This window comes from Haloplanus natans DSM 17983 (genome assembly GCF_000427685.1).
In the GTDB taxonomy this organism is placed as follows: Archaea; Halobacteriota; Halobacteria; order Halobacteriales; family Haloferacaceae; genus Haloplanus; species Haloplanus natans.
Genome location: NZ_ATYM01000003.1, coordinates 115,144 through 172,814 on the forward strand (window position 1 = coordinate 115,144; position 57,671 = coordinate 172,814).

The window sequence follows — 57,671 nt, forward strand, 5'->3', positions numbered from 1 at the left end:
CTCGTTCCAGTATCTCTCGGTGTCGGTTTCATCGGAAACACGGTGTGTTCACAACGGGGTTCGTCATCAGTACTCCGTGGATTCGCATGACTTATCGGCTGTATCCCGCGTTCGTGGTTCTCTGATCCGTCGGCAGAGTCGTGAGCTGTGCTGCGATTCATATCCTCCCTGTCGACTGGAGTCACATTTCACCGGAAACCCGGTGTGTGTGTGCGGAGTTTTGCGAGTTGACTCAACCAATCAGTCCGTGACTAGTCTCGATTCACCGGAAACCCGGTGTGTCTTCACGAGGCGATACTGAAGTCACTCTCGCGGATTCACAGGAGCGATATATTCGTTTTTCCAGGAATCGCCCTCCCTCCATTGAAAATAGTAATAACGATATCCCGGCTTTGTCTCCTTCACCGTGATGTACGCTCCACTCGTCGGGACACCTTCATAATCCTCTGGATTCGTCGAGATCTCGCGCTCGTTTAGCTCTTCGAGTTCTTCCTCATCGACTTCGTCCTCTGCTCGTCGACGCTCGAGTTCTTCTTGTCGCTGTCGACGTTTCCCTTCCGCCAGATCAGCCGCGTACGTCGCGACTGCTTCCAGCCGTTCTAGGGATTGGTTCTCGAGTGGTTCGCGAAGATACTTCGGCAACTCCGGTGCGGGCGGTTTCTCCGGGATGTCCTCGGCCATAGTTACCCCACAACGAACTGTCATATGAATTTGTGGGGTAACTTCGAGATTCGACGATGTCCACTCCCCGTTATCGATGTGTAAACTACGGCATTACTCCGTGTTCCGGCTGATTCCTCGATTTTAGATATTCGACGAACATGGATGGAATCCCGAATCGGCAATAACACTCGTTGAGCTATTCGATGATATCGCTCGGTGTGAACAACGAGAGATCGTCTCGTTCGGCAGCAGTACTGCGAAGCCCGTCGGAGAACCCGGAGCGACAGAAACAGCAGTAGTAATACGTCGGCTCTTCACCGCCACCCGGCGACCACTGGACCTCCTGGGTGGTCCGTTCGAGATCAGCGAGATCGCCTTCGGTCATCTGCCGTGTCGTGTATTTGCACTCGCCGGCGACGAGTGTCCCGTCGCTTCCGAGTCCGACGACGTCGAGTTCGTGATTGCGATGCCACCAGTAGCCCATCCCTTGGTACGTCTTCGGGAGTAGCGACGGGAGGGCGTTCTGACAGACGATCTCGAACATCGGCCCCATGTAGTCCGTGAACGTCGGCTCGACGAGTTCCTCGTAGGCCGCGTCACCGAGCTGGACGAGCTTCCCGGTCTGTCCGTAGACGTAGCGGAACCAGAATCGAAAGAGCGGTTCCTTCAATCGATACCGACTCTTGCGCGTCGCGTTCGGGTTCGCCGTGACTGGGATGTCCCGCTCGACGAGCCGTAGCCGACGGAGTTTCGAGAGATACGACCCCAGGCTGTTCGAGTCGACGCCGGCGAAGCTGGCGATTTCGCTGGTTTCGCGATTCCCGGTGGCGATCGCCCGGAGAATCGTGTAGTAGGTCTGTGGCTCGCGGATGCCGAACTCGGTCCGCAACAGGAACTCCGGTTCATTGTGCAGGACGCCGTGTTCCGAGAGGATGCGTGCCTGGATGTTCTCAGCGAGCGTCGCGGACGGATCGAGCGCACGGAGGTAGTACGGCGTCCCCCCGAAGACGCCCCACGACTGGATCGTCGTGTCCGGGTCGTCCCCCGGATAGAACTGCCTTGCGTCGTCGATCGACAGTGGCGGGAGATCGACCGCGCCCGTTCGTCGCCCGTACAGCGGACTGCCGCCACCGAGGACCTTCTCCTCCATGACGCTGATCGACGAGCCGACGAGGACGAGTGTCATGCTCGTGTCTTCGAGCTGGGTGTCCCAGACGCGCTGGATCTTCGAGGGTAGTGCCTCGTTGGACTGGACGACGTACGGGAACTCGTCGAGGACGACGACCGCGTCCTGTCGTCCCAGCGCACGCAGGAGTGCCTCCCAGTCGCGCTGGATGTCCTCGAGGAGGGGGAACGTCTCGCTGGCAGTCGTAACGAAATCGGCGAGTTGTACCTCAGGGGTTTCCTCGGTCGCCTGCCAGTAGACGGCATCGTCGATATCGGCTGTCGCCTCACGAACGAGGGCGCTCTTTCCGAGTCGGCGCCGCCCGTAGATGACGAGCAGTTCAGCTTGCTCACTCTGGAATGCTTTCCGAAGTGTCTCGAGTTCGTCCGCTCGATTGACGAACCGTCGCTGTGTCATACCTCCGCTTCTGTACGCGAGAGAATAATACTGGCGATTATCTAAACCACGATTTTGTTAATCGTGATTTTGTTCCTGTCTGTGCCGACAACGAACTGCTACAGCATTGAGATTCGATACAGCGGTACTCAGTCGGTTCAAGTGGTTCGCTTTTCGACGAAATGCTTACCACCGAATTGGATAGTTCGTCTATGTGGAGCCGTCACGGAACCGCTCTAATGGGACATCGGAGACTTCGTCGTAGTCGTCGTCACCGTCGATCAAGAGCGTCGCCTCGACCTCTTCAGCGGTCGCCAGTGCAAAGGAGTCACCGAGCGCCGGGTTGTCCCTAAGGGTGTTCTCTGAGGCCTCCTGCTATGAGCCAGCGACCTCCACGGTCTCGATTCCGATATCGGTGAGCCAGTCGAGATACTCGTCAGCGGTGGTTCGGTCGTACTTCCGGGCGATAGTGTAGCGGATTTCGGCGAGGTTCACGCAGCTGGCGTAGCCGGCGGTGTCCTCGACGGCTACTGCGTCGAGATACTCCTCAACCACGTCGCTCCCGGGTTCATCATCAGCGTGTGCGATCAGCGGCTCAGCGTCAAAGACGACGCTGTCAGGGACCACGATCACTCCTCCGAGGGGAACTACGCGTCACGTTCCTCTCGATCCTGTTCGCGCTTCTCTTGGAGGATCTCGGTTGCGGGTCTGTCGGTGGACGCTTCGCTGCGGGCGGCAAAGCCGCGTATCTCATCCGGCGAGCGGACGTGTTCGACGATCACCTCGTCGCCCTCTGTCTCCCGGAACAGCACCTTTCCGGGAGCCTCGATCCCGAGCTTCTCGCGGAACCGCTTCGGAATGGTCGCCTGACCGTGCTTGGTGACAGCAACGACTTCCTTTTCAGAGTTATTCCGGACGGTCACGTCCTCAAGAGTGACGTTCTCGGCCCCGACCTGCACGCCGTCCCTCCCGCTCCCGCTCTGGGTGAGGTTCCGAACGACCGAGTGGTCCGCCTCGATTTTGACTCCGGTTCTCGCGTTGTTCCGAACCGTGGCATGTCGGATCGTCGCCGTGGAGTCGACCTGAACACAGTTAATTGTTATCAGACAGAAAATTTAAAAAAGTTTTGCAATCGATTCTGACTACGTCTTGTCGTCGGGACGCACGTTCGCCAGCCGCATCGCGTTGCCCGTCACCGCGAGGCTCATGCCCATGTCGCCAATGACGACGGCGCGGACGACGCTCACGAGGCCAAGTGGCGCGCCCGCTGCGAGGACAGGCTTCACGCCCAGCGACCATTCACGCCCAGCGACGACCAGACGTTCGTCTTGATAACGCGGCTGGCCCGACGCGAGAGGTGACGAGGTACGGAAACCGAGTGAGGTCGTCACCCATCAGCGCCACGTCCGGCGTCTCGATGGCGGTGTCGGTGTCCGCAGCGCCCATGGCGACGCCCACCGTCGCCGCCGCGAGCGCGGGGGCGTCGTTGACGCCCCACTATGATGCCGTATTCGTTGAGAATCTTAACATCAGAGGGATGCTCGAATCCCCTGAGAACGCGCGTAACAAAGCCAAAGTCGGGACCCTGTTCAGATTAGTTGATGCCATGCGAAGGCGAACGATTGAAACCACTCGCTTACAGTTTCCAACCTGGCATCGCTAAAACAATTCGAGAAACTAGTAGTTCCACGTTCCATCTTATAATAATATGTTTGACACTGTTCAGATTTCCGTGGGGTTCGTGTCTGAAATCGAGGCCGTGGCGACGGCACGCGTCGTTCAGTAGTGTCGTGCTATTGACAAGAAACACGGCGTCGTCAACGCCGTGTTTCTCACGCAATTCTCAAAAAACGAGTAGGCGGTGACGTTCGTTCTGGTCGGTTCGAGCTTTGCATGGTGTAATCTGTTCGTTTCTGAATCGACCGCGGCGTACAGCCAATACTGCTCGTCGTTGAGTCGGATCACCGTCTCATCAACCGCACCGTGATCCAGATTCTGACTCTCTTCGGGCTGTAGATCGGCGTTGTGCACCCAGTTGTGAACGGTGAATCGTGCCCTCTCAACACCAAATATTTCAAGAATAGAGATAGTATCCGAAAGTGATAGTCTAACAAGATAGAGCTGAATACCGAGCTTTATCAACAATTACAGTGTTGTCTCTCGTTCCACAAAGTCTACTTCGATCCAGCCGATACATCCGTTGAAGCTAGCGTTTTCAGGAATGAACAACGTAGAAAGCGCTACGCCTCATCTTCAATCCGTATCTGAACACGAGCAGCGACCGAACCGAGTGTTTAAGATGTTCTATAACGGACTAAGCGCCAACCGAGGCGATAAATTTGCCCGACCTCAACGAGATAGCATCGGAATTAGCCCTCTCGTCGTGGAAGGCGCCCCTTTCATTAGACGGACGGGATGCAGGGCACAAACGGGAACTCCGTCCTCCCGTCTTTACGACGAGGAAGAAGAGCAATACTAGCGTGGCACTGCCAGCATTCCCTCGGGAATGTTGACCGGTAACTCTCCCAAATGAGCCGGCCCCCGCTCGTGGGAAACCCCGCGGTTTAGGATGGTGAGGATATCACCCGGGTGCATACACAGACACTAACACCAATTGATGGCTCCTACAGGCCAAGAAGTAGACAACACTGACAATCTCCGTGCGAATCATCGGTTCGCACCCATGCGTCGCGAGCGGTGCCGACGGCTCGATGCGACGGCGTCCACCCGGAGCCCACGTGTTCGACGCATTATGATTGCGGCCGCACTCGCTGTCCTCGTCGCGACTGCTGGCTGCGGGCAGATCCTGAACAAGCCAGAATCGGCCGCCGTGGCCGGGAACAGCGACCCGATCGAAGCGACCGGGACGCCGTCCACTGCGACGGCTACCTTCACATCTGCCGCGGCTGGTGATAACGACGGACTTGCCCCTGACCGCGAACGGCAACTCGGCACGAATCCACACATAGCTGATACCGATGGAGACGGACTCGACGACGGCGCCGAACTAGCAAACGGCACGGACCCGCTGGTTGCGGACTCGGACGCCGATGGACTCGCCGACGGCGCCGAGCTGGCAAACGGCACGGACCCCTTGGCGAACGACACCGACGGCGATGGCCTTCTTGACGCGGCCGAAGTGGCGAACGCTACCGACCCGACGGTTGCTGACACGGACGCTGACGGGCTATCTGACGGACGCGAACGTGAACTAGGGCTGAATGCAACCGCTGCCGACACGGACGGTGATGGACTCACCGATGCCACGGAGGTCAATGGTCCGACCGACCCCACATCGAACGATACCGATACTGACGGGCTCGCGGACGGTCGAGAACTCGCTCTCGGAACCGATCCGACAGCTCCAGACACCGACGGTGACGCGCTGCTTGATGGATGGGAAGTGGCGAACCGGACCCCAGATGGCGTTCCCCTCCGGCAGGCTGATCCCCTTCATAAGGACCTCTACGTGATGGTCTCGCGCTCTGCCGACGCGTGGGCCTTTCGGGAGGAAGAGCGCACGCAGATTCGTGGCGTGTTCATGAAGATGTCCGTCTCGAACCCCGATGGCGACAGTGGTATTACCGTTCACTTCGCTGAGGGATCGCGACTCCAGATCCGGAAGCCATTCAATGATAAGGGGCACGCCAGGCGGGCGCTCAGACAGAACTCCACCGAGTCGGTCATCGGCCCGCGAGCCGGCGTCTACCACCACGTGGTGCTCATGCGCATCACCGAACACGCTGACTTCGATACGTACGCCGCGACCCCGGGCCGACGCCTCTTGATTGACGAGGACGAACGGTCGTTCAACGGTGGCTCTCTCTCTTACCGTGATCGGCTGATCGTGCGTGGCCTGGTCCAGAATATCGCCGGTAAACCCAACAAGACCTACCAACATCCGGATAAAAGTCGATTCACCACGCAGGGATGGACGGCCTACGAGCCCGATGACTTACGTGCGAACGAGTACCTTCCGTCTCACATTTCAGAAAAACTCAGTCGCGACGGATTCGCGACTACCGCAAACGACTAGTGGGCCCGTCGCGGCCGTCAGCGTCTCGCCGCCCACGTACACGGGCCCGTCAACATGGACGTAGTCTCCCGGCGATGCTCTTGCGGTGAGTGATTCCCGCGACTTTAGGCGCGGGAGGAGATCAAACTGAACCCGGGCGACACGGTGACTACCGGCGTCGATACAGTAGTGCTCCCCCAGCCGTTATGACCGCTAAAACGAGCACACCAAGAAGGAGTGGAGCCACCCCGGCGGGTTCGGACTGGCTTGGCGCGACTGCTGTCGGTGACGACTGTGAGGCAGCCGTCGGTTGGGGAGTGGTATCGTCGGATTCTGCTGTCGACTTCGTCGCGTCCGACTCGCGGTCGTCCGGAACTGGGCTCACCGTCTCTGATGCCGGCGTCGGCGGCGTTGCTGGAGCATCTGTGGCAGTCGCTGTCGGCTCCTCACCGGTGTCGCTACCGACGCCATCATCGTCCTCAACAGAGTCATCCGGCGCGGTCTCATCATCCGTTTCCGGAGGGTTATCCGATGAAGATCCGGAGTCGCCGTCGGTCGTCTCTTCGGGGGAGTCTCCGTCGTGGGAGGTAGATGATTCATTGCCACTCGTCGATTTACCCACCGCAAATACCGACAGCCCTGGTGAGCGAGCTTCGAATCGCTCACTCCCGCCTGTCGGACCAAGGTACGTCGTTTCGAGTGCGGTCCATGCCCCGTCGTGATAGCGATAGAGTACGATCGACTCAGGTGTCGAGACGGTGTCGGCAACGATCGTGAATTCGAAGATGACATGATTGATCGCGTCCTCGGGGACGGACTCGTTGATCCAGAGGTACGCCGACGCGCCCTCTAGCGTGGGGGCCGACCCCGAAGTCGGCGATACAGTTACCTCGGCTTCGACAGTTACATTCCGCGTCGCTGAGAGGCGCAACTGCGTCAACTCCGTCTCTGTGTCCGGATGGGTCGTCCCATTCATTCCTTCGAGAGAGACATTTAATGGCTTCGTCGGTGTCACTTGACGCTCGATAATAGTTGTCTCACTGGTTTCCGTGATCGTTGGTTGCCCTCCGATGTCCGTTTCGGAGGTGACAGTTACGTCCGCACTGTCGGTGACGATGGGAGCCGAACTCGTCGTTGTTCCATCCGACCGGAGCGGCTCGCCGACCGTTCCGTCATCGACACGATGGAGTCGTGCAACGAGCGTTCGGTTCGTCCGAAGCGCAGCCACCTCGTCGGCAGACGACCGCTGTTGGTCGAGCGTGACGGTCACGTTCGTCTGTCGTCCGGGCCCAAGTGTCACCGAACGACCAATACGGGCACCGATGTCGGCCGTGCTATCGTCCGGAGACGCATCGGTATAGATGACGACGGCGTAGGCCCCACCGGTGTACGTGGTACTCTCGACGACGACGGTGGTGGTGCCGTTCGCGACCCGACGGTCGCCGAACCGCAGCGCTGCCATGGGTGTCGCATCACTCGGTGTGGGATCCACCGCGGCTGCACGCTTGGCGGAGTCGAGATAGGTTCCCTCGCCGGAGAGCGCAACGTCGAGCACAGCGTCAGTAAACGCTGGCGTCCCCGGCGTCAGTCCAGCGGACCGGGCCTGTTGGCGGGCCTCTGCTCGCGTCTCCAGATCGAGGTCGGCCACCGTCGCTCGCTCGCTCGGATACTCGGGGTCATAGAACGTCTGTGGGCTGTCTCCACCATCGTAGTCGAACAGCGATGTCGGTCCAGTCACGCGATAGACTGTCCGGTACAGCCCGTACAGCGTCTCAAACGGCACAGGCCTCTGGAGGGCCGTCCCGTTCGGGTACGCGATATCGTCACGAGCGTTGCCATTCGGACTCCCGAGGAGACCATCCACGTCGGCCCTACGGCTCCCATCCAGCGTGAGGGCTGCATCAACCCGCGTTGCCCAGACATCGACAGTGAGGCGTTCGGGCGCAGTCGTGTCTGCCCTTTCTGACGCCGTGTAAGCAATGGTATAGGTCCGGCCATTCGAGTCGCGAGTAATACGCCCCGATCCAATGCGTACCGACTCACCGGCGGCAAGCGAGCGTGCTGTGCCGTTCACGGTCAGTACCTCATCGTCTCGCGCGTCGATCGTGACGACGCGACCGTCGAGGCGCGTGGCCACGGCCGACACCACGCTGACCGGCGCGCCCGGGACAGGGCGCAGGCGAGCTTGGACCGCCCGCGAGCCGGTCGGGTCCTTGGCGAGGACGAACTCGCCGGCCGCCTGAAAGTCGTAGCTCACGCCGTCGAAGGTCGTGAAGTGGCCGTGTCCGGTGGCCGCCGCCGTCGCGTTGGCGTCGATTGGGAGAGCACTCCCTTCAGCGATCCGTTCGACCACAACGTCGTCGAGTTGCGTGGTAAACTCGCCGCTGCGAACGGTGACAGCCGACGGTGCGCTCTCGTCGTGCCGGGCAGCACGCGTGGTCGTCCCGCGTGACTCACCGTTGATCTCGTACGTGATCGTCACCATCCCGTCGCTGTGCGTGTACTCGACCGTCACATTGTTCCACGCCCCGACGCGGTACGCCCCGAGATCCATACCGCTCCCGGTGACCATCCCGCTGGGCCGAAACGTGAGCAGTCTCAGGCCGTCGCCGGCCGTCCCGTCATCGGTCGCCGTCCGCAGCTCGATCGCTGCATTGTACGCGTGACAGCCGACCTGTCCGTTCGTGGTCGGTCGGATGCTGAACGAGAGTTCGGTCGTTCGTGCGTCCGTCTTCGCCCCTGTGTCCGTCCCCGCCTCGCTCTCTCTTATCGAGCGCTCCGCAACGGCTTCCTGACAGCCGCCCGCCGAGCCACTCACTTCGAAGGCGCGATCGCCGCTGGCGGCTGGGGCGTCGACGACTCGCTGCGTGCCGTTCCCTGTAGCAGTCCAGTTCGCCGGGGAGCCGTTGACTGGCGTGGATTCGAAGCCAGTGTCGAGTACTGTCTCCGTGGTCGTTGCAGCATCCGCCTCAACGTCGAGCGTTCGAGTGGCGTTGACTTGCGCTCCCGTGCCCGTGACGACTGTTACCGTCGTCGCGTATCGTCCCGGTGTACGATACGTATGCCTCGTGGTCGGGACGGACGTGGTTACGTCGGTCGTCCCGTCTCCGTCGACGTCCCACTGATACGCCCGGATCGTGCCGTCGAACGCGGCTAGCTCCGCTTCGAACGTGACTGGCTCGCCGGGCGTTGGCGACGACGGTGAGGTGGTGTACGCCGATACCGTCGGCGGTGCGTTGCTAGCCTCGACGCTGACGGTCGCTCGGTCCCGCGCGTCCCCGTCCGAGACGACCACCTCGAAGACGTACGTTCCCGCTTCGGGCAGCGACACAGAGAGGCTGGCCGATGACGATCGATTGAGAGACGCGTTTGCTGGACCGCGTATCTGCCGCCACTCGTAGGAGCGGTCGTCGGGGGTGTCGGCGTCGCCGGTGACGACCGCAACGAGCTGGAGCGTCCCGCCTACGTTGACCGAATCGTTTTCCGGAGCGATGGTCACGGCCGGCGCCGATGACTCGCTCAGCTGATACAGATCCACCACGTCATCGAAATCCAGCAAACCGTTCCGATTGAAGTCGTACTGTGCGGCGTTGTCCGTGACTACCGGCCGATCGAAATTAGCAAACAGCAGCGTCGAATCCTCGTAATCGATCCGTCCGTTGGCGTTGAGGTCTTCGAACAGCCCATCACGGTCGGGATCAGTCGGGGGCGAGCTAGCTGTCGGGAGCGGCGGTGGTGACTCGGCTACTGGTTGCACCGCTGTTGTTCTGCCCTCCGGTGTCACCGGCGCGTCGTTCCCGGCGGCAGGTACAGCCCGGTCAGCCGCGGCGACGGGCATCAGCCACGGAGTCAGTACACCGAACCCGACCCATAATAAAATGCACAGCAATAGACCGACGCTCCGCAGTGTTGACTGTCCGGACGGGTGAGCCATGATCCTGCTTCCCTGCCGAACTCATTTGAACGATGATATTTTTGATATGTATATTTCGGGTCGCGTACTGGCCAGAACATAGCCGTACGTGGACGGACGGCGGATACACGGCCTTAGCGCTTCATACAGGCCCCAGCAAATTTTATATTACCTGACCTGTTCTATTTTCGTGTACACGTCGAAGCCCACCTCGCCCAGTATGTCCGACTCTACTTCATCGCTTGGCGTCTGCCCGCGCTGTGGCTCACCTATCCCTCACGGCGCAGTGCTCATTACGTACGAAGTCGACGGAGCGATGCGCCTCTTCGCAGAGTGCACTGATTGTGGTGAGCCCGTCCGTCCAGAGTAAGGGTCCACAGGGCGTTGCCTCAGGCTGGCTGTCGCCACCAGCACCTCGGGCCATTACATGTAACGCCCACCAGCGCCGACCGCGTCGGCACCCGTGCTGTGACGCGTCTAAAGCTGTCAAGGGAATCGCAACGCTCCCGCGGCACGGTCATGGCTATCGGTACCTGTGGCGAATCGCCCTCTCGACGTCGCGACGCCCTCGTTACAGGCACAGCCGACTGTCCTACGATTCGATCGAGCGCCACTCGCCGCCGGTATCGGCTTTCCCTTCGACCTTGGCTTTCATGAGCCCCGTCTCCGCCCTGTGGAGGCCGACAACGTAATCGAAGTGCGTCCGCACGATAGCGAACTCGGGCGCATCGTTGGCCTGTCGCGGCGACATAAATATACCACCCATTTCGTGGTTGCGAAGTTGGCCGACGACGACCTGCAGGAACTGGCCGATGACGTCTGGCGAGTGGAACGCCAGCAACTGAGACAGTGAGTGGAACCCGAGCACCGTTTTCTCCGTTTCGGCGTGGCGCTCTATCGCGTCGCTAATCCGCATTCCAAGCCGAGTCAGATTGCCGCAACTGGCTGTCGTCACTGCCTGCCCATCGCTGGCGACCGATACGCCATCGGCGCGCGTACAGTCCACGATTGTCAGACCGCCGCCGGAGATGTCCTCGCTGAGCGTCGACGCCGGGTATTTTGTCGACACGACGATGCCATCTTGCGACAGGCTATTGAACAGCCGAACGAAGGCGTCGTATTCGACTTCGTTTCCGTCACCGGTGAGGAGGAACACGTCCGAACTGTCCGCCTGGAGTGGCGGGTGACGATTGTGTGACATTGATCTGAGTCCCTGATGGCTGCGTGTGGTGGCGACGTGACCGACATGGTGAGCGCGCGACCTGCCCGGATGCCAGCATGTTCAACAGTCAGTGCCACGCCACGTAGACGATGATAACGCGTCAAGTAATACTTTGTGCCTCTCCTGTGGCATCCTTGCCGCCCTAGAGGGCGACGCTTCCCGAGGTTCCGATGTTGCTCCGGTCACTTCCGATGGTTGGGAATCTAAGGTTTGTGACCGACGGCACTGGCAGTGCCACGCTACCGATACTCGTCCCCGGCGTGGGGTAGCGAGTTATCTGGTTGGTTTGTGTCGGTCGGCGCGGTCGGCTCACTGTTTTGATTTCGGCTCTTGCCGTGGCAAACACCGAGTCGACTGCCAGTTTTCCGCGCATATCGATTGATATGACGCGATGGGATCTGAACCTTCGCCATGCACAGTGAAAGTAACCGAAGACGGGCGCTGTATCCCCGCGCTGAAGCGCGAGGAGAAAGCCCCGCCCTTCAGGGCGGGGAGGATGTCAACGAGCGCCGATCTCTGCTCTCCGGCGCCACCATCGGCGATCCTCCCGGTTCTCGTCGCCGAAAAGATTATATCAAACTAACTGTAAGTACAAGATGCGGCATCGTCAAGGCACCGTTGACGATGGCGCCCTGCAGCAGACGGGTCACGAGCCGGTTGAGGTAAGGCATCGTTCACTCGCATGGAGATGCACTCCTCGGCGTGCATCTCCCTTCCGGTCACCATGAACCGGGGCACCCCCCATCCCCTCTTCATTCTGGCGAACCACCGTGGACGCCAACGGCCCCACGCGTCGCTACAGTGAACCAGTCTCTCCCATGGCGTCGACACGGCCGGCATGAGTACCAACCGCTATGACGGTCGACCCCGCAATCGCTCACACGCATGGGATTACTCGATGATCTCACGTCGACGCTGCTGTCGACTCACGAGGCCACGCAGATCGGTGTGTACGGCCCGCCGAACGCGGGGAAGACGACGTTCGTAAATCAGGTACTCGCCGACTGCGGGGAAGCCGCGTCAGGCACGACGAGCCATCGTCCCCACGAGACGCGAACGGCCGATCGGACGACATCGGTCGACATTGCGGGTAAGACAGGGACCACAACCATCGACATCGTGGATATGCCGGGCGTCTCCACGACCGTCGACGAGGCGACGTTCCGCGCCCACGGACTGGACGAGGAGACGGCTCGACAGCGCGCGCGAGAAGCGACCAGCGGCATCTCGGACGCCCTCCGCTGGCTTCGAGAGGACATTACCGGCGTCATCTACGTCCTCGATGCGACGCGTGACCCGCTCAGGCAGGTGAACACGATGCTCATCGGAATGGTCGACAACGAAGCGCTTCCCGTCTTGATCCTGGCGAACAAGACCGACCTCCCCGAGGCCGACGTCGAGCGCGTCCGCGAGGCGTATCCCACGTACGATGTCGTGCCCGTCTCTGCACTAGAAGGAACGAACCTCGACACGGCCTACGCACGTATCGTCGACACATTCGGGTGAGTGCGTAGGCCTCGCCCGCGTCCGAGGCCGTCTGCCGTACCTGTTTCACGGCGTCATCCGATCCGGGTCGCCGATATCGAGCGTGCGACGCGATCCCGCGAACGCGGTGGCCTCGTGGGTACTCCGCGGGTCGGTCGAGCGTCCTCGGGGTCAGTCCGTCGGGCTATGCCCTCGACGCGACAGCGATTCCAACCGTCACGCCGTTCGATTGCGTGGCCACCACGAGGGCGTTCACCCGTCGCCCGCTGCTGGCTCGCCCCGTCGCGTCCGCTCCCCATCCTCTAACGGACCGCCTCGCAGCTTCGGCTGCCGCCGGTAGGACCACCGACGACCGCGACGCACCCACCACGCCCGAAGTTGTTTACTACTGGCCGCGATAGTACTGAGTATGGTAAAGTCGACCGTGCGGTTTCCAGCGGAGGTGCTGGACGCCGTCCAGAACCACGTCGACGACGGCGAATTCGCTAACCAGTCCGAATTTCAGCGATTCGCCGTCGAATACCTGCTCGACAACATCGAGGAGGACTACGACCCGACGCTGGCCGAATACAACGAGATCCGAACGACAGCACTGAACACCGACTCGAACGCGGGCTCCGACGGGTCGGTCGACACGCGAGGCGACGACTACCCCGACTTCCTCCAGACAGCGGCTCGCGTCCGACAGTACGCCGTGCGAGGCGATGCCGACACGGCGTATGAACTGATCGACACCTACTTTCCGCCCGAGAGCTCCGCGGCGATGCTCCTCGATCACGTCGTCCGCGGCGTGCAGTCCGACATGGCGGCGACCGACGGGGCCGACGAGTCAACCGAAGTGCCCCAGTCCGGCTGACGACGCCCGCTGTGACTCTCCCGGGGTTCGTGACTGCGGCCCGGCAAAGAGGCTATGAGGCTTCACGGTGCATATCGGCGTATGCGACGGACCTTCATTATCCTCTGTGCTGGCTGGCTGGTCGTCGCCGGGCTCAGCTTCGGCGTCGGCGCTGACTCCTACGCGCTGGCCTCGCCAGCCGCTGTCGATACCCCCGACCGGACGGTGACCGTCGGCGGCAACACGTACCAAGTCACGAACGCCGTCCGCGTTGCTGGCGGGACGCCCTTTACGATTCGACCGACTGCCCCGGACAACGCAACGTTCGATCTCTACTTGTACAACAGCGACCAGGCCGTCACCGGGATCAAGACCGACCTCACCGACGGGAGCGACCCATCGTTCGCTACCGACGACCGCCCGCCCGGATCGTACGTCGTAGCCCTGTTTTACCAGGGTCGATTCGAGGCGATCCTCCCCGTCGTCGTGATGGGCTATCGGGTGAGTGCGACACACGACGGTCCCGTTCGGGCGGGCGAGGCCCTGACCGTGACGGCCGAGGTACGCGAAGAGCCGGCTGCGCCGAACGTCAGCGCCGTCGAAGCCGTCGTGACCAACGCGTCCACCGACCGAGTCGTCACGCGCGTCCCGATGGACCGACAGGCTGCCGGCACGTACGAAACGTCCGTCACCGTCGATGCGGCGGGCGCACACAAGGTGTACGTGAACGTCCGTGGCGAGCAGCGAGTCCGCGGCCAACGCGAACTGCTTGGCTTTAGCAACGCCGTCTCGCTCACCGTCACCCCGGGTGCGACACAGACGGCGACGCCATCTGCGACGCCGACACCAGCGTCAACACCGACCCCGACCACACCGTCGACGACGGCCGCGCCCACGACGGCCGACCCGATCACGCCACGCGCGGCGACGGCGACGGCGACCCAGACCTCCGCACAGGGTGGCGTCCATCTCTGGGCCGCCCTCGTCGTCGGCGTCTTGCTCTTGCTCGTCGGTCTCGCGTCTCGGGTCGTCTGAGAGACCTTCTCAGCGGCACAACGCCCCCGTCCGGCCCCCAAACCGGTGCGCGCCCCGCGCGTACGCGGCACCGACACGGTGGCTCGCGGCTTTTGTAATCCGCTCAGCCTCTGCCGGTAGCGCTCCACGCGAGGCGATTTTGCGGGATGAAGACGGGCGGTTTACAGAACGCCCCGACCCAGACAGGCTCACCTCCCGAACAAATGGTTGGGTTTTGCAAGTCCGGTACGTAACCGATGCAACAGCTACGCCAGCGTGGTTCGCCCACGCTCGCCACGCCACATTCACACGTTGCTTTCGGGGGCGTGATACGAACGACCTCCCCTCCGAAGTCACTCGACGGTCACGCTCTTCGCGAGATTTCGGGGCTTATCGATGTTCCGGTCCTTGTTTTTCGCGATGTGATATGCGAACAGTTGCAGTGCAACGTTCGCCACGAGTGACTCCATTCGCCCGATATCCGGAATGTCGACCGTCTCGTCACAGAAGGCCGTGCTCTCCTCGATACTCGCCATGCCGATCACCGACGCGCCGCGGGATTCGACTTCTTTGACATTGTTGAGGGTCTTCTGTGGCTCCGTGCCCTCGGTAAGCAAGGCGATCACCGGCGTCTCGGGCGTGACAAGGGCCAGGGGGCCGTGTTTCAACTCACCCGCCGCGAACCCTTCGGCGTGATCGTACGAGATTTCCTTGAGTTTGAGTGCGCTTTCGAGCGCTACCGGATAGCCGAGATGGCGGCCAATAAAAAAGAAGGACTCGCCATCGCCGTACGCCGCTGCAAGGCGTTCGATCTCTCCCTCTGCATCCAGGATTTCCTGTACTGCACCGGGTAACTCGCGGAGATTCGAGAGAAAGGTCGCGGCGTCGTTGCGCGAGATCGCGTTCCGAGTGCGGCCAAGGTAGACACTGAAGAGTGCAAGCGTCGCCACCTGCGAGACGAAGGTCTTGGTTGCGGCGACACCGATTTCCGGACCGGCTTGGATGAATATCGTGTCGTCGACCTCGCGGGTGACGGTGCTTCCAACGGTGTTGGTCACGGCCATGGTCCGCGCCCCCATCGAGACCGCCTCGCGGATGGCCGACAGGGTGTCTGCCGTCTCACCCGACTGCGTAATGGCAAGAGCAAGCGTACTTGCGGGGTCATCCGCGCCCGTGACGTGATACTCGGATGCACGAGTGACTGTGACCGAGACGTTCGCAAGCGTCTCAAACAGGCGCTTGGCGAACAGCCCGGCGTGATAGGAAGTGCCACAGGCGACAAGCTGAATCCGGTCGATATCAGCCAACACTTCCTGGTCGATATCGATATCCAGATCCACCTCGCCGGCGAGTTCGTCGAGCCGGCCCGACAGCGACTGTCGGAGGGCGTGTGGTTGCTCGTGAATCTCTTTGTGCATGTAGTGGTCGTGACCGCTCTTGCCGGCCGCGGCTGCGTCCCACGTGACTTGTGTGATGGGGCGGTTGACGACTGTGCCGTCGTTGGTGATCGTGACGCCATCCGGAGTGAGTGCAGCCACGTCGCCGTCCTCGAGATACGTCACTTGTCGGGTGTACTCGACGAACGCGGTAACGTCGCTGCCGATGAACATTCCGTCATCGCCGTGGCCGATCACGAGCGGGCTATCCTGTCGGGCGAGCACGACCGCGTCACAGTCGGCGTGGGTAACGGCAATCGCGAAGCTCCCTTCGAGCCGGTTGATCACATCACTGACTGCCGGGTAGAGGTCGCGGCCCCGTTCGAGTTCCTCTTCGATGAGGTGAGGAATCACTTCGGTATCGGTATCGCTGGTGAAGACGTGGCCACCGAGTTCCGCTTTCAATTCGTGGAAGTTACCGATGATGCCGTTATGGACGACTGCCAACTCACCGGTGCAGTCCGTATGGGGGTGAGCGTTGTCGTCGGACGGTTCGCCGTGAGTCGACCATCGCGTGTGCCCGATGCCGTGTGATGGATCGCAGTCGGTCGGGACGGCGACGTCATCGATCGTCCCCTGCCGTTTATACACCTCGACGGTATCATCGACCAGCGCGATCCCGGCCGAGTCATAGCCTCGATATTCGAGATTCTTGAGGCTCGATTTGAGTACGGCTGTGCTGTCACTTCCGCCGATATACCCCGTTATTCCACACATGGTTTCCCTTGATTACTCACGGCTGGCACGGTGCCTGCTGCAGAGTAGCACTACATGAGAACGTATAATGATAACGGTGATTATGTTTATTCGACCCCATCAGGTGCTCGGTCAACACCGACTTCCCGGCATTTCGAATTCATGCGGAGTGTGTCGATTGCTGTGACACGGGTACTGCTGTCACACAATGGGCTTGCGTGACTCGACCGGTGAGAGAGCGGTGACGCAGTGAGCGCCCACCCGCTCACGATGGTCCGAACGGCGTGTTCGGAGCCGTATCCAACGCGTGAGCATGCCCGCCCGTTGGAGCGAGGAGGGCGTCATCCGCGCCGAACGTGTGTGTCGTTTTCGACGCGGCCGGAGACCGTACACCCAAGCTCAACCGTGGTGTGATTTCCGACGATCGCCCCGGGGTCGAGCGTTACGTCAGCGCCGATAGTAGCATTGTGCCCGATCAACCCCCCGAACTCGACAGCAGAATAGACCGACTCATTGAGGACGACATCGGCGCCACCGCCCCCAATCGTCGTGTGTGCCCCGATGGTGGCACCCTCGCCGATGATGCAGTCAGTCAGCACGCAGCCAGGTCCGATCGTCACGTCGGAGAAGACGACCGAATTGGTAATTACGGTGTTCGCACCCAGTCGAACGTTCGCACCCAGCGTCGTCCCGCGCAACACACGGCCACCCGACGCGATATGTGTATCGGCACCGATGGCAACGGGGCTGGTGATGGTCGCATCCGGATGCACCTGTGCCGTAGAGATAACCTGTGACCCGGTGGTGCTCAAGATCCCGTCGTTGGCATCGAGCAGATCCCAGGGGTGTTCGAGTTCAAGCCAGAGCCCATCGTATCGGAGTGCCCGAACCGGAAGCTTCCTCAAGTAGTCCGCGAGCGTCTGTGTGAGCTTCAGTTCACCCCGGCGCTCGGTCTGGCGAATCGCAGCGAAGATGTCCGGCCCAAATGCATAGATGCCCGCGTTCACGAGATTCGAGGTGACCTCGTGTGTGGCCGGCTTCTCGACTATGCTACTGACGTACTCCCCGTCCAGTTCGACCATCCCGTAGCGCGTCGGGTCATCGACGGACGTGATGACCATGCACTGATCACCCGTCTTCTCGCGTCGCCGAATGAGGCGTTCGATCAGCGCTTGCTCGACGATCCGATCGCCGTTCACGACGAGAAAGTCACTGCCGAGATAGGGCTCGGCCGTCAGTAGCGCATCACCCGTCCCGAGCGGGTTCTCTTGCACGGCGTACGTGATGTTGGGGCCGTGGCCATCTTGTTCCCGCTCGCTGAAATGCGTCTGAATCCGTTCGCGCTGGTAGCCAACGACCAGAACGACCTCCTCGATGCCGGCCGCTGCCAGACGATCGACGACGTGGTCGAGAAGCGGCTTTCCGGCAACGGGTAGCATCGGCTTTGGCCGGATATCAGTCAGCGGGCGAAATCGCTTCCCCTCGCCAGCGGCCAGAATGACGGCCTTCACGGCTCGACCCCGCTCCTTGCGAGGGCCCGCTCCGGTGGACAACCTATTCTCATCGTCCCCGATAGGGCGACGGTGCCAATTAAACATAGGGATCGGCTGCGATTCCGCATCGTACCCGGTGTGACCGTGCTCAGGTCTGCCTGGCAATGACGCGGCCGTTGTGCGCCCACCCGCATGGCCATCAGCCCGCCTCTCCTGACGGTGTCCGTCGACGACCTAGACGAGTCATCGGGGGTACGATCCCGCTCAGTCGCTGGCCGCGAACGTGAGCAGATGGCGGATGACGCATCCGAGCTGTCGGGCGTGTTGCCACGCGATGCCCCGGGGCTTTCGAATCGATCGGGTTTCGATCTGGACCTCGCCGAGCCTCGCCCCTTTGGTGGCCGCTTCGAGCGCGAGCGTGCCACAGGGACAGGCCGTCTCGAGGGTGAGCCTCGTCGCCAGCGAGCGACGGATCGCCCGTAGTCCCGATCCGGAATCGGAGATATCGAGTGCGAGCTGTGTCACCCGATTCAGTAATCGCTCCGACGGCCGAGGGATCTCGTCCCGGGCGCCGAAGACCAGATCGTACCGGTCACGACAAACGGGCGTGATGACTTTCGAGACGTGCGCGGGTTTGTGCTCGCCATCGGCGTCGTACGTCACGAGTACCTCGGCGTCTGCCTCGTCGAATCCGCGCGTGAGTGCAGCCATGTAGCCACGGTTCGTCTCCTGTTCGACGACCGTCGCTCCTGCCTCCCGCGCTTCGGCCGCCGTCTCATCGCCCGATCCGTCGTCGACAACGAGGACATCGTACGCGCCGATCAGCTCCCGCACCGTCGGTCCGATTCGTCCGGCTTCGTTGTACGCCGGGATGAGCACCGTCACGTCTGCCATGTTCCCAACACCGTGGCCCTGCGGTGTAGCTCTCCCGCTCTGCTCATTGCCCGAACACTCCTCGTCCACGACACGAGCACGACAGGAGTGTGAGACGGTCTCGAGACGAATGGACTTACTACGGCGCTCGACTACGGATATCTATGCCGCAACGGACAGCACACGACCAGTTGCTCTCGGTACTCGACCTCAAGGAGTACGAACAGGTCGCACTCGAAGAACTCCTGATGCTCGGACGGACGACTGCGCCGGACCTCTCAGAGGCGACCGGCATTCCACAGGCACGCATCTACGGCGTACTCGAGTCGCTGGCCAATCAGGGGTATATCGAGATCATCCCCGGCCGGCCGAAGGCCTATCAGCCGAAAGCCCCCGAAGGTATCCTCGACCGGGCTACGGAGAACCGCCGACAGGACTTCGAGTCCTACCGCCAGTCGATCGACGACGTGCGAGCGGAGTTCATCGAGACGTTCCGCCCACTCTACGAGCAAGCAAGCGAGGAAGTCTCGCCGACGAGCGAGCTCTTTCACGTCGTCGATGTCGGTGATCCGAGCATTGCCGAGACGCGGGCACTCTATCGTGAGGCGACCGAACAAGTCAACATCGTCACGAAAAGCTTCGAGTACTTCGACCGGGTGCGGCCGTCATTCGAGACGGCGCTTGAGGCTGGGTGTGCCATCGACGTGCTCGCTCTCGATCCAACCCATCTCTCTACCGACAACCAGCGCATCCAGCGCGAAATCGTGACCGAGATTGCTGACCGGTATCCAGAAGCCTCGCTCCGTTTCAGCGAGCACCGTCTCCCCTGGCGTGGCACGCTGATCGATCCGGACCTGACCTATGAGACCGGTAAGGCAATTCTGCTCGTCGAAGAGAAACACGTCCCACTGCATAAACGGCAAGCGGCCGTCACGGAAAACGAGTCGTTCGTCGCGGGAATGAAGCGGTATTTCGACCTGATCTGGAAGTACGACAGTCTCGATTCGTCTCCCGCGCCCTGAGTTCGCTGCCCTCGACGCTCAGGCCTTCTCTCTGATTAGTTTTCTGACGCTGTCTGCGACCGTATGGCGCGTCTCCCAGCCGAGGGTCTCGTGGGCGGTTGCCGTATCGACCTGGAAGTCAGCAACGAGTGTCTCGTTCCCCCGAGGGTTCGCAACGAGTTCGACCGCCGTCTCGATGCCAGCCTCGTCGACGGCGATCTCTGTGACGAGTTCCGCAACGGCTCTGACGCTTGGGTCCTCGCCGCTCGCGATTTCGTATTTTTCGACGCCTGTCTCACCCTCCTCAAGTTGCGTTTCGAGCCGCTCGGCACTCCGCACGTAAGCCCGCGCCACGTCGTCGACGTGCACGTAGTTTCGTGACTGCGTCCCCGGCTCGTAGACCGTTAGCGGCTCGTCGCTGAAGACACGGCTGACGAAGAAATTGATCACCGTGCCCTTCGAGACGCGCTGGCCGTCGATCCGGTGTTCGCCATAGAGATTCGATTTCAGGTATAGATGCGCGGGAAAGGCACCCTCGGCGAGTGCGTCGACCGCCTGCTCGCCAAGTACTTTGGTCCGTCCGTACCAGTTGAGGGGGTCGCGGGGCGCATCGACGGTGATCGGAAACCGGTCGGGGTCGCCGAGGACCGCCATGCTGTAGGGAAAGACAAGCCCTGCGCCCGTCTTCTTACAGAACCAAGCGACGTTGGTCGTCCCGGTGACGTTCACTTCATACGCGAGGTCGCGCTTCGTCGCACAGTCGTCGACCCCGCTGATGGCGGCGAGATGCATGACGATATCGGCGCCATCGAGTGCCGTCTCGAGTCGCTCTCTGTTACGGATGTCGACGTGCGTGACCTCGACATCGCCAATCTGGCGGACGTCACCGAGATAGAAGTTATCCAGCGCGGTAACCTCCCACTCCGGATGTGTCTGTGCAAGCAGGTAGACGACGCGACTGCCGATGTAGCCCGCCGCGCCAGTGACGGCAATCTCAAGCGGGTCGTGTGGGGAGTGCTCTGTCATGTGTGTCGTCGTGTATTGCGGTGAATTTCGCGGCGAGTTCGTTGATCCCGTCTCGAAGCGTGATTTCAGGGGCGTAGCCGGTCCGCCCGATCCTGTCGAAGTTGACGTGATACGACGGCCCGGGATGCTCGTCCCTGAGGTAGGTGATGTCGAGGGCCGTCCCGAGTTCGTCTCGGACGAGTCCGGCAATCTCGCTGATCTGGTAGTTGGCGTCGTTAGCGCCGACGTTATAGATCAACTCATCCCACTGCGCCGGCTGGAGCGCGGCGTGCTTGTACGCACGCGCCGCATCACGGACGTGAATGAACGGCCGCCAGTTCGTCCCGTCGCCGTAGACGGTGAGCGGACGGTCGGTGAGGCCCCGGAAGACGAACCGGTTCACGACCAGATTGAACCGGACGCCCGGCGAGTAGCCGTAGTTCGTGGCCATCCGCAGCGCAGTCGCGTCGAAGCCGTGCTCGGTCATGCGCTCGCGGAGCAAGGACTCCGAGGCGTGTTTGGTCTCTGCATACGGATTCAGTGGGTCCGGCTCCGTCTCCTCGGTGATGTTCCGGCTCGCCGCTCGTCCGTAGATGTTACACGACGACGCGAGAACGACGTTGTCGACGTCGAACTTCCCGGCGGCCGTGAGGACGTTTCGGGTGCCGTCGAGATTCACCGCGACGGTTTCCTCGCGTCGGTCATGGGTACTGTCCGCGCCCGTGATGGCGGCCAGGTGGACAACGGCGTCAGCCCCACCCATCGCGGCCTCGACATCGCCGTAGTTGCGAACGTCGCCGCGATGGAAGACGTATCCATCACGCGCGTTGAGGCCGGTCCCAAAGAGGTTTCGTGGAGAACTCATCGACAGATTGTCGAGGACGCGCACCTCGTCGACCCGCTCGTCCGCGAGGAGTTGTGCCAGGAGTTCGCTTCCGATGTACCCGAGCCCGCCCGTGACGAGGACGCTAGTCATCCGTCGCCGTCGCTGCCTCTCCGTCGACCGACTGCTGGCGGTTCTCGAGCACGTCCGGCAGGAAGCGGTCCTCGTAGGCGGTGATCGTCTCCTGATAGCGCGTCAGCGTATCGAGGATGTCATCGACGCCGGCTTCGAAGCTCTGTGCCTGCTCGTCGATCAGGCCCATATACCGGGTGTTTTCGATCTCCATCTTGTGGCTTTCGTCCTCGTCGCGCGGGTTCTCGACGTGTTCGACCTCCACATGCAGCCCGTGGTCGTCTCCGACCTGTTCGATCGTCGTGGCAATCTCGACGATGCTGATGGCACGCGTGACCTGATTGTACACCACGTGGTCGGCCTCGCGCTCGTCGGGGGCCATCAGGGCTACCTCCGCGAGCCCCTCGACGGCGTCCTCGAGGCTGATGAACGGCTTGCGCTGTGCGCCCTTCCCATAGACCGTGACGGGGTAGCCGGCGACGGCCTGTGCACAGAAGCGATGCGCAACGGTCCCGAAGTAGTAATCGAAGTCGAAGCGGGTTTTGAGGCGGTCGTCAGCGCGCGTTTCCTCGGTCTCGGAGCCGTAAACGATGGCCGTCCGGACGTCGGAGATCGGCACGTCGAACTGTTTGTTCGCCAGTCGCATATTGGCCGCGTCAAAGCTCTTCGAGTTCCCACACCAGATCGGTTTTCCGTTCCGACGCACCAACACGATTCCGCCGTCGACCGTACAGCAGTAGACGGAGCCATCGTACTTCTCTCGCCCGAACGCGTTACCCCCTTGGTTCGTCTGGAAACACCACGTGGGGCTAATACCGACCCGGTATTCGCGTTTCGTTTGGTAATTGTTTTCGTCACTTCTGTCGAGGTCGTGGACAGTTGCTCCGTACCCCAGTTTGAGTGCTATTTCTTGGACATCGGCGGCGAACCGTTCGCTCGACGTATAGAAGGTCCATCCGCGGCCGTTGTTAGTTCCGTCTCCTTCGATGAGTGTTTCGAGCAGAACTTCGAGGTGGTCCTCGGACAGATTCCGCATCCATTCCGGAATGTGCTTTTCATCCTTGAATTGACGGAGATACGTCGCCAGCTGGTGATCGCTGAGTTCGATGTATTCCTGTTTGGAATCGATCTGGTGTCTGACTTTCTCGCGGTCGAAGCCAATATCCTCGAACAGCTCGATCAGTTCCTTCGCTCCCGTCTGGTAGATCCGTACGTTACCCGTTTGCTTGGCCTTGCCGACCGTTCCCTCGGTGAGCCACCACCCGAAGAACCGGATCCATGCGTCCAGTTCGATCTCCCGCGACTGGAGCTTGATCATCTTCGTTTGATTCACTTCGCGATCGCACCCCGGAAGTTCGAAGGTGTCCGGATCGGTCCCCTCCCAATCAGGGAACGACGCGAAAAAGCACGGATGTTTGTACTCATCGCCCAGCTGATCGGCCTCGACGATTTCCCGGCGATTCTCGAACGTGGCGTGACCACCCTGTGCCCAACTCGTCCCGATTAGCATACGATGGTTCGGCGTCACTTTCAGGTCGACACGTCGGTTCGAAACGGTGACCATCTCGCCAGAGTAGTCGTACTCTTGGATGTCTGATGGGACCGTCCAGCCGGTATCCCCAGTGTCGGCGTCCATCGCCATCACTTCGTCCCGTTCGCTCAGCTCTTCGAATGGCTTCCAGCCGTCTTTCGTCAGAATTTCCGTCTCATCGTCGTAGCACTGGTGGTACCAACTCCCTGCCATAGAGGGAAAGGGGACTTCGTCCCGTTCGCCCTGGTTCTCCATCGTCGCGCCACCCTCGGGGATGGGGAACTCCGGCGCGCCGTAGACGCCGGTCGTCGTGGTTTCGATGAAGTGGGTGTCCGTCAGACCGTGTTCTTCGAGGCCCCAGAGGAGGTTGCGGGTCGCCTGCAGGTTGTTTCGCTGGGTGAAGTTCGCGCGCTCGCCGTTGATCTGGGAGTACGGCGCGGAGGGTTGGGCCGCCGCGTGGACAATCGCGTCCGGTTCGTGGACTTCGAGGAGTTGGTCAGTGAACTCCTTCTCCGTGAGGTCGCCCTCGACGAACGAGAGGTTGGTGAGGCCGTGGACGGCTTCGGCGGCGTCGAGACGGGCTTCGATATCCGCGACAGGGGTGGCGGAGACGCTGCCGATCTCTTCGACCCACTCTCGGCGACTGAAGTCGTCAACGAGAACGACACGGTCGTCGGTTCTCGAGGCGATACGAAGTGCTGTTGGCCAGCCGACGTAGCCGTCGGCACCAGTCACTAGCAGCGTCATTTGTTACTCAGTATCTGGGTACTAGCCATCTTATTTAAAAATTTTGATTAATTAGTAAAGCATCTGGCAAAATTAGGCTAAAACAACGGGTGGGCGTGACTTGCGGTATCGCTTGGGTTGCCCCGGCGCAGATAATCAAAACTGTGATCCGGAACTGCGAGTGCAGCGAGAGAGACCGTCCTCAGACGGTCATCGATTCATTCTCTCCATCTCGTTCACCGACGCAACGCTTTTGTCATCTACCTCAGTGTATCGCATATGGGTCGATACCCTCGGGCGGCGCGAGCCGCGCGAATAAAATGCATCCCGTGTAACGCGCCGGTGACTGAAACTGTCGATGGTCGGACCGTCTGCGTCGCCTGCGGAAGAGAGACTATCAGCCCCTGCGAGTGACGAAAGGACAAACGGCAATGAGTACGAATCAGCCTACCACGGACGCCGTCGAACCAGCTGCGGAGGCGCGCACAAGGGCGGAGGCGCACACTGACGCCGACGCCGCGGACCTACTCGTTACGGCGGACAGTGACCGCACGCCAACGCTCTCGGTCATCATGCCGACTCTAAACGAGGAAGACGGGATCGGCGAATGCCTGCATCGCATCAGGCAGGCGGTGGTCGACCTCCAAGTGCCGACGGAGATCGTCGTCAGCGATAGTTCGACCGACCGCACTCCCGATATCGCCCGTGACCACGGAGCGATCGTCGTCGAACCGGATCAACCCGGCTACGGTTACGCCTATCGCTACGCGTTCAAGCGCGCTCGCGGTGACTACATCGCCATCGGAGACGCTGACACAACGTACGATTTCACCGAACTGCCCAAACTGTACGCGCTCGTCGAATCGGGTGACGCCGATATGGCGATGGGAAGCCGGCTCAACGGGGAGATCAAACCCGGCGCGATGCCACCGCTGCATCGCTACATCGGCAACCCACTGCTCACGAAGTTTCTCAACGTCTTCTACGGCGCAGGGGTGAGCGACGCCCACAGCGGGATGCGCGTGTTCTCCCGCGACGCGCTCGAGGAGATGGATCTGCAGACGACCGGGATGGAGTTCGCCAGCGAAATGATCATGGAAGCCGGCGCGAGCGATCTCACCATCCGCGAAGAGCCCATCACCTATCACGAACGGGAAGGCGACGCCACCATCGAGAGCTTCCGGGACGGCTGGCGACACGTCCGGTTCATGCTCCTCAACGCGCCCGGCTATCTCTTCTCGGTCCCCGGATTCCTGTTGACGATTCTTGGCACGCTCATCATGGGCATTGCCCACTTCGGCATCTCGCTTGGCGGCGTGACACTCGGCACGCACTCGATGATCGGTGGGAGTCTACTGACCCTTGTCGGCTTCGAGGTGCTCGCACTCGGGGTGTTCGCAACCGTGGCTGCCGATCCCGTTCGAAAACCGTCCGATCCCGTCACGACGTGGCTACTCGATCGGGTCCAACTCGAACACGGGGCCAGCGTGGGGGCGCTCGTCGCCGGGGTCGGGGGGATCTACATGCTCGTTATGTTCGGACGCTGGGTCAGTAGCGGATTTACGCAACTCCCGCTGCTCACGACGAACGTGCTCGCGCTCACGGCGATCGTCTTCGGACTGGAAGTGATCTTCAGTTCCTTCTTCCTCAGCGCAATCGGGGAGAGCCACTGAGGTGCGCCCGTCTGCATCGATCCGTTTGCTGCTCGGGTTTTTGTGAGTGCTGGACAGACCTTGTCGGCTGATCGAGAGAGTTCTAGCAACGGATCGGTACGACTCGCCATCTTCTAGTCGTTCGAGTGCGTCTACGAGTTCAAAGTAACTGTCCTCACCGTCGTCAGGTTCGACGATGGGCTGTAGGTCCCCGCCGTCGTTGTGTCGGAATCCTGCAGGGACGTTTCGACCTATTTTCCTTGGTCGCTCGCTCGCTTCACGCCGGCCTTCACGCGCCGTATCAATTGTTGTCGCTCTTGCTGATACACCATGCCGACGATATCAGCGACGGACCGACCGGTGCCGTCCGGTTTGACCTTCTCGACAGCTCCGTCCGTGATGTGAATTGTGACGCCGTGTTCCTCACAGGCGTCGAAGAATTCCTGCAGCGTTGCACCGCGCCGAGAGATCCGGCTGATCTCCCAGACGATGACGTGGTCGAACTCGTCATTTCGGATCGCGTCCAGGAGGGCGTTGAATTGTTCGCGCTCGTCGTTCGATCCGGATTCGATATCGACATACTGTTCGACCCTGTCTTGGGGGAGGTCATGCCCGTCGATGTACCGGGTGATCGAATCGCGTTGGTGCTGGTCGTCTTGTCGATCTGTAGAAGGGCGAATGTACGTCCCGACTTTCCCCGCGTTCTCCATGCCTCACTTACCGCCCGTCCTACACTTAAAGTTCGGATGTTGGTTGCAGGCTGCAAGCAGACATGTGCCTCGTTACAGGGGTGTTCACCTGAATTCGACTCGGTCAATACTGTCGAACACTTCCCGCCACTGGTCGGGCATGTCGCTACTCGTATACTCGCCGTTGTTCGCTCGCTTTAGGACTTGGCGAGCTTCCGTGTTACTGAGGGTCGTGAGGTTCATTTCGCTGACCGCGTGTTTCCGGGACCGTTCTGTGCTCATCACACGATCTTCCCGTATCGCCGTGTAGACGTAGTACCAGAACCACATGTCGCCTTCTTGCTCGATTGATTCCGCCGATGGACTCGACGCCTCAGGGGATGCAAAAAGTCGCTCAGTGAGTGATACCCCGGGAAGTGTTGCGACCGTGTTGAGGAAAGCCCGGCGTAACATACTCTGTCGACAGAGGATGAGACACAAAACCCTTCCCCCAAGTGCAGTGACACCGGAATTTCGAACTAATCACGAAGGACTGTAAATGGTGGGCGTGCGAGCGCGAGCTGACTACCCAAGCAGGAATCGACTCCCGCTCACACGGCTCCCATTCGCGGGGAGGAATCCGAATTTGATAACGAACCATAATACATCTATCGCCACATCCGCTGAACCGTAATCATACGTTTGTTGACTTTAAAGTAGATGGCTGACTAATAATGAGATATGAGTGCAGGGCTTGGCGACCAACTTGACCCGGCGACTTACTTACCCGACGAGGATCGTGTTGCTGTTGAACCGGAGGCGTACCGGTTCGCAGGTATCCTTCTTTCTGCGGCGTATCCGAGCGTCGATTTCCAGCACTTCTCTCGCTCCGGATTGGCTGGCAGTGCGCTGTACATAGCGTCGGTGGCGGTGTCTGGGCGAGGCCGGGTGTCGCAGGAGGAAATCGCCAGTTCAGTCGGGACAACGAGAATGTCCATCCACACGCATACAGCTCGACTCGCCCGATTAGCGACAGAAGAAGTCGATCTCAGCACCTATCCAAGCATATCACCAGACGTACTGCAGCGTCTTGCGCAAGGACAGAGTGTTCAACGAGTACTGCAGGAGAGGGCTGGTAGGGGCATCGAACCCAGTTCTCTGCCCTAGCTATTGGGGGTCATTTACGCCGAAAACAGAGCAAAGTCTAATTATTCTGACTACCAACAGCTACTAGAAGACTGATAACTGTTGGTAGTCATTCAGATTACACTTTTCTGTGTCTCTTCTTGGAGAATGACCCTAACTAGAAACAGGGGACATTCGCACTCACTCATCGAAGGAAGGCCCCGATCTGTCTTTAGACGTGATCATATTCCAGGTTCGATTCGCGTCCTTCACAGTCGCCTGAACAGGCTGATCGAGGAGTCGCCGCCCACGGGCGGTGAGATCATAGATTTCTCCCTCAGACGTGACTGCCCGGCTAAGAAGGTCGAAGAAATACAGCTCGTACAAAATTCCCTGTGTCGCGTAGAGATTCATCCCGATTCGATCTGCCGCTTCTCGTGGGGATATCCCGCTTCGATTCTCCAGTTTCTGAAGTAAGTCATGCGCCTGTTCGGTCACAACCACGATATCGCTCGGAGTAACTTCCTCGTCAGCTTCCGCTGATAGCTCACGAGCTAGTTCGACAGCCGACTCGACGAGTTCGCCGAACAGTTCGGATTGCCGCCGTTCGTACTTCTCCTGTTTCGAGAGGACAAACTCTCCTTTCTCCGTCGTGACGTGCATCCCGGAGTTCTTGGCCGGACCGGGTTGTTCGAGCAACCCCATCTCGCTGAGTTTCGAGAGTTCTTTCGAGATGTAGTTCGGTGATTTGTCCAGCGCTGCGGCGATGTTCTTGCGCGTTTCGCGGTCCTCGCTACAGAGGTAGAGGATCCCCCAATCGGTATCTGAAAGCTCCATTTACCAGTCTCCTGTACGTCTGTCGTATTAGTAATTATGGACTGGGTGCGAACACAATACCTACACAGAGACACAATAGGTTTACTGTAAAACTTTATAAGTAGCGAAGCCATAGCGGGGAGTAGACACGATCTGACGGGCCCAGAACGAAGGTGGCGTCGGGACGAAGTGAGCGTCCCGCGCCTTTGGGTCTCTCGTCGTGCAGCACGAGGTGAATACAGTATGCGACCCAGCTCAACGTACGCGTTAAGGCTACTAAAAGAACCGGGAAGTCACCCAACTCACGGTGGTGGTCGATGAGCGAAAACGGCGACAACGCTTCTGATACTGCCGATCAGGAGCCTGACGCTGATGCCGACACCACCGATGACGAGGAGGTGACTCCCGACCAGCAACTTGCCGAGATCTGGACCGAGTACGAGACTGAACTGCGGGACTTGGACGGCGGGCAGGGAACGCGGAAAGCAATCGAGATGATCGAAGAGATGTCGGCGATCCAGGCCGACGTCGAGGTGAATGGTTCCGACAGCGGTGACCGGATCGAGTTGATCATCGAGGGGTACGTCAACCAGATCGCCGACCGAAAATCGTACCTCACTCGCACCTCGCTCAAGGAGATCTGGGACGAGGAGGTGAGCCGTGCGAAGTCCGCAGCGAGCGTGGACGACGAGCTCCCTACGCAGTTCTGTCCTCTCATCAGGGAAACGCTGGAAAGCGTCGAGAAGAAGGTCACGCGCGACAGCGACTCGTCCGAGGCCGAGTACACGCTCGCCTTCGACGACGGCCGAGACACGAACTTCTCCGTCCCGCGTGGCAGCCTGTTCAGCGAAAAGAAGTTCTGGGAGGCATACACCAGCGCTAGCGGGCAGTACCCGCTTCGCCCCGATATGGAGGACGCCGAGTGGGGCAACTTCATCGGGTCAGTCATCGAACCACTGGAGGAGACGACCTGGGAAGACGGCCCGCGAACCACCGCGTTCTACCAGCTAGAGAATCTCGTGGCGAGCTCGGTCGCCTACGGCACCCTCTCGGACGCCGTCGAGCATGGAGGTGTGTACGTCGATGATGAGCCTCCGAATCACACGGAAGTCTGGGTACTGCGGGAGGACATCGCCCGAATCCTGCAGACCCACGACATCTCGGATCGCGCGTTGCAGATCGAGATCTCCTCCCGAGACGCGCACGCCGCAGCCGCTCGGAACGATCCCGACGACGAGGACAGCACTGGCGGCGGTGAGTCTGTCAGTTACTCAACGCACGTGAACGGACTGTGGCAAACGTTCTGGCAGCTGGACGCCGACTCGTTCGACGATCCAGACGCGTACGTCGAGGATCCAGACGACCGCCGAGACCGTGAAGACGCGGCCATCGACGCAGCGACCGGGACGAACACAACTGGCGACAGCAATGAGGCGTCCTCCGATAGTGTGGATGAGGACAGCAACGATGATGGTGAGTCGAATGACGACGACAACGATAACGAGGTAGACCACGCTCCAGGTGAAGGCCACTCCTCCGAGGCACATGACGAAGATGAACGGCGTGACGACGCTGTCGGTAGGAGTGCTGATGATCAATCTGAGGATGTCGGTGACACTATTCGATCAACAGAGATAGGAGACGATCAACAGAGATAGGAGACGGAGAGTGTGCCGACCGTGTAGACGAAACAGACAACGATTCGAACGACGACTACGGAATCACTGGTCGGTACGGGCCGGGTAGTGACGAAGAGGACGGGGACGGAGGTGAGTCGGATGCGTGAGGTGGACTCGCTGCCCGAGTGGTGGAGTCGTGCTGTTGCAGCTCCGGGCGAGGTGCTGTCGATGGCCGACGGCTGGGAAGACATGGCGCTCCCGCTCGATCTCGTCCGCCGACTCCCTGAGAAGTTGCGGAACGCCGTGATCCGGGAAGGAGACGTCCATCCGCCGACCGACAGTGTGCGGCTCAACGGTCCGCCGGGAACTGGGAAAACCACGCAGATCGCCCTCCGGTTGGCCGTCCTGATCGACGTCGAGGGGATTGACCCGGCGGAGATGACCGTCGTGACGTATCGGGTCGATCTCGCGGACGCGGTGAAACGGAAACTCCGTGCTTGGGGCGTCGTCTCTGACGACGCCGAACTGGAGTTCTTCTGCACGATGCACGCGGCAGCGAACAGAGCGACCGGGCTGTTACAGCGCGATCCGCGAGAGGCAGTTCGTGACGGAAACCTCGGAAACGCGATGGGCTACCGCGAGCGAGCGTTCTACTGCAAGAAGCAGGACATCCAGTTCTACCCGCCGAAGAACCGACCGTGGGAAGACACGCGCGGCCAGTTGCTGCTCGGCCTGTTCGACTACATGCGGAACAACCTACTGGACCCGACGGATGAGGCGGACGTCCGACAGTGTCCCTCTTACGACGACTTGCGGGAGAAGTGGCCCGGCGTCGATGTCCAGGCGGAGTGGGAGAAGTACCAGGACTTCAAGGCGCAACGCGGCTGGCACGACTTCTGGGAACTCCTCGAAGCAGCGCTGGACGGCTCGTCGCTCCCGCCGACGCGGGTCGTGGTCGTCGATGAGTACCACGACGCAACGCCCTTGATGGCAGCTGTCGCCGAAAAGTGGTTCGAGCACGCGGATACCGCCATTGCCGCCGGTGACCCGCTACAGGTGGTCAATCAGTACGCCGGCTCCCATCCCCGGTTCTTCACGGAGCGGCTGGACCACCTGCCGGAGATCCTGCTTGATCGAACCTACCGCGTCGGTGAGGAGCACTGGCAGTCGGCCACGCGGATGCTCCAGAAAGAATTCACGCCGCCACCGGTCGAGCGCACCGGTCGGTCGGAGATCTTGACGTACAACGCGCCGCCGATCAAACCGCCGGAAGGCCGGACCAGTGACTGGACGACGCCGAGTGAATCCACGCCCGGGTCGCCAGCGTGGCTGTACAACGAGTTCATCGCCGACACGGAGCGGTCGATCCTGTACCTCGCCCGAACGCGACGATGGGCGCGGGGCGTGTCGGTGGCGCTGGATCGCGCCGGCATCATCCACGACGGCCAGCGTGGTCCCGGCGGCTGGGGATGGGACGGTCATCGCCTCGACGTCTTCAACGCGCTGAAGAAACTGGAGCGGGTTCCGGCGACGTACGGCGACGCACACCACGGCCGCGGACTCGACGAGTACGCCACCGACGCCGCCGACGCGATCAACCTCCGGTTCACAGCCGACGAGTTTGCCGAACTTCTCGATCACGCCAACGCGCGGACGCTCACCCTGTCCCGTGACGACGCTGAGGACTTGGCTGCGGAACATCGCCGCGAGGAACGTGTGGCGACCATCCGTGACGTTGAGGAGATAGCGACGTCGGAGTTCTGGCAGCAGTACACCACTGGTGCTGCGAGCGTGAAGCGGCTCACGAAGGGCGACCTGACCGATCACGACCTGAAGGCACTCCGTCGAGCACTCCCGCGGTACGACGACGTCGTCGAAGACACGCATCACGTTCGCGTCCTCACCATCCACGCGAGCAAGGGAGCCGAGGCCACGGACGTCTGCTGCTTCGATGGAATCACAGGGAAGATCGCCCGCGAGATGGATCGGTCGGAGGAGACGCGCCAGAACGAAGCTCGAACGTGGTACGTCGGCCTGAGCAGAGCGTCAGAGCGACTGCACCTGATGTACGACGCCTTCCCTGGGTCCATCGACCATCTACCGGGGAATCTCGCGCCGCAGGCGGCAGCGTCCGCTCGGCGGCAGGCGAGCGAAGCGATGACGGACGGGGGTGCTGACGACCGATGACAACGGAGCGGAGTGCGTCGACACAGCCTCCAGACGCGTCGGCGGTCACGGGGAGTCCGGTACGCGTTGACGAGGTGACTGACGAGCACGTCGTGTTGGAGCTACCTGACTCGGTGCACGACGCCGACCGTGTGATTCCACAGGATCTGATCGAGTTCGGGCAGACGGCCCGGAACTGGTTCTGCTGGGATCTGGAACAGAAGCAACCGCGTGCCCCGTTCAACGACGGTTATGCAGGGACAGTGAAGTGGGGCCGGGATTCGATTTCGTGGGACAACCGAGTCGGCGGACGGTTCGGCGACGCGATGGAGGCGCTGAACGGAACCGTAAACGGCCACGTCGATCCGGCGTGGTACTGGGGGACGACAAACCACGGCGAGGCCGTGGAGCCACGTCCGTTGTACCCGATGGTGATCGTGCCCCACGCAGACTTCCAGCCTGACGACGGGCCGCTCATGCTCGTTGATTTGGACGACGTGATCGACGTTCGGGACGACGGGACAGGTATGATGACCCGGGAGGCGTGGGACATCATTCAGTCGCTCGGCGGATACGCGGAGGTGTCACGGTCGATGACCGGTGCGCACGTCTTCGTGAAGGGACGGATTCCCGGCGACGTCGATGGGCGGAAGATCATGGAGGAGTTGAATGAGGGCGGGCACGTCGAGATCTACGGATACCCCGCCAACGGTCGGGTGGTCGGGACGACGTGGCTGCACATCGAGGATACACCGCGGCACACTGTCCCCGAGGCACAGAACGTGATTGACGAGTTGGTCGATGAGTACGTCGATGATGAGGATCAGTTGAGCGACCAGGAGCAGGCTGCTGCCGTGATCGAACGGTACCAGTCCCAGATTCGGGGCGACCAGAGTGGGGGTAGTCAGTCAAAGTACTACGACCTCGATCCGGTTCCGATAGCGAACACCGGACCATTCCGGACGTACGGGAGGAACGGTCAGGGTCCGCATCCTGTCCACGGGGCGACGACGTCCCACGACAATCCCGGGCCGGACGACGAAGACAGCACGAACTTCGGTGTGGATAGCCAGAACGGGTGGAAGTGCTGGGCACACGACGACGGTGGGGGTGCGCTCCAGCTGATTGCGGTCCTCGAAGGCATCAGGGACTGCGGGAATGCCGCGGACGTCATGCAGGATCCGGAGGATGCGCTTCAAATCTGTTTGGCAGCGCGTGACGAGTACAGTTCTGACCTAGATGACGAAGACCCGCCTACAGTGGCGTTGAAAGGTGTTTGTGAGGTTCAGAATCTGGATTATCCCGAGGATGGGGCGCTCGATAGTGGGACATACGAGATTGCTCGGGGGCTGTACGATGCTATGAGATTCTCTGCAAAGGGTTGATGATCTCACTCACCCAGAGATCAAGCGAACTGTGTGGCTAAATGACAGCGAAATTAAATCGTTTAGAGGCCCTCAACGTAGGATCGTCGTGCCTCACGGCGCTCGGACTTCTTACACATATCGTACCACAGTTCGATGGTTTCCGGACTCGCGTCGCATCAGCCCGAGATCACGTCAGCTGTCGGGACGCTGTTTTCCCGGAGATGAGTATTATAGCCACGTCGAAGGGGATGTGGCGAGACGGACTCTGGACAGTCATACGCAGCATTGTTTGTTTGCGCTGCCAGGCATGCCTCCGGATCCTCTCCGACTGGGCACTCTTCACCAATTGAGCAGGGTCGAGACCACGCATACACGTACTGACGGATTGTACTCTTCTGGAGTCGCCCGTTGCCCGTCGTGAGTAATGGCTCTCTGCAATCGTCGTCGGTTACGTCGTTTCGTTTGGCTTGGATATAGCCGTCGAGGGCTTTCGCTGCTTTACTCGAAATACTGATTTCGCGTTCGCCTGCCACACCATTATTCAATCGTGTTCCCCGTTTCCTCACGGTTGACTACCTTGATGTAGCGCTCATCAGAATCATAATCATCGAGATCGAATGCGTACAGGGTAGACTGTCGAACTCCAGTTTCGGCCAGGATTTCCCAGACGATGTGTTCCTTGGTAAAGGGTTCATACTTAGCGAGATTGGCCACGATCTCCTTTGCCTCTTCGCGGGGCAACCACGTGTCATTGACCTTCTCTGTCTCTGAGATGGTCGGGAGGATAACGAATTCGTGGAACGCCTTCTCGAATACTTCTCGCCGCTCGCAGTACCGAAAGAACTTCCGGAGCGATCTAGATATCATCCAGCCAGTCTACGCTGAAGCAATCGAGTATGCTGCTGATGCAACTCTCCTTCAGGAAGAGGTAAAGTTCCAGTTCTTAATTTAAAACTGAACGTTAGTATATCTTCAGGATCACAACGCCAAAGTACTGAGAGTACAAATTTTAGTTCATGACAAAAGTGCTGATGTATTCTCCAATCTATCCCCCTCAATCCGGTGGTGCTGCCTCCTATTTTTCGAATCTAGTTAATAATATAGAACAAGATCATGAGGCGGTTGTAATAACAACAAAAGTGAAAAACGCAGAGGGCTTATTCCATAACGGCCAGCCGGGGATCTATAGAATAATACCGCGTCTACACCGTCTTCCGTTGTTCCTACGAACTGCGATACCCTCAATCATTGCATTTATTGTAGGAATGTATTTTATAATTTTCAAGGATATAGATGTAGTGCATTCCCATTCCACTGCAAATGCTGTGCCCGGCTTAGCGATAGCAACCACCTTGACGAGAACTCCATTGATTTTTGATTGCCGAGACGCGGATTTCCCGCTCTGGATGATCACTCTGGGGAACTCTGTCCACTGGTTTAGTTGCAGTTCAAATATTGACCAACGACTTCGGCGAGCAGGGGTTCCAGCAGATAAGATTACAAGAATCCCAGTGGTTAACCCAGATTATATTACAAAATATGCTACGAAAGAAAGAAAGGATGAATTCACAGTCATTTTTGTGGGGACAATTGCCCGATTTAAGGGAATAAATCTATTATTGGATGGGTTTGAGATACTTCAGTCACGCCATGATGACGTAAACTTGGTAATAGTTGGAAATGGCCCAGATATCAACGATGTTAGAGAGCAGATCCAGACGTCTCCTTCTTCGGATTCTATTCATCTTCAAGGACAAATGTCACACTCTGAGGCGCTTACTGAAATATCGAAATCGGATGTACTTGTTCTGCCATCTGAGCGTGAGGGACTTCCTAGGGTGATCGTAGAAGCATTTGAGCTAGGAACCCCCGTCATATCAACTCCCGTTGGAGGGGTACCGGAGCTCATTGAAGACGGGGAGACCGGATTATTAGTCGAGCGAGAACCAGAGAATATTGCGGACGCTTTGGACAAATTGTATTCTTCTCAAGAACTCCGAGAGCGACTCTCGAAGAATGCATTTAAACAAACAGAGGATTGGAACTGGGAAACAGTGAAGACTCGTGTTAATAAGGTCTACTGCGATGTATCTCGGTAAATGTACAGTCTTGTAGTCGCTGATATCCTTGTTGCGAACGCTAACGACGAGAACGGTTTCGGATCTCCCAACTCAGCACTTACATGATATTTCAGATAGTAGAGACGGATAGCTGAATTCGGGTATCCATGTTGGTAACTTAGCTTTGCATGTTAGCATCGGTAGTTGAGTGAACAAAGTGGTGGCCGATCTCGGTCATGAGGTCATCGATACCACAAGCATCGTTGTTTCGAACCACGAGAGGGGGTTGTAAACGGCTTCTTTCAGGGAGAGTTCAAGGCTCGCTTGAAGCGGTGCCACTTTCGAGCGAACGTCCCCAGGCGCTCGACTCAGGATCAAGACGAACGAGACTGTAGGCAGCCATGAGAAGGTGCCGCTGGCGACTGGCACTTCATTGATCTGCATCTCGCAGTCTCCCAAGCTGAGATCCTGCTTCAAAGCCTCGAAGAACGACCCAGACGGTGTCGCCTTCGCATAATCGTAGAAGTGGCCGACACCGGGGACGTCGTCCCCAGCTTTTTCGGTGATCGTGTCGTCAAGAATAATGTAGCCGTCTGTTGACCACATGTTTCTCCGCGTTTCTGGAGTTCGTCGAGGTATTCGTGGTTGAATTGGTCTTCGTCCCTGTCTACTTGGGGAGGAGCTTGTTGAGTGCGTGTTTCCTTGATCTGAAGGACTTCCGTACGATGTCCGCCACGGTCTTGTTCCGGCCAGCAACAAGACCTGTGGCGTAGGTTTTGGAGTAATGACGTTGTGTTGGAGAATGCGACTCGAACTCGTCAAACACGTTCGTATGCGATACAAACTCCGTCATCTGCATTATCCGTCCTTGCCACCGCCTAAGTCACTCCCCTACATCAACGTAAAGATTTGCTGTCATATACTTAGATTAATGACTTAATAGTAGTTTTATTAACTCCTCCAAGAAGGAAAATGAGAAAACCGTACAAAAGAACGCCAACAAAGATTGTCACAGTAATATGAACGAATGGTATTATGGTTAATCCAATTGACATACCAAGTGAGGATAAGACGACTGCTGCCAGTCGTCTCCAAAAGATAATGAACGGAAAACGTCGTTGTAGAATAACTTGTATCAAGAGACTACTTCCAACATATGTTATTGCCGTTGCAGCTGCTGCTCCAACTACACCGAAGTATGGAATAAGCGTGAGGTTTAGTCCGACATTCCCTATCGCGGCTAAAGATCGTATGATAGCTACAGGTTTTGTTTCTCTCGCCGCGAATAGCGTCGTACCATGGAGTTGACTTAACCCGAAAAAAAGGATGCCAAGGCCGAGTATGAAGACGAATTGCGCAGCTTGCCTAGCCTCTTCAACACTCATAAAATATCCGAATAATGGTTCGGAGACAAATACAAATCCTACAACACTGGGGATTGCCAAAACCAAAAAATAGTGGGTAGCTGTTGAGAGATAGTTCCCAATTTTTTCAGTACCGCCTTCAGCGGTGAGCCGCGAGAATTCCGGGAAGAACACGTTTCGAATAGGGGTGACAAAAATAAGTAACAAAGAGGCCAGACCATATGCTATTGAGTACATTCCAACGGCGGTTGACCCAATGAAGAAGCCAATGAGTAGTCGGTCTGCTCTTGAATTGACTTGGGAGGCATATGTAGAGACTGTTAACCATAGGGAGTATTTAAGTATATCTCGAACCTGACTAATACCAGGAGTCGTTAAGCCAATATCGGATATAATCAAGATTTGCAACAAGAATGCGAATATTGATTCAACAATCACAATTATAATAACAATTTCCCTTAAAGACGATTGGAATACATATATAACAATCAAAATTGACATAAGTCGAACATAGTCGGGACCAGCTTGGAGTAATGCTGCAAGCTTATTGCGCATTTGGGCTCGATAGTAGCCTCTTCCGAGTTCAGAGAGCGCCGTTGAAGGGACAAGTACACCACCGGCTACGAACACATATTTGTATTCAGTTGAGCTGAGAGTCAGAATGGAAATGGTTTCAGCATTCAATGAAATTAGGAGTCCAACAGCACCCGAAGAAATAGCTAATACTGTTAAGATACCATAGTAGAGTCTATCAGACTTACGGTCTGAATCTTGAGCAAAATTCACATACCCCGGAACAAGAGCAAGGCTAGATACGATCGTCGCTAAGGCTGTAACTGCCAGAAGTTGTACGTATACACCATATCCACTGACGCCGATACTAGTGGTCAGAATCGGGATCATGGCAATATCTCTAATACGAGAGGATAAATTGAGAGCACCACTTACAATCACGTCTGTAGATAGTTTGTGCCCAAGCGAGGTCATAGAATGACTCCTCTATAGGGTCCTCACTTGGCTAATTTAACTGCTCTCACCAAAGCATTAACTTGTTTTTCCTTCTCTTCTTCTAATTTCCCTCTATTTATTCGGCAAAGTTCTTTATCAATTTCTCCTACAACAAGCTTATCTAATAATTTTCGACGGTTGGTTTCATAATAGAATTTTACTTCTCCCCCAAATACTAGACCAGGAACAGAGGCGTGGATTCTGTCGGTGTGAATCTCCTCTGAATTTTTGTATATGAGAAGATAATCTTCTAAGTTGTCGGAGATGAAGGTATTAGGCCGGGAGAGTTTGCTTCCGTAGCTTTTCCCATCGGTAGATATTGGCGTATAGCTCCGAAGAAACCGTTTTCCAAGACCAATGAATGGTGAGTCAAACGCAGAGTGATGCGGTCTAACTACCTCATGTTGGTATTCGACTTTAGGCTCGTCAATAATATCAAATGTAGCGGCACTAAAGCTTTTATTCAATTCTGGCGGATCATGCCAATCATCAATAAAATATGCACAGTCAATCCCCTTATGAGCGTGAGGCACCTCATCAGAATAAATATCATAAGCGAGATCATTTCTCGATATCAGAGAGTATATGTTAAGTTCGGAGATTGCTCGTTTAATATACTTTCTCGCCTCTTGCGAATAATCACCACTGCCCGCACCTAATAATATGATTGGAACATCTCTATTTGAGAGAAATTTGAGAGTAGAATAGTATGTTTTTAGCGCGGGTTCGTACAACATACAGCCAGGAAGTATGGCAATGTCCGGGTCAAGATGTTCAGCAGGATGAAAGTGGTCACTTTTTAAATCTGATGTTTTTCTGAAATGCTCTGTCAAAATATTTGAAATTGTTTTCATTCTCCGTTCCTCTACCAGTTTTGTATATCCACCAACCGACACCAAAGTAGAATCCGGGAAAGCTTTTGAGACAATCGCTTCTGCTCCCCGATCAATAAACCCATTTCCGATATTTGTTAACCACGATTTGAGTATGAGGATTCTCATAACCCAACCTGTTGCATTCAACATCATAAGTCATCCGTCTTTAGCTAAGAGGAGAACAACGTGACAGCGGCGACTTATCGAAGCTTCTTTTCGAGAAGGATGAGGAGACGAAGAGTGTGTACAACGATTCCACCACACCTCGAATTATGCGTCGGCTCACTACACTGTTCCCCCCCGAGTAACTCGAAGAGCACGGTGAGGAACTCGGGCGTGGTCAAGCGAGAGAACAGGCTTCAGGTTCCAATCCTTGTGTGGGCGCTCGTGTTCGGCTTCGCCGCAAGCGAGATCCGAACACTCGCTGGGTCCAGACGGAGCTACAACTCGACAGCCAACGAGACGAGCTCATCGGGAGGATCACCGGTTGACACCAACACTCGCGGATTACCTTTGTCACATCGTCGAGCAAGGTATCGACAAGGTCGCTGTCCCCGACGCTGTTGACGCTGATATCGCTCGGTTCAGGGACGTGATGATCGCAGATGGATCTGCATCATTTCACTTGATGCTCTCTGAATAATGTCTATCCTCAGAGGTAGGTTTGATAATCCCTCCCCTTTAACTTCCGAGATAGGATGTCGTTAATGAGGAGACTGCTAGTGGCACTACTACTTGTTACCGTTGTCGGGGTTTTTTTATGGGTCGGTCTAGATGCAGTCATGCGCGGTGTTACCGAGATGGAACGAAACATGGGTGGAGCGAGACAGGCTGCAAAGAATGACCGGATGCCGGAAAGAGATAAATAGGGATTCATAGTTTTTGAATTCCACATTATTGTTCAACGGTGAATGGTGACGATGTATTTTCAGTACTATAGTCTGAGTTATCAGTGTCGATCAGCTACGACGGATAGTATTGTTCTAACGTAGCTGGAGCAATCACATGCTCTGTTGAATAGCGCTTGGGTAGACTGCCAAAACTGGGTCGGCGCGTGAACGGTTGAGGTTCGCAGTCTCAAATTCGGTGTTGCCTCCACCTCCAGGCATTTCAGTGGAATTCACATGAAGTCACTCTCGGACGCTTAAAAATAGCCAAACACCACGTTGACGATCTGGACCTACCCGACACACTAGATGGTATCGATCGAATATAATTTAACCCAAGCCATAGTTTAGAGACTATGCTCAATGTTTTTGAGGGTCTCCGACGGGTTGGCTCAGTAACTCCCCGTCAGTTTCATCAGTATGGATATATGATGCTGGATTATGTTAGCGTTGCGGCTGAGCACCTGGGGGAAAATGAATGGACAATCGAAGATGGGGGAGAAACGTTCTCATTTAGATTTGATGATGGGGCGTCCCTCATGTACTTGCATAACGCGGTCTCGGATGGGGTTATAGTCCACGAGAAAATCCCGACATCCCTGTTCGATTTGACTTACGATTTCGATGTCGCTTTTGACATTGGCGCCCATTATGGCATATACACTGTTTTACTTGGTGTCTTGAATCCAGATCTGCCTATCGTAAGCTTTGAGCCAAATCTGAGGAATGCCGCACTGTTGGAAGCTAATATTCAGGCAAATGGACTGTCTGCGGAAGTTGATACACGTGTTGTATCTGACTCGGAGGATACTGTGACCTTCTATAATGTCTCCACACCGGGTTCCAATAGCCACGGGACAGCACCAGCAGACGGGTTGCCAACAACACCGATCACAAAACGTTGCACCAAGTTGTCTGAGATCATTAAAAACCGTAACGCCAGTTCAGCATTTGTAAAAATCGACGCAGAGGGGGAAGAACTTCGCATATTAGATGACCTATTACCCGCAGTGGACTCGATTAGCGGGGTCGTTGAGGTCCATCCTCAACTACTTGAGTGTGAGTCTGGAGAGGTTTTATCTTTATTAGAAAAACACGGCGCTTCTTACGACCGTCTCAGTCACGTTGAGGAAGCATACTGGTTTACAAATATAGACTGACTACAGACGGCATATAACCAGTTCGCTCTTGTGAAGCACGTTGTTGATTTTCAGAGCGCGGCATCGAGAGCGTGTTTGAGCGCTTCGTCGCCTGGTCTTCTGTAGAGTTCACGGCGGAGTTCGAAGGATCTGAGATACGGCGTGAGCTTGTCTATGGAGACTCAACTCGCCGCCTCAGTGTCCTGTACGAAAGATCGAGTTCCGCCTCGATCTGGCGAATACTCGTGTTGAACCGTGAAAACACGTAAATCGTGAAGTACCACTCCTTCAGCGTGAGCTTTGAGTGAGCAAAAATTGTCCCGGCCTTGTCGTTGAACGTCCGACTGCAATTCTTACACAGATATCGCTGATACACCCGATAGCTGCCGTTTCTGACCGTCAGGTCAGAACGGCAGCGGGGGCACTCGACACCATCACGCCAGCGAACCGGCTGCAACAGGTCCGCTGCAGCCGATTCGTGTCGGAATCGGCTTACAGGGAACATATCGGACACCGCTGACGCTGTGCCCTTGCCCTCTTCGACTTTCAGCCGCAGCTCTCGCAATCAACAATCTACTTCGCAAGAGCGTAATCAGTAAGTCCTGACACGAACTATTTATGGAGCGACCTCCATGTGGAGTGCCACTCTGAGTCAACGCGACCGTTGATCAAGCACACAACGAACAGACATTGTTGGAACGATATCGACCACCTCTTCGTTTACTCAATAGCCGATGCTAACGTATAGAGCGAGTTCTTAAACATGCTATCCAAGAAACACTCTGAAATCAACAAGTGCTACCCAAGAGTGAGAGGACATAATCGATTCCCGTAAATGATTAGGACTTACAAAGTGTTTCTACGTTTGATGTCAAGTGCCAAGGTCTGCTTTATACACAACAAAGTCATGGACTATCGCCTCCCTCTGTTTAAAAATTTAAATAAAGAGATCGATGTTGATTTCCTTATTTTCGACCAGGACAATATTGATAACTTAGATGCGACGGCCGTAAACAAGATAACTCTACTTGGAAAAATTGCGTTTTCAAACTACGATGTTATTGTGTGTCCCGATTTTATATTCACTGAGTCCCTTTTCACCTCCATCCTCGCAAAAATAAAGGAGTCTACTGTCGTTCTATATACTGAAGTTTGGGATATGCCAAATGCCTCCATAATGGAAACTATCCATAAAAAAACGGTTTTAAATATAATTGATGAGTTTGTGGATGCCTATGTCGTGCCTGGAAAGAAGTCTAAACATTACATTCAACGAGAAACAAACTGTGAAAAAAATGATGTGTTTATGACCCGGAGTGCATGCAACATTAATAGCGCAAAACCCTCGGACAGCTCATTGGATAAATTTACTATCTGTTACGTTGGGCGACTAATACCGCTAAAAAGAATTCAAGACGTTCTATACTCAGCAGAGAAGTCCCAATACGCTGATGATATCATTATAAAAATCGCCGGAACCGGTTCTGAAGAGTATTTAGAATATCTAAAAGAGATCGCAGCCGAAATAACTCCTGATACTGAATTCTTGGGCTGGGTTGATGATGTTACAGGTGTCTACGATTCGTCTGATGTTTGTATTTTGCCAAGTGAGAGGGACTCATTTCCATTAACTGTAATAGAATCTATGAAAAGATCAACACCGGTGGTTGTCTCCGATGGGGTGGGAGAGGCAAATGATCTTGTAATAAATGGCTATAATGGATTCGTAAACTCGGTGGGGGATCAAGAAGGTATAGCGGAAGTGATTGACCTATTGATTGAAAGACCTTCTTGCCGAAACAAATTGGCAGAGAATGCCTATTCAACCATCAATAGTGAAGTGTCCTATAACCAGATGGTGGGAAAATTCATAGAGGCAATTGAATATGCGACGAAATAAAATCCTTGTTAGCACGGCTATCCTCGTTACTGTAGCTTCAGTTGTGGCCTCCATATTATCTAATCAGTTATTTCCATCCATAATATTTGGAGCTATAATTTCATCCATCTTGCTTGGAATCCTTGCCGTTACTACCCATTCCCACTTTGTCACACTTTTTACTATCGTCTCTGTCTCAGTAGTAAGAAATATCTCGATATTTGCTTTCCCCGCTTCAGTAATTGGAATAGATCCAAATAGGGATATCCATGTTATTTCTAGGATCGTAAATACTGGAACAACAGATCACCTAGTTATCGGTTTCTACTCCGAGGCTCCTTTCTACTACCTTCTCGCGGGGATCTTTGAGATTGTATCTAACGTCACGCACGAATCTCCATTGTTCGTATATTCAATCTTAATGGGCGTACTCATTCCCTGTACCTCATTTATAATAGCAGACAGGCTATCAAACAAAAAATTGGCAAATTTGGCTGCCCTTTTTGCATCAATTATTACTCTTGGAGTTAAATTTGCATATTGGCCGGTTCCGCAAACTCTAGCGGTTTTATTCTGTTATATAATATTCGTACTTTGGATAAAAAATAGAACTAATAACCGTGAAATGGGAATCTCTCTAGTTATCCTCGGTGTGCTAGTCTTCACCCACAAAGTACCTCTTCTCTTTCTTTTCTTTTCATTTTCTACCGTAAGTATAGTCGCATTCGCATCAAATTACATATATAAAAGGAATATACTCTACTGGCTGTCGGTTTGTGGTATAATGCTTGCTTGGCAGGTGGTTGTTTCTTCTATAAATAATACAGTCATCCAAATAGTTGGGCTATTTTTAGGACTATTGGCCTCCTTATGGGCATGGGAAAATGATGCACAAAACGTTATGCTGAGGAACAATGCCAATCGACACTTCCCAGGTGTTTTCTTTGCTATACTATCAGGATTGTTTCTCATTGTTCAATGGATTTATGCTACCACGTTTATACAGAAAGGGGTTTTAAAAATCTCCACGTTATTTTCTTGGAGAGACGACTTTGCTCCAGAACCAATAAATCCTTCGTCAGCAGCTGCTGTAGATCCCGGTCAGTTAGATTTCCTTTATCACTATTCCGAAACTCTTCTATTTATGCTAGGGGTAGCAATACTACTTGCAAGTTATACTATACTTGAGCAAAAGCCTGAACCATATTTAGTATCGTTTATAGGTATTGGGCTGGTATTAACCGGGATTGTTTCAACAGACCCTAATGCAGGATCACCATTTCGATTCTTACTATTTATTATCCCTCTGGGTGCAGTTATAATATCAATAAATTTTCGGGAAAAATTACCTCTGAAATCATTTAGTGGTACCCAAGCCTTAGGCCTTATCTTTGTAGTCCTTCTTCTATTATTCCAAACTTCCTCCATATTCTTTGTTCCCGACTATAGCGGAACCCCTCGATCATACCTTGATCAGTCAGAAATGTCTGCAAAATCAAGTATAGATGAGTTTGGTATAGACGGAAGAATTGTATATACTGATCAGTACACTACTTTGATTAGGACGTCTCCTGACCCAGATTTAAATTACAAACAGAGTGAAAACCTATATTTGGAATCGTCGTACTCAGAACTGGAGAAGAGTAGTTATATTTTGTACAGAGACGAGAAAATAATACGGTTGAATGGGAATTGGTGGAGATTAAAATGGGGTTCGAATATGTTGGATCGTAACTTTAGTCGGATATACTCTTCAGGAGACTCTCATATATATATAACTGATGCGTAATATCTGTAACCATCGGTAGTGGCCATTCAGCGACTTCGAGTAACAAGAGGTCAGTTCTGTCCATGAAACTCACAAACCGCCTCAATCACCTAGACCTGAAGTGTCGTTGTGACCTGCTGAATGTAGTATTGGGCGCCACCGTACTTATCGGGGGAAACATCATTAACTAAAAGCAATTCCATCAGTTGAGACACTCTCGATATACGTCCAGGACAGGCTGGATGCGGCTCTCCCAACTGTATTCCGAGATCACCGTTGTTCTGGCATTTGCGGCGAGACGTGTCCGCTCGGTTGGTTCTTTGATTAGCCGCGTCAGGGTGGCGGCGATGTCGTCTGCCTCGCGTTGAACGATTATTCCGTTCTGTCCGGATTCGATAATCTCCTCGACGCCGCCGGCAGGAGTGACGACCGGACAAAGTCCGGACGCCATTGCCTCAAGTAGCGTGAGCGGCAAGCCCTCGGTGTCGGAGGGGCGACAAAAGATATCTGCCTCTGCCATCACCGCCGGGACTGACTTAACGAACCCACGGAACTCAACCTGGTCGCTAATATCGTTTTGTTCGACGAACGTCTGGCACTGGTCGGCTAGTGGCCCGGTGCCAACGACGAGCAATCGCCAGTTGGCGGGCCGATCTAATTCACTGACCGCTTCCAGCAGCCGCAGGATACCCTTGTTCTCAATCAATCGCCCGACGAAGAGGATAGTGGTTTCTTCCTCTGAGGAATCTGTGTTGCTCGGCTGAAACTCGTCGGTATCGACGCCGTTGTAGATGGTGGTGGCAGAACCACCGGTTAGATGTGATACTGCATGCAGCGCGGCCTCACTCACGCCGATGACGGCGGTGCTCGTCTTGAAGACGAGGCGGCCGAGCGTCTCTTCGAGTACCCGGGCAGCGATCCCAGCCGTGCCGGTGATCTCGGAGATGTCCCCCAGATGGACCGTTGTGACCAGTGGTGGTGGGGATGAGCACAGGTTCAACACAACCGCGGTACTCCAGGTCGAAAAGAAAAACCGGTTATGTGCGTGGACGACATCTGGCTGGAAGCGCCAGATCACCCACCACAGTACGAATGGAAACAGTGGCGAGATCCGCGCTTGGACACCGAGTAGTTCGGTTAGATCAAGTGAAGGCACATCGATCACACGCACATCCGATTCAGCGAGTTCTCCGTTCTCGCCCTCCAGTGCGAGCACTGTTACATCCACACCTTCGTCGGCAAGGCCGAGTGCGAGTTCGGTCACAACCCGCTCGACCCCGCCAGAAGAAGGGGGAAGATAGTCGGTCGTCAGCAGCACTGAATCGGGGTTACGCACGGTCACTTACCTCAATTAACAACTGCTCCAGATCATTTACGGTCTGGTCCCAAGAGTGCTGCTGAGCCCACTCACGAGCATCATTTCCGAACTGCTCACGGGCCTCGTCCTCGAATAGCTGGACTACCCGCGAAGCGAATGCGTCGTGATCGCCTTCTGGGACGAGATAACCGGTTGTGCCGTCGCAAATCGAATCACGAAGGCCAGCAATATTATTGCCGACAGCTGGCGTGGCACACGCGTTAGCTTCGAGGACTACAATTCCCCAACCCTCTATACGACTCGGGGCGATATATACCCACGCTGACTGGAGCAACTCAACTTTCTGATCCAAGGAGACGAACCCATGGAATGTGGCCGTTTCCGTACGCTCACAGTATTCCGCGATCTCCTCACGGAGTGGTCCGTCACGACCAGCAACGTCGAGTGCCACAGGCTCGGTGGCCTGATCGGTTATCGACTGATGGATCTCGGGGATACGATCAACTCCCTTGTAGCGTTCCAGTCCCCCAATGTAGAGAATACGCGGCGTTTTGGACTCCGAACCGGGGGTATACCGATCAGTATCGATCCCGTTAGTGATCTCGGCGACTGTCGCCGGATCGTGGCCCCGAGAAACCAGTTCCGCGGTCGTGCTTGGGCTCACACTGACGGTTGGATTCTCACGCTCTCGGAGTACACCTGCCCACTGGGCCAGGAAGCCAAACAGGTTCTGAGGAAACGGATGAGTTTCGAAAAACGAGTCGATGGCGATATGATGAAAGATCGAGACTCGTGGCCGGCGGGTGAAAACTGGCCAGGGAAGCGGCGTATTGACGGTGTAGACGACATCCGGTGAGACGCGATATTGGTACCAGTAGAAGTAGATAGAGACGAAGAGATACGAGACCACCACATCCCATGGGGAACCAATTCGGTCGTCGATCCCAACGCGGCGAATAATGACACCGTTGTCAATAACTGTCCGGTCCTGGCCTTCGTCTGCCCCCGTCAGAAGGTAAACGCTATGACCCCGGTCGGTAAGGCGCGTAAGTGTTTCTTCAAGGTTGTGTTCCGACCCACCGGCCTTCGAGTGGTGCCAACTCCGCTTGTTAAGAGCCAAAATACAACGTCGATCAGTGCACCCCTGATCGACCTCAGATGCGGACACGATATATGTGACGACTTTCCGTGTGTGTTAATTCTTTTCGGAAATCAACCTGACCCTTTCGTCCCGTTGTTAGCGTGAATCTTTTGACCAGCGAATCAGGTTGTATATGCAGTAATGAGTAAGAATGTGGTATTGCTGGTTATGGATACGGCCCGGGCGTCGGAAACACGACACGTTCGAGAATATCTCTCCGACTCGAAACTTGCTGATCTCGCCGCTGAGGGGACTACCTACACCGAAGTATTTACGAGCTCGCCGTGGACCCTCCCGTCCCACACGTCACTGTTTACCGGGACATACACCTCAAAACACGGAACCCACGCGGGACACAAATCATACGACGGACAGTTTCCAACGCTCGCTGAGAAGCTCTCAGCAGCAGGTTACGAAACCATTGGAATCACAAATAATGCCTGGGTCACTGATGAATTCGGCTTGGCACGGGGATTCGAGAAATTCCGCAAAGTCTGGCAGTACATTCAAACCGAAACCGATCTGGGCGAGATTAAGCTCACTACCCACGGCACCGATCAGATCATTGAAACCGCAAATGCGCTCCTGAACGGTGATCTGATAGCGAACCTTATCAACACGTTCTATGGAAAGTTCCTCTATCGGCGCTCCGATTACGGAGCGGCACGGACGAATACACTCGTTGAGCAGTGGCTCACTAACCGAGAGACGGACGATCCGTTCTTTCTATTTCTCAACTATCTCGAACCTCATCTGGATTACCAGCCACCAAAGGAGTGGGCGCAACCGTTTCTCCCAGACGACGCCACCTACAGGGATGCGATGGCAGTTCCACAGAAACCCTGGGAGTACGTCGCCGGCACCCTGTCTGTATCAGATTCGGAGTTTGAACTGTTACGAGCGCTCTACCGCGGGGAGATCGCGTATCTCGACCACCAAATCGGTGCCCTGCGGTCGCTGCTCGACCGACACGGCGAGTGGGAGGATACCGTCTTCGTGATCGTCGGGGATCACGGCGAGAACATCGGCGACCACGGCTTGATGGACCACCAGTACTCCGTCCACGACACGCTTTTGCACGTGCCTCTAACCATCACTGGTGGGGCGTTTGTGGACGGCGGCGAGGCCGACCGACTGGTCCAGATGCTGGATCTGTACCCGACGATCCTGAATATCGCTGGCGTATCGGTACCCGATCACGTCCAAGGGGTGTCGTTCCATCCTAACGCGGTGACCGAGCCACGAGAGCAGGTCGTAGCCGAGTATTGTTCACCACAACCGACAATCGAACGCCTGAGCGAGCAGACGGGGGTCCCCCGGGAAGAACTCACCCAGTACGATCGATCGTTGCGGGCACTCAGAACCAGCGACTACAAGCTCGTTCGGGATTCGCGGGACACCGTCGAGTTGTTCGATATGACTACAGATGGCGAGACCGACCCTTGTACAGAGCCGAAGGTACGAGAGGAACTCGAAGCACGGCTCGATGACTGGCTCGCCTCCTTCGAGCAGAATATGGGCAATGGTGCGATTGATATGAGCGATAGTATGAAACAGAAATTGGAAGATTTGGGCTACCTGCAGTGACTTGAGCTAGTTGCTCGATGGTTGTACTCTTATGTAGGCCACAATCGATATTGGTTCCATAATAAGTACCGACGAGGCCAAGATTATACCGTCCGCCACGCTTGATGAGTGTATCGCGTATCGCAAATTACCGATGACCCCGCTCACGAAGCACCTTCCCAATCTGGTTCCAGTCCGTCGAGACGTACTTCATCGTCGTATCCAGCTTCCGGTGTCCGAGAACCTTGGCCAACATGTGGACGGGGATTCCGTCTCCGTTCGGATCGGCAGGTTGTGTCCCGTTCGCTGAGTGGGACGCCATCGAATGGCGAAACGTGTTTGCGGTCACGAGCCACCTCGTGTTCCCGTTGGCGTCTTCGGTGATCGGTTCGTTGACGCCCGCCTCTTTGGCCTGCTCTTTCACGATCCGACTGATGTAGCTCGGCCGCATCTTCGGCTTCTGCTGGGTGAGAAAGAGGTAGTCGGAGTCGGCTGCCGGCGCGTATGACTGGCGCTGCTTCTCGACCCACTCGCACGTTAGGTAGTCCAAATTCTCGTGTAGTAGACGTATCGGATGTAGTTTTTGTCGCCCGCATTTACCTTCGCCGACGTGATTCGCATCTTGCGATTCCCGAAGTGGATGTCCGCAAGCTGGATGTTGGCCAGTTAGACTGATCGAACGCCGTATGTTACAGCAATCGTATCACCAGTTTGTTGCAGATGGCCGGCGAGCCGGGATGCTCGACAATCTTCTGAACGTCCTCGGGAGAGATGGCCACGACGGCGTCGTCCGTATCGCCACGCTGTTGGAGCACCTTGACCTTCTGTTGGAGCGAAACCAAGGGAAAACTGAACAAAGCAGCGTCGAACGTCCCGAAAGGGAAATGGACTACCCGATGGGTACCCCGTAGTTCTGATGTCGCGCTAGATGTTCGGTGATACGTTGTCTCGGTTGTGTCGGGAGAGAATTCAGATGGTCAGAATCTCCTATTAGGTTGCATCGGCGTCTTGTGCAAGTCGCTAGTTCGTCAACTCGATGTCCTTCTGTGAAGGACTCGTAATCACTTCTGCCAGAGTATCTGTCACTCACACGAAGAGAAGAACCCGGTTTTTTGACCTAGAGACTACGTATAAAGATTGCCCAGCAAACAGTTCCTTCGAAGAGAAAATATCTGGATTAAACTCTGGCACACATAAAGAACGCACAGATCAGTAGTCCCAGATGATTGCCTCGAAGATTTGGTGCGGGCATTCATCTGGGTGATTTATCTCAGCCTCGAATTAGGCCTGCTCAATCGAATTATTCTGGAAGGCAATTAACTGGGTTCTTTTTCCGTCTCCAGCACAAAAATCGCTCTACACGGCCGAAAATGGGGGTTTCAGGCGTCGGATCGGAGCCAAAAAAGCGCTCAGAGGCGGTTGGATGGGATTGCCTGCTCGAGGCAATCATCCGGGTCCACTGGCACCTCACCAGCCAGGCGGTACGCTTCTTGCGGCACTACCCCGAAGCGTGACCAACGGCGTTCCAAGCCACGGCTGCTCTGCGATTCTCACTTGACAGTAGCAGCTCTCAACGCACGATTCAATTCCGTAGTGAAGCCAGTCACAGCGAAGGAGTTGCGGGATAATATTGAAACGAGCCACCAGCGCGCGGCGGAGCCGCGTCGCAACCACACGAGCTGTGACCGGCGGCGTATAGCGACGAGAAGCAGGTATTTACGACCGGGTGATGAGTGAAGTATATGCAAACCGTCGTCCTAGCCGCAGGCGAGGGCACCCGAATCCGTCCCCTCACCGCCAATCGACCCAAGCCGAGCCTCCCGGTCACGAACCGCTCTCTCCTCGCACACACGCTCTCGGCGGCCGTCGACGCCGGCGCGACCTCGATCACCCTCGTCGTCGGCTACGAGAAAGACGCGATCGTGGACGCCATCGGCGACGAGTTCGAGCACACGCCGGTCGAGTACGTCGTTCAGGACGTCCCGCGCGGCACGGCCCACGCGGTCCGCACGGCGAAGCCCACGCTCGACGACGAACCGTTCGCCGTGCTCAACGGCGACGTGCTCTACGACGTCGACTCCCTCGAAACCCTCTTCGAGTCCGGTCCCGCGGTCGGCTCCTATCGCGTCGACGACCCATCCAACTACGGCGTCCTCACCACGGCCGACGACCCATCCCAGCGAGTCACCGGCGTCGTCGAAAAGCCCGACGACCCGCCGTCGAACCTCATCAACACGGGCTCGTACGTCTTCCCCGCCGACGCGCAGGCGTGGCTCGACGTCAACCAGAGCGACCGCGGCGAGATGGAACTCACGGACGTGCTCGACCGCACCTGCGCAGAATATGACGTCGACGCCGTCCCCTTCGAGCGCTGGCTCGACGTCGGTCGCCCGTGGGAGCTCCTCGAGGCAAACGAGTGGAAACTGGAGGAACTCGACACCGACCTCCGCGGGACCGTCAGCGACGACGCGACCCTGCGTGGGGCCGTCGTCGTCGAGGAGGGCGCACACGTGAAAGAGGGCGTTACCATCGAGGGGCCGGCGCTTATCCGCGAGGGCGCGACTGTCGGCCCGAACGCGTACGTCCGGGGGTCCACCGTCGTCGGCCCGGACGCCAGGGTCGGCCACTCGGTCGAAGTCAAAAACAGCGTGCTCATGGCAGGCGCGACCGTGGGCCATCTCTCGTACGTCGGCGACAGCATCCTCGGTCGCGACGTGAACTTCGGGGCGGGCACGACGGTCGCGAATCTCCGTCACGGCGACGAAGACGTGAAGACCGTCGTCAAGGGCGAGGTCACCTCGACGAACCGCCGGAAGTTCGGCGTCGTCCTCGGCGACGGGGCGAAGACCGGCATCAACACGACCCTCAACGCGGGCGTCATGCTGCCCGCTGGCTCCCGGACGATGCCCGACGAGACGATCCTTCGGACGCCGGCCAGTGACGACGCCGACGCGTCCGAGTCCGAATCAGCCACGAGGCAGACCGACTGAGGACCGACCGCGCCCTGTCGAGCAGGTCGTCCGCCCGGTCGGAGTCACGCGCCTCGGCTGTCAGCCGGATCAGCGGCTGGGTCTCGCTTTCGAGGACCAGGACCCGCCGTCGTCAGGGTCGACACGAGTCCGATCCACTGTCGTGCCATCCTTGCCCCGTCTTCTCTCGTCGGTCACTCGAAGTACGTGATATCTGCGTCTCTGGAGAGAGCTTTTTTCACGATATCGAGATCCTCGATGATGCGGTGTCTGTTGGTGATGCCGCGACCACGGCCGCGGCCGACACGCTCCGACCGCACCACCGAGTGGAAATTAAACTGCTTGAGAATATCGGATACGCGGCGTTCGGATACTGTCTTGGTATCCATAGCGGTCGCGATCTGCGTGTACTGCTCGTACACTGCCTGCGTTGGGACAGCCCCCTCTTGCTGTTCCGCCTGGAGAACGAGCGCACTAAGCACCAGCTTCGCTAGCTGCGTTTCCCCGTCGATTAGTTCCCGCACCCGGTTAATTTCGGTCTGTTCTTTGGCTTGCCGAGCGTGGGCTTCTGTGACCATTTCTGCGTCTTCGTCCTTTGCGATATCACCCGCGATCCGAAGGATATCGATCGCTTTGCGAGCATCGCCGTGTTCGCGAGCAGCCAGGGCCGAGACGAGCGGAATGACGTCGTCAGTCAGGACGCCCGGCTTGAACGCTTCTTTCCGGCGCTCGAGGATTTCGTTCAACTGATTTGCGTCGTATGCAGGGAAGACGAGGTCGGTATGTTGCAGACTCGATTTCACGCGCTCGGAGAGATTGTCGGGATAGTCAAGCTGATTCGAGATACCGATGATTCCAACCCGTGAATCGACGATTTTCTGATTTTCGCGAGCCCGTGAGAGTGTGCGGAGCACCTCGTCATCTTCGAGCATGTCGACCTCGTCGAATATCACGAACACAATGTCGGTCATCGTGTCGACGATCGTCCAGAGTCGCTTGTAGTAATCTGATTTCGACAGCCCTCGAAGCGGAACGGTGACCCCCGTTTCGTCAGCGTCGTTCAGTTTATTTGCGATCGTTTTGACCGCAGCCGTTTCCGTCGTTTCCTCACCACAATCGAGAATTACGGTCTCGACGGACGTGCCTCGCTCGGCAGCCTCAGGTTTGAGTCGCTCCGTGACCATCCGCGCGGTCAGGCTTTTTCCCGTCCCAGTTTTTCCGAAGATGAGGAGAGCAGTCGGTGCTTCACCGAAGATTGCCGGATTCAGTGCATTTGCAACTCGCTGCATCTGTGTATCTCGGCCAACTACTTTGTCTGGGTCGGGCAAATGTCCGATTTCGAGTAAGGTCTTGTCGCGGAAAATGGGCCGGTCGTAGCGAAACAGTGGGTCGCCGTCATCATCAGGCGAACCGTTCGTGCCGTCCGTTCCGGAGGGGTGTTCCATGGACTGACTCTTCCATTCGAACTCATATAAATATACAGTAACATTTCGTGTGTAAATCGTTCTTAGAGCCGCTATGTAAGCTAGAAAATGGACTTTAACTTGTAGATACATTTGAAGTCATACTTCGAGTGTATCGCGACACACACGGTACCGTTTCGAGTGTAAGCTTTGTCAGAGGGAGATAGAATACTCCGTAGATGTGGTCCGTTATCCGAGAACACACACACACCCCCGCTTCGAGTGTAAACACGCGAAATCAATCGAAAAATACGAATCAAACGCCGAATTTCTAGAGGATGACGCCACACGCTTATAGAGGCCTAGAACACGACCTCGTATCGGACCACCTGCAACGACCCCGACTCACCCGAAACGCTACCCTGCTCACATCGTACCGACATACACTCGAAACGGTGGTGTGCCCCCATGGAACATCCAGTCGAATACACTCGAAGTCCTCCCCCGACACTACAACGACGTCTGATAGATGCCGTGCACCGCTCGTCAACGAGCATACATGACATATCTCAAACTCCAAACCCCACAAATACAGGTCGCAGACTCGCTCGATACCACCTCAAAACTCATCTCGCGCCAACGTGTTCGGAGTTAATAAGTCACGCCTCAGCCCGACTAACGACCGACCGGGCCGTATCAAGCAGGTCGTCAGCCCGGTCGGGATCGCGCGCTTCGGCCGTCAGCCGGATCAGCGGCTGAGTCCCGCTTGCCCGGATCAACACCCAACCATCATCGAAGCCAATGCGGACGCCGTCGATCGTGGTGACGTCGTCGTACGCCGCTACGACGTGGTCGCGCACCTGCGACATGCGCGTGCCCTTCGCGTTGGTCTCGATACTCTCACGCCGAATTGGATAGCGTTCGACCGCTTCGAGCAGCGAGGAGAGCGGCCCCGCCTCGTCGACCAGTTCGGCGAGTTTGCACGCGGCGAGCGGGCCGTCCGGACAGAGCGTCTCGTCGGGCCAGATCCACGCCCCACTCGGCTCGCCGCCGAAGACCACCGTCTCACTGGTCGCGCGCTCGGCGACGTGGACATCACCAACTCGCGTACGCGTCACGGACGCGCCAAGGGGCTCCAGCGTGTCGTCGACGGCGAGACTCGTGTTGACCGGCGCTGCGACCTCGTCGCCACGTGAGACCGCCTCCCGGGCGAAGAGCGCAAGCAGCCGGTCGCCGGAGACGAAGCGCCCGGTCTCGTCGACGGCCACCAGGCGGTCGGCATCGCCGTCGTGGGCGACGCCGAGGTCGGCGTCGGTGGTCGCGACCTGTGCTCGCAGCGATGTCAGAGTCTCCTCGGTCGGCTCGCTCGGGCGTGCGGGAAAGGAGCCGTCGGGCTGTGCGTTGATCGTCTCGACGGCACAGCCGAGTCGGTGAAGCGCGGTCGCGGTGACGCCGCCCGCACCGGTGCCGATGTCGACGACGACCGAGCAATCGCTAACCTCCGTGCCGGCGTCGACCAGCGCCTCGGCGTGGCGCTCGGTCGCCCCGTCCCACGACCGTTCGTTTCCGATCCCGTCCCACGTGGCGAGGTCGTAGTTCTCGGCCTCGACGCGGCCCGTAATCTCCGCTCGCCGTGACTCGTCGAACGCCTGTCCGGTGGGTTGCCAGAGTTTGAGCCCGTTATCGGCCGGCGGGTTGTGCGAGGCGGTCACCGAAATACCGGTGTCTGCACCCCGCCACGCAACACTCCGAGCGATCGTCGGCGTCGCCGCGAGGCCGATGTCGATCACGTCCACGCCACACTCGCGGAGTCCTGCGGAGACGGCGTCCGAGAGGATCTCACCGCTGTGCCGGGGGTCGCGGCCGATCACGGCGCGGTCGATATCGGTGCTCCCGACCGCGCGTCCGACCGACAGCGCGAGGGCAGCCGTGACTGTCTCGCCGATCGGTCCCCGTATGCCGCTCGTTCCGAACATGGCTGGAAGTGGCATATGAGGGAATATATAACCGCTTGCCGCGGAGTGAGGGCTCCCCCCGGACCGACACAGGTAAACTCGTGTCGAGGTGTGTGCCATCCGAGAGTCGCTCTCGCCACCGATCCACAGTCGACAGCCTGACCGACGCGAGGACGGGAGTCGCTGCCCACTGAGCTTCATGAGTCACGCCCGCTGGTCGTGATACTGGGCTGGTACGAATCTCGGTCGAATCACTCGCCGATAAAGTTAATTCGTATCGGCCGAGTTACTATGGTGATAGTCGGCCTCCTTCGGTAGTGATGCCTACTGGCGATAAGCCGACCGCGACCGAGCGTGCTGTGCTCGCAGCCGACGATGGTCGCGATAACTCGACGGCCGTGTTGACGACCGTGACTGGCGCTGCGAACGGCGGCTACGCGTATCATCGTATCGGCGCCGACGGCCGTCCGCTGTGTGGGGCCGGTGGCCCGGAGACGGACCTAGTCAGGGTGACGATCGCGGCGGCCCGACGACGCAACACGGCCCCGTGCCAGCGGTGTCGACAGCTCGCTGAGACGGCGCCGGACGAGCGCTGATACGCACGCCTGCTGCAGGAGAGCCCGCACTGCTTGGCCTCGCGCCTAACGCGGACAATTATAGTCTCGACCGTTGTCTGGTTGGTGTGGCCATGACTGATGATCGAAAGCCAACATGGGACGAGCCAGTCCAGCGGACGCGTGATGAGTCCCGGGACGGCTCCACGCCCGTCCTCGTGCAGGCAGGTGAACCGACCGGCGGAGGCTATGCGTATCACGATATGAATACCGACGGCCGCCCGTTGTGTGGCGCCGGGGATCAAGAGACGGAGTATATGACGGTGACGATCGAGGAGGCGCGGCGCCACGGCAAGTCGCCGTGTCAACGGTGTCGGCAACTGCCGGATCTGAGCCACAGAGAGTAATCGACCACGACGGAGCGACACGCCGCCGCCGCAGCCCCGCGTGGGGGCGAGCAGTAAGCGTCTGCACACGGCTGTCTCGCCGGCCAGTGTCGGAAGACAGGCAGGGCGGCGCGGGAGCGATGTCTGTGTCGTCCCGCCGTGCGCTCGAAGATGTCCGACCCACAGCGACCGAGCTGAACCGTGGCGCGGTCAACCGCGCCGCTGCGCACGGCCGGAGGAACCCGGGTTGGATCGCGCTCTGCACGGCGACCTGCTAAGGATTGCACGAACGATGCTCGGGATGCGGACGTGCGGGGGCGTTCGCGCCACCAGGTTGAGGCGAATGTCATGCACTCGCGCCCACGCACGCCATCGGATTCTTTTCACGGCTACAGCCGTCGGCGTCCCCCTGCCATCGCTGTGGCAGGCGCCAAGCCAGGAGGTGAGAGTGCCCTTCGTGGCTTCATACTCGGGGGACGCCCGCCAGCGCGGCCGAGAGGCGCTCCACGGTACGCTACGGTCGAGTCTTCATGTGCCATACTCGCGAATGCCCCCGCAAGGAGCGGTGATCTGCTCGTGCACGCGACGATTGACACTGTGGATGACGGAGAGATTGACCTCCTCCGGCCCCTGCAGACGGTGGTATGCGCTCTTGACATCCTCCCCGCGCTAACGCGCGAGGATTCCACGAAGTGGAGAGGAACTCTCTCGTGTCGCTTCCCCACTGACACGGCGAATACGACCACGACACCGGCCGCGACAGCCAGTGCCAGTGGAGCCACACCACGAGGATCAACGGCGCGCCACATGGCTACACGAGTCGAGAGGGGAGTCTGGCCCGCGCTCCACAACACGACCTGTCGGTACCGTCTCGAACACGCCCGAGCGAGGCACGCCTGGAGCCACCTCTCGACGGCTGCGCAGACTGTCGCGACGTGTGCCGTGTGGTGTCTTGACTGACTACGACGGCTGGCACGTCCCAATCCGTGCCCCCCTGATGCGTCGGCCCGAGTCCGAAGCGTGGGGCTGCACTCGTCGCGTCGTGATCGTGAGCGGTTTCATAATCGGATGCCGGCTGCTGATTTGGGGTGTTCTGTCGGTCCGGCGAGGGTGCACGCTCCGTTGCGAGCAGTGCGGTTCGTCCGCGTACGGGGGCGAGCGCGGAGGTGTGTCGGGGACGCGGTTTCGACGCGGGTGGTGTCTCGGTGGCGTGTGGCGCTCGCCATAATTGGGGTTTCAGTGGGTTCTTCCGGGCGTTCAGGCCGATTATGAAGATTCTCTGACCGCCGGAGCGACGCGCACGGCATAGTTCCGTCTCTCTCCAACCCGAACGCCGATGATGAGGTCGCCATCGAGGAACCACCTGGCACGGCCGTGCTCGACGCCGGGATGATCGAGACGGCGACCCGGGTCGGGGAGACAAGATAGTTTCGCGATATGCTATTTGCATATAATGGGCGAGGGTATATAAGCGAAGTTCTTGTGCCATGTGTGGCCATGACAGACAACGGGAAACCGACGCGGGATGAGCGTGTCGAGCGGGCGGAGGCGGAGTCTCGGGA

Annotated in this window: 42 protein-coding genes and 9 pseudogenes (1 of these 51 running past the window's edge); 21 read left to right on the plus strand and 30 right to left on the minus strand. The window is 57.4% G+C overall.

The genetic code is table 11. The annotated features are described in order from the left end of the window. Nucleotides 1-303: 303 nt before the first annotated feature. From HALNA_RS00505 to HALNA_RS19045, 6 genes and pseudogenes are all read right to left on the minus strand, one after another. Nucleotides 304-681 (minus strand): hypothetical protein, encoded by a 378-nt coding sequence (locus HALNA_RS00505; RefSeq protein WP_049934245.1) that lies wholly within the window; start codon nucleotides 679-681, stop codon nucleotides 304-306. 178 nt (nucleotides 682-859) lie between these two features. Continuing rightward, complete coding sequence (locus HALNA_RS00510; protein WP_049934246.1) at nucleotides 860-2,245, minus strand: ATP-binding protein; 1,386 nt, start codon at nucleotides 2,243-2,245, stop codon at nucleotides 860-862. A gap of 354 nt (nucleotides 2,246-2,599) precedes the next feature. Further along, complete coding sequence (locus HALNA_RS20960; protein WP_245575959.1) at nucleotides 2,600-2,851, minus strand: PIN domain-containing protein; 252 nt, start codon at nucleotides 2,849-2,851, stop codon at nucleotides 2,600-2,602. Nucleotides 2,852-2,871: 20 nt separating this feature from the next. After that, nucleotides 2,872-3,183 (minus strand): AbrB/MazE/SpoVT family DNA-binding domain-containing protein, encoded by a 312-nt coding sequence (locus tag HALNA_RS00520; protein WP_245575960.1) that lies wholly within the window; start codon nucleotides 3,181-3,183, stop codon nucleotides 2,872-2,874. A gap of 183 nt (nucleotides 3,184-3,366) precedes the next feature. Next, nucleotides 3,367-3,718, minus strand: a pseudogene (locus HALNA_RS21490) (heavy metal translocating P-type ATPase); the annotation flags it as partial. A 95-nt stretch (nucleotides 3,719-3,813) separates the two neighbouring features. Then, nucleotides 3,814-4,447: pseudogene (locus HALNA_RS19045) on the minus strand (IS6 family transposase). 529 nt (nucleotides 4,448-4,976) lie between these two features. On the opposite strand from HALNA_RS19045, the gene HALNA_RS00525 reads away from it, so the two are divergent. Beyond that, nucleotides 4,977-6,260 carry a hypothetical protein gene (locus HALNA_RS00525; RefSeq protein ID WP_049934248.1) on the plus strand — a complete coding sequence of 428 codons (1,284 nt, stop codon included), beginning with the start codon at nucleotides 4,977-4,979 and terminating at the stop codon, nucleotides 6,258-6,260. Nucleotides 6,261-6,408: 148 nt separating this feature from the next. On the opposite strand, the gene HALNA_RS00530 is transcribed toward HALNA_RS00525, so the two are convergent. Then, nucleotides 6,409-9,996 carry a PKD domain-containing protein gene (locus HALNA_RS00530; protein ID WP_157573365.1) on the minus strand — a complete coding sequence of 1,196 codons (3,588 nt, stop codon included), beginning with the start codon at nucleotides 9,994-9,996 and terminating at the stop codon, nucleotides 6,409-6,411. 376 nt (nucleotides 9,997-10,372) lie between these two features. On the opposite strand from HALNA_RS00530, the gene HALNA_RS21735 reads away from it, so the two are divergent. Beyond that, on the plus strand, nucleotides 10,373-10,522 hold the full coding sequence (locus HALNA_RS21735) for a DUF7837 family putative zinc-binding protein (RefSeq protein ID WP_449404860.1): 150 nt from the start codon (nucleotides 10,373-10,375) through the stop codon (nucleotides 10,520-10,522). A gap of 222 nt (nucleotides 10,523-10,744) precedes the next feature. Here the strand turns inward: HALNA_RS21735 and HALNA_RS00535 are convergent, their stop codons facing one another. After that, entirely contained in the window at nucleotides 10,745-11,308 is a 564-nt protein-coding gene (locus tag HALNA_RS00535) for a DUF7504 family protein (RefSeq protein WP_157573366.1), read from the minus strand. 951 nt (nucleotides 11,309-12,259) lie between these two features. Between HALNA_RS00535 and HALNA_RS00540 the strand changes: the two genes are divergently transcribed. The 3 genes from HALNA_RS00540 (at nucleotide 12,260) to HALNA_RS00550 (ending at nucleotide 14,729) form a co-directional block, all read left to right on the plus strand. Next, nucleotides 12,260-12,880 carry a GTPase gene (locus HALNA_RS00540; RefSeq protein WP_049934252.1) on the plus strand — a complete coding sequence of 207 codons (621 nt, stop codon included), beginning with the start codon at nucleotides 12,260-12,262 and terminating at the stop codon, nucleotides 12,878-12,880. Between the two features lie 388 nt (nucleotides 12,881-13,268). Further along, complete coding sequence (locus HALNA_RS00545) at nucleotides 13,269-13,715, plus strand: ribbon-helix-helix domain-containing protein (protein WP_049934253.1); 447 nt, start codon at nucleotides 13,269-13,271, stop codon at nucleotides 13,713-13,715. Nucleotides 13,716-13,796: 81 nt separating this feature from the next. After that, a complete protein-coding gene (locus tag HALNA_RS00550; RefSeq protein ID WP_049934254.1) occupies nucleotides 13,797-14,729 on the plus strand; it encodes a hypothetical protein in 933 nt (310 codons plus the stop codon). A gap of 332 nt (nucleotides 14,730-15,061) precedes the next feature. Here HALNA_RS00550 and glmS read toward each other — a convergent pair whose 3' ends face one another. The 3 genes from glmS to HALNA_RS00565 all read right to left on the minus strand — a co-directional run bounded on the left by glmS (nucleotide 15,062) and on the right by HALNA_RS00565 (nucleotide 19,227). Further along, nucleotides 15,062-16,861 (minus strand): glutamine--fructose-6-phosphate transaminase (isomerizing), encoded by a 1,800-nt coding sequence (gene glmS / locus HALNA_RS00555; protein WP_049934255.1) that lies wholly within the window; start codon nucleotides 16,859-16,861, stop codon nucleotides 15,062-15,064. Between the two features lie 320 nt (nucleotides 16,862-17,181). Next, on the minus strand, nucleotides 17,182-18,351 hold the full coding sequence (locus HALNA_RS00560; protein ID WP_211225964.1) for a sugar phosphate nucleotidyltransferase: 1,170 nt from the start codon (nucleotides 18,349-18,351) through the stop codon (nucleotides 17,182-17,184). A 246-nt stretch (nucleotides 18,352-18,597) separates the two neighbouring features. Further along, the gene (locus tag HALNA_RS00565) at nucleotides 18,598-19,227 is read right to left on the minus strand and encodes a glycosyltransferase family 2 protein (protein WP_049934258.1); all 630 of its coding nucleotides are present in this window, start codon (nucleotides 19,225-19,227) and stop codon (nucleotides 18,598-18,600) included. A gap of 143 nt (nucleotides 19,228-19,370) precedes the next feature. Between HALNA_RS00565 and HALNA_RS00570 the strand changes: the two genes are divergently transcribed. Then, on the plus strand, nucleotides 19,371-20,228 hold the full coding sequence (locus HALNA_RS00570) for a TrmB family transcriptional regulator (RefSeq protein ID WP_049934259.1): 858 nt from the start codon (nucleotides 19,371-19,373) through the stop codon (nucleotides 20,226-20,228). Nucleotides 20,229-20,246: 18 nt separating this feature from the next. On the opposite strand, the gene HALNA_RS00575 is transcribed toward HALNA_RS00570, so the two are convergent. From HALNA_RS00575 to HALNA_RS21505, 5 genes and pseudogenes are all read right to left on the minus strand, one after another. Then, entirely contained in the window at nucleotides 20,247-21,233 is a 987-nt protein-coding gene (locus HALNA_RS00575) for an NAD-dependent epimerase/dehydratase family protein (protein WP_049934260.1), read from the minus strand. Beyond that, nucleotides 21,202-22,188 carry an NAD-dependent epimerase/dehydratase family protein gene (locus HALNA_RS00580; RefSeq protein WP_049934261.1) on the minus strand — a complete coding sequence of 329 codons (987 nt, stop codon included), beginning with the start codon at nucleotides 22,186-22,188 and terminating at the stop codon, nucleotides 21,202-21,204. Before HALNA_RS00580 ends, HALNA_RS00575 begins: the two co-directional genes overlap by 32 nt. Beyond that, nucleotides 22,181-22,849 (minus strand): annotated as a pseudogene (locus tag HALNA_RS21495) (NAD-dependent epimerase/dehydratase family protein); the annotation flags it as partial. The pseudogene HALNA_RS21495 and the gene HALNA_RS00580, both read right to left, overlap by 8 nt. 174 nt (nucleotides 22,850-23,023) lie before the next feature. Continuing rightward, nucleotides 23,024-23,911, minus strand: a pseudogene (locus tag HALNA_RS21500) (LAGLIDADG family homing endonuclease); the annotation flags it as partial. Beyond that, nucleotides 23,891-24,445: pseudogene (locus HALNA_RS21505) on the minus strand (NAD-dependent epimerase/dehydratase family protein); the annotation flags it as partial. The pseudogenes HALNA_RS21505 and HALNA_RS21500, both read right to left, overlap by 21 nt. Before the next feature lie 410 nt (nucleotides 24,446-24,855). Here HALNA_RS21505 and HALNA_RS00595 point away from each other — a divergent pair. After that, the gene (locus tag HALNA_RS00595; protein WP_049934263.1) at nucleotides 24,856-26,097 is read left to right on the plus strand and encodes a glycosyltransferase family 2 protein; all 1,242 of its coding nucleotides are present in this window, start codon (nucleotides 24,856-24,858) and stop codon (nucleotides 26,095-26,097) included. Between the two features lie 230 nt (nucleotides 26,098-26,327). On the opposite strand, the gene HALNA_RS00600 is transcribed toward HALNA_RS00595, so the two are convergent. From HALNA_RS00600 to HALNA_RS00610, 3 genes are all read right to left on the minus strand, one after another. Next, nucleotides 26,328-26,786, minus strand: coding sequence for a recombinase family protein (locus HALNA_RS00600; RefSeq protein ID WP_049934265.1), 459 nt, complete (start codon nucleotides 26,784-26,786; stop codon nucleotides 26,328-26,330). A gap of 84 nt (nucleotides 26,787-26,870) precedes the next feature. After that, a complete protein-coding gene (locus tag HALNA_RS00605; RefSeq protein WP_049934267.1) occupies nucleotides 26,871-27,218 on the minus strand; it encodes a hypothetical protein in 348 nt (115 codons plus the stop codon). 852 nt (nucleotides 27,219-28,070) lie between these two features. Then, the gene (locus HALNA_RS00610; protein ID WP_049934268.1) at nucleotides 28,071-28,706 is read right to left on the minus strand and encodes a phage repressor protein; all 636 of its coding nucleotides are present in this window, start codon (nucleotides 28,704-28,706) and stop codon (nucleotides 28,071-28,073) included. A 296-nt stretch (nucleotides 28,707-29,002) separates the two neighbouring features. Between HALNA_RS00610 and HALNA_RS00615 the strand changes: the two genes are divergently transcribed. The 3 genes from HALNA_RS00615 (at nucleotide 29,003) to HALNA_RS00625 (ending at nucleotide 33,855) form a co-directional block, all read left to right on the plus strand. After that, entirely contained in the window at nucleotides 29,003-30,343 is a 1,341-nt protein-coding gene (locus HALNA_RS00615) for a hypothetical protein (RefSeq protein ID WP_049934269.1), read from the plus strand. Nucleotides 30,344-30,463: 120 nt separating this feature from the next. Continuing rightward, on the plus strand, nucleotides 30,464-32,491 hold the full coding sequence (locus tag HALNA_RS00620) for a UvrD-helicase domain-containing protein (RefSeq protein ID WP_084509816.1): 2,028 nt from the start codon (nucleotides 30,464-30,466) through the stop codon (nucleotides 32,489-32,491). 305 nt (nucleotides 32,492-32,796) lie between these two features. Then, nucleotides 32,797-33,855 (plus strand): hypothetical protein, encoded by a 1,059-nt coding sequence (locus HALNA_RS00625; RefSeq protein WP_157573367.1) that lies wholly within the window; start codon nucleotides 32,797-32,799, stop codon nucleotides 33,853-33,855. Between the two features lie 519 nt (nucleotides 33,856-34,374). On the opposite strand, the gene HALNA_RS00630 is transcribed toward HALNA_RS00625, so the two are convergent. After that, a complete protein-coding gene (locus HALNA_RS00630; RefSeq protein WP_049934272.1) occupies nucleotides 34,375-34,704 on the minus strand; it encodes a hypothetical protein in 330 nt (109 codons plus the stop codon). A gap of 149 nt (nucleotides 34,705-34,853) precedes the next feature. Here HALNA_RS00630 and HALNA_RS19055 point away from each other — a divergent pair, with 149 nt between their 5' ends. Continuing rightward, on the plus strand, nucleotides 34,854-35,936 hold the full coding sequence (locus HALNA_RS19055) for a glycosyltransferase family 4 protein (RefSeq protein ID WP_084509817.1): 1,083 nt from the start codon (nucleotides 34,854-34,856) through the stop codon (nucleotides 35,934-35,936). Nucleotides 35,937-36,075: 139 nt separating this feature from the next. Here the strand turns inward: HALNA_RS19055 and HALNA_RS19060 are convergent. The 3 genes and pseudogenes from HALNA_RS19060 to HALNA_RS19595 form a co-directional block, all read right to left on the minus strand. Further along, nucleotides 36,076-36,759, minus strand: a pseudogene (locus HALNA_RS19060) (transposase). A gap of 61 nt (nucleotides 36,760-36,820) precedes the next feature. Continuing rightward, a complete protein-coding gene (locus HALNA_RS19065; RefSeq protein ID WP_084509818.1) occupies nucleotides 36,821-38,248 on the minus strand; it encodes a lipopolysaccharide biosynthesis protein in 1,428 nt (475 codons plus the stop codon). A 23-nt stretch (nucleotides 38,249-38,271) separates the two neighbouring features. After that, nucleotides 38,272-39,270 carry a polysaccharide pyruvyl transferase family protein gene (locus tag HALNA_RS19595; protein WP_169718985.1) on the minus strand — a complete coding sequence of 333 codons (999 nt, stop codon included), beginning with the start codon at nucleotides 39,268-39,270 and terminating at the stop codon, nucleotides 38,272-38,274. Nucleotides 39,271-39,416: 146 nt separating this feature from the next. Between HALNA_RS19595 and HALNA_RS19070 the strand changes: the two are divergent. Together HALNA_RS19070 and HALNA_RS19075 are read left to right on the plus strand one after the other, a co-directional pair. Then, nucleotides 39,417-39,784: pseudogene (locus HALNA_RS19070) on the plus strand (IS4 family transposase); the annotation flags it as partial. 678 nt (nucleotides 39,785-40,462) lie between these two features. Beyond that, complete coding sequence (locus tag HALNA_RS19075; RefSeq protein ID WP_169718986.1) at nucleotides 40,463-41,191, plus strand: FkbM family methyltransferase; 729 nt, start codon at nucleotides 40,463-40,465, stop codon at nucleotides 41,189-41,191. A gap of 160 nt (nucleotides 41,192-41,351) precedes the next feature. Here HALNA_RS19075 and HALNA_RS00645 read toward each other — a convergent pair. Further along, nucleotides 41,352-41,675 (minus strand): annotated as a pseudogene (locus tag HALNA_RS00645) (transposase); the annotation flags it as partial. A gap of 90 nt (nucleotides 41,676-41,765) precedes the next feature. Between HALNA_RS00645 and HALNA_RS19600 the strand changes: the two are divergent. The 3 genes and pseudogenes from HALNA_RS19600 to HALNA_RS19605 form a co-directional block, all read left to right on the plus strand. Then, a pseudogene (locus HALNA_RS19600) lies at nucleotides 41,766-41,846 on the plus strand (IS5/IS1182 family transposase); the annotation flags it as partial. A gap of 192 nt (nucleotides 41,847-42,038) precedes the next feature. Next, complete coding sequence (locus HALNA_RS19080; RefSeq protein ID WP_169718987.1) at nucleotides 42,039-43,070, plus strand: glycosyltransferase family 4 protein; 1,032 nt, start codon at nucleotides 42,039-42,041, stop codon at nucleotides 43,068-43,070. After that, nucleotides 43,057-44,838: a hypothetical protein gene (locus HALNA_RS19605; protein ID WP_157573369.1), complete on the plus strand. Its 1,782-nt coding sequence runs from the start codon at nucleotides 43,057-43,059 to the stop codon at nucleotides 44,836-44,838. Before HALNA_RS19080 ends, HALNA_RS19605 begins: the two co-directional genes overlap by 14 nt. A gap of 181 nt (nucleotides 44,839-45,019) precedes the next feature. Here HALNA_RS19605 and HALNA_RS00650 read toward each other — a convergent pair whose 3' ends face one another. Next, on the minus strand, nucleotides 45,020-46,153 hold the full coding sequence (locus tag HALNA_RS00650) for a glycosyltransferase family 4 protein (protein WP_169718988.1): 1,134 nt from the start codon (nucleotides 46,151-46,153) through the stop codon (nucleotides 45,020-45,022). After that, entirely contained in the window at nucleotides 46,146-47,303 is a 1,158-nt protein-coding gene (locus HALNA_RS00655; RefSeq protein WP_049934277.1) for a glycosyltransferase family 4 protein, read from the minus strand. Before HALNA_RS00655 ends, HALNA_RS00650 begins: the two co-directional genes overlap by 8 nt. A gap of 114 nt (nucleotides 47,304-47,417) precedes the next feature. On the opposite strand from HALNA_RS00655, the gene HALNA_RS00660 reads away from it, so the two are divergent. Further along, on the plus strand, nucleotides 47,418-48,863 hold the full coding sequence (locus HALNA_RS00660) for a sulfatase (protein ID WP_049934278.1): 1,446 nt from the start codon (nucleotides 47,418-47,420) through the stop codon (nucleotides 48,861-48,863). 127 nt (nucleotides 48,864-48,990) lie between these two features. Here the strand turns inward: HALNA_RS00660 and HALNA_RS00665 are convergent, their stop codons facing one another. Together HALNA_RS00665 and HALNA_RS19610 are read right to left on the minus strand one after the other, a co-directional pair. Continuing rightward, nucleotides 48,991-49,530 carry a tyrosine-type recombinase/integrase gene (locus tag HALNA_RS00665; RefSeq protein WP_084509823.1) on the minus strand — a complete coding sequence of 180 codons (540 nt, stop codon included), beginning with the start codon at nucleotides 49,528-49,530 and terminating at the stop codon, nucleotides 48,991-48,993. Nucleotide 49,531: 1 nt separating this feature from the next. Next, nucleotides 49,532-49,684: a hypothetical protein gene (locus HALNA_RS19610; protein ID WP_157573370.1), complete on the minus strand. Its 153-nt coding sequence runs from the start codon at nucleotides 49,682-49,684 to the stop codon at nucleotides 49,532-49,534. Nucleotides 49,685-50,584: 900 nt separating this feature from the next. Between HALNA_RS19610 and glmU the strand changes: the two genes are divergently transcribed. Further along, a complete protein-coding gene (gene glmU, locus HALNA_RS00670) occupies nucleotides 50,585-51,832 on the plus strand; it encodes a bifunctional sugar-1-phosphate nucleotidylyltransferase/acetyltransferase (protein WP_084509824.1) in 1,248 nt (415 codons plus the stop codon). A 173-nt stretch (nucleotides 51,833-52,005) separates the two neighbouring features. Here the strand turns inward: glmU and HALNA_RS00675 are convergent, their stop codons facing one another. Next, complete coding sequence (locus HALNA_RS00675; protein WP_049934281.1) at nucleotides 52,006-53,256, minus strand: Cdc6/Cdc18 family protein; 1,251 nt, start codon at nucleotides 53,254-53,256, stop codon at nucleotides 52,006-52,008. A gap of 617 nt (nucleotides 53,257-53,873) precedes the next feature. Then, the gene (gene glmM, locus HALNA_RS00680) at nucleotides 53,874-55,190 is read right to left on the minus strand and encodes a phosphoglucosamine mutase (RefSeq protein ID WP_049934282.1); all 1,317 of its coding nucleotides are present in this window, start codon (nucleotides 55,188-55,190) and stop codon (nucleotides 53,874-53,876) included. Between the two features lie 299 nt (nucleotides 55,191-55,489). Between glmM and HALNA_RS00685 the strand changes: the two genes are divergently transcribed. The 3 genes from HALNA_RS00685 to HALNA_RS00695 form a co-directional block, all read left to right on the plus strand. After that, nucleotides 55,490-55,765, plus strand: a complete 276-nt coding sequence (locus tag HALNA_RS00685; protein ID WP_157573371.1) for a hypothetical protein — start codon at nucleotides 55,490-55,492, stop codon at nucleotides 55,763-55,765. Between the two features lie 92 nt (nucleotides 55,766-55,857). Then, on the plus strand, nucleotides 55,858-56,130 hold the full coding sequence (locus tag HALNA_RS00690; protein ID WP_157573372.1) for a hypothetical protein: 273 nt from the start codon (nucleotides 55,858-55,860) through the stop codon (nucleotides 56,128-56,130). 1,476 nt (nucleotides 56,131-57,606) lie between these two features. Continuing rightward, a protein-coding gene (locus HALNA_RS00695; protein WP_049934286.1) for a hypothetical protein crosses the window boundary here: on the plus strand, nucleotides 57,607-57,671 show its start. It continues 208 nt past the right edge of the window; only the first 65 of its 273 coding nucleotides appear in the window; it begins with the start codon at nucleotides 57,607-57,609; its stop codon lies beyond the right edge, outside the window.

Excerpts from the sequence above, each read along its gene's own strand:
- HALNA_RS00505 (WP_049934245.1), bottom strand. The coding sequence starts at position 681 with ATGGCCGAGGACATCCCGGAGAAACCGCCCGCACCGGAGTTGCCGAAG.
- HALNA_RS00510 (WP_049934246.1), bottom strand. The coding sequence starts at position 2,245 with ATGACACAGCGACGGTTCGTCAATCGAGCGGACGAACTCGAGACACTT.
- HALNA_RS00525 (WP_049934248.1), top strand. The coding sequence starts at position 4,977 with ATGATTGCGGCCGCACTCGCTGTCCTCGTCGCGACTGCTGGCTGCGGG.
- HALNA_RS21735 (WP_449404860.1), top strand. The coding sequence starts at position 10,373 with ATGTCCGACTCTACTTCATCGCTTGGCGTCTGCCCGCGCTGTGGCTCA.
- HALNA_RS00540 (WP_049934252.1), top strand. The coding sequence starts at position 12,260 with ATGGGATTACTCGATGATCTCACGTCGACGCTGCTGTCGACTCACGAG.
- HALNA_RS00545 (WP_049934253.1), top strand. The coding sequence starts at position 13,269 with ATGGTAAAGTCGACCGTGCGGTTTCCAGCGGAGGTGCTGGACGCCGTC.
- HALNA_RS00550 (WP_049934254.1), top strand. The coding sequence starts at position 13,797 with ATGCGACGGACCTTCATTATCCTCTGTGCTGGCTGGCTGGTCGTCGCC.
- glmS (WP_049934255.1), bottom strand. The coding sequence starts at position 16,861 with ATGTGTGGAATAACGGGGTATATCGGCGGAAGTGACAGCACAGCCGTA.
- HALNA_RS00565 (WP_049934258.1), bottom strand. The coding sequence starts at position 19,227 with ATGGCAGACGTGACGGTGCTCATCCCGGCGTACAACGAAGCCGGACGA.
- HALNA_RS00570 (WP_049934259.1), top strand. The coding sequence starts at position 19,371 with ATGCCGCAACGGACAGCACACGACCAGTTGCTCTCGGTACTCGACCTC.
- HALNA_RS00575 (WP_049934260.1), bottom strand. The coding sequence starts at position 21,233 with ATGACAGAGCACTCCCCACACGACCCGCTTGAGATTGCCGTCACTGGC.
- HALNA_RS00580 (WP_049934261.1), bottom strand. The coding sequence starts at position 22,188 with ATGACTAGCGTCCTCGTCACGGGCGGGCTCGGGTACATCGGAAGCGAA.
- HALNA_RS00595 (WP_049934263.1), top strand. The coding sequence starts at position 24,856 with ATGAGTACGAATCAGCCTACCACGGACGCCGTCGAACCAGCTGCGGAG.
- HALNA_RS00600 (WP_049934265.1), bottom strand. The coding sequence starts at position 26,786 with ATGGAGAACGCGGGGAAAGTCGGGACGTACATTCGCCCTTCTACAGAT.
- HALNA_RS00605 (WP_049934267.1), bottom strand. The coding sequence starts at position 27,218 with ATGTTACGCCGGGCTTTCCTCAACACGGTCGCAACACTTCCCGGGGTA.
- HALNA_RS00610 (WP_049934268.1), bottom strand. The coding sequence starts at position 28,706 with ATGGAGCTTTCAGATACCGATTGGGGGATCCTCTACCTCTGTAGCGAG.
- HALNA_RS00615 (WP_049934269.1), top strand. The coding sequence starts at position 29,003 with ATGAGCGAAAACGGCGACAACGCTTCTGATACTGCCGATCAGGAGCCT.
- HALNA_RS00620 (WP_084509816.1), top strand. The coding sequence starts at position 30,464 with ATGCGTGAGGTGGACTCGCTGCCCGAGTGGTGGAGTCGTGCTGTTGCA.
- HALNA_RS00625 (WP_157573367.1), top strand. The coding sequence starts at position 32,797 with ATGGAGGCGCTGAACGGAACCGTAAACGGCCACGTCGATCCGGCGTGG.
- HALNA_RS00630 (WP_049934272.1), bottom strand. The coding sequence starts at position 34,704 with ATGATATCTAGATCGCTCCGGAAGTTCTTTCGGTACTGCGAGCGGCGA.
- HALNA_RS19055 (WP_084509817.1), top strand. The coding sequence starts at position 34,854 with ATGACAAAAGTGCTGATGTATTCTCCAATCTATCCCCCTCAATCCGGT.
- HALNA_RS19065 (WP_084509818.1), bottom strand. The coding sequence starts at position 38,248 with ATGACCTCGCTTGGGCACAAACTATCTACAGACGTGATTGTAAGTGGT.
- HALNA_RS19595 (WP_169718985.1), bottom strand. The coding sequence starts at position 39,270 with ATGAGAATCCTCATACTCAAATCGTGGTTAACAAATATCGGAAATGGG.
- HALNA_RS19075 (WP_169718986.1), top strand. The coding sequence starts at position 40,463 with ATGCTGGATTATGTTAGCGTTGCGGCTGAGCACCTGGGGGAAAATGAA.
- HALNA_RS19080 (WP_169718987.1), top strand. The coding sequence starts at position 42,039 with ATGTCAAGTGCCAAGGTCTGCTTTATACACAACAAAGTCATGGACTAT.
- HALNA_RS19605 (WP_157573369.1), top strand. The coding sequence starts at position 43,057 with ATGCGACGAAATAAAATCCTTGTTAGCACGGCTATCCTCGTTACTGTA.
- HALNA_RS00660 (WP_049934278.1), top strand. The coding sequence starts at position 47,418 with ATGAGTAAGAATGTGGTATTGCTGGTTATGGATACGGCCCGGGCGTCG.
- glmU (WP_084509824.1), top strand. The coding sequence starts at position 50,585 with ATGCAAACCGTCGTCCTAGCCGCAGGCGAGGGCACCCGAATCCGTCCC.
- HALNA_RS00675 (WP_049934281.1), bottom strand. The coding sequence starts at position 53,256 with ATGGAACACCCCTCCGGAACGGACGGCACGAACGGTTCGCCTGATGAT.
- glmM (WP_049934282.1), bottom strand. The coding sequence starts at position 55,190 with ATGTTCGGAACGAGCGGCATACGGGGACCGATCGGCGAGACAGTCACG.
- HALNA_RS00685 (WP_157573371.1), top strand. The coding sequence starts at position 55,490 with ATGCCTACTGGCGATAAGCCGACCGCGACCGAGCGTGCTGTGCTCGCA.
- HALNA_RS00690 (WP_157573372.1), top strand. The coding sequence starts at position 55,858 with ATGACTGATGATCGAAAGCCAACATGGGACGAGCCAGTCCAGCGGACG.